Source organism: Nocardiopsis sp. NPDC101807 (assembly GCF_044766605.1).
Lineage (GTDB): Bacteria > Actinomycetota > Actinomycetes > Streptosporangiales > Streptosporangiaceae > Nocardiopsis > Nocardiopsis tropica.
This window is the reverse complement of the sequence record NZ_JBIWMK010000003.1, coordinates 314,752-372,422: the sequence shown is the minus strand read 5'-3', so window position 1 is coordinate 372,422 and position 57,671 is coordinate 314,752. Positions and strand designations below refer to the sequence as shown.

Annotated in this window: 47 protein-coding genes (2 of these 47 only partly in view); 32 read left to right on the top strand and 15 right to left on the bottom strand. The window is 71.2% G+C overall.

The features are described from left to right. The 3 genes from ACIRPH_RS11080 to ACIRPH_RS11070 all read left to right on the top strand — a co-directional run. Positions 1-473 carry the 3' portion of an SUKH-3 domain-containing protein gene (locus ACIRPH_RS11080; protein WP_402912439.1) on the top strand. It extends 43 nt beyond the left edge of the window, so 473 of the gene's 516 nt are visible here — the last part of the coding sequence; its start codon lies off the left edge, out of view; the stop codon is at positions 471-473. A gap of 685 nt (positions 474-1,158) precedes the next feature. Continuing rightward, positions 1,159-1,956, top strand: coding sequence for a polymorphic toxin-type HINT domain-containing protein (locus tag ACIRPH_RS11075; RefSeq protein WP_402913293.1), 798 nt, complete (start codon positions 1,159-1,161; stop codon positions 1,954-1,956). Positions 1,957-2,105: 149 nt separating this feature from the next. Next, positions 2,106-2,456, top strand: coding sequence for a hypothetical protein (locus ACIRPH_RS11070; protein ID WP_402912436.1), 351 nt, complete (start codon positions 2,106-2,108; stop codon positions 2,454-2,456). A gap of 536 nt (positions 2,457-2,992) precedes the next feature. Here ACIRPH_RS11070 and ACIRPH_RS11065 read toward each other — a convergent pair. The 3 genes from ACIRPH_RS11065 to ACIRPH_RS11055 form a co-directional block, all read right to left on the bottom strand. Then, positions 2,993-3,409 carry a hypothetical protein gene (locus ACIRPH_RS11065; protein ID WP_402912433.1) on the bottom strand — a complete coding sequence of 139 codons (417 nt, stop codon included), beginning with the start codon at positions 3,407-3,409 and terminating at the stop codon, positions 2,993-2,995. Positions 3,410-3,503: 94 nt separating this feature from the next. Next, on the bottom strand, positions 3,504-3,737 hold the full coding sequence (locus ACIRPH_RS11060; protein WP_402912430.1) for a hypothetical protein: 234 nt from the start codon (positions 3,735-3,737) through the stop codon (positions 3,504-3,506). Between the two features lie 495 nt (positions 3,738-4,232). Then, a complete protein-coding gene (locus tag ACIRPH_RS11055; RefSeq protein WP_402912428.1) occupies positions 4,233-5,117 on the bottom strand; it encodes an aldo/keto reductase in 885 nt (294 codons plus the stop codon). A gap of 198 nt (positions 5,118-5,315) precedes the next feature. Here ACIRPH_RS11055 and ACIRPH_RS11050 point away from each other — a divergent pair, with 198 nt between their 5' ends. Beyond that, positions 5,316-6,200, top strand: coding sequence for a helix-turn-helix transcriptional regulator (locus ACIRPH_RS11050; protein ID WP_402913290.1), 885 nt, complete (start codon positions 5,316-5,318; stop codon positions 6,198-6,200). Between the two features lie 56 nt (positions 6,201-6,256). On the opposite strand, the gene ACIRPH_RS11045 is transcribed toward ACIRPH_RS11050, so the two are convergent. The 5 genes from ACIRPH_RS11045 to ACIRPH_RS11025 all read right to left on the bottom strand — a co-directional run bounded on the left by ACIRPH_RS11045 (position 6,257) and on the right by ACIRPH_RS11025 (position 16,739). Next, the gene (locus ACIRPH_RS11045; RefSeq protein ID WP_402912425.1) at positions 6,257-8,035 is read right to left on the bottom strand and encodes a glycoside hydrolase family 15 protein; all 1,779 of its coding nucleotides are present in this window, start codon (positions 8,033-8,035) and stop codon (positions 6,257-6,259) included. A gap of 24 nt (positions 8,036-8,059) precedes the next feature. Then, entirely contained in the window at positions 8,060-9,187 is a 1,128-nt protein-coding gene (locus ACIRPH_RS11040; RefSeq protein WP_402912424.1) for an enolase C-terminal domain-like protein, read from the bottom strand. A 25-nt stretch (positions 9,188-9,212) separates the two neighbouring features. Next, on the bottom strand, positions 9,213-11,021 hold the full coding sequence (locus ACIRPH_RS11035) for a thiamine pyrophosphate-requiring protein (protein WP_402912421.1): 1,809 nt from the start codon (positions 11,019-11,021) through the stop codon (positions 9,213-9,215). A 70-nt stretch (positions 11,022-11,091) separates the two neighbouring features. Beyond that, positions 11,092-14,166: an FAD-binding and (Fe-S)-binding domain-containing protein gene (locus tag ACIRPH_RS11030; protein WP_402912419.1), complete on the bottom strand. Its 3,075-nt coding sequence runs from the start codon at positions 14,164-14,166 to the stop codon at positions 11,092-11,094. A gap of 242 nt (positions 14,167-14,408) precedes the next feature. Continuing rightward, on the bottom strand, positions 14,409-16,739 hold the full coding sequence (locus tag ACIRPH_RS11025; protein ID WP_402912416.1) for an ATP-binding cassette domain-containing protein: 2,331 nt from the start codon (positions 16,737-16,739) through the stop codon (positions 14,409-14,411). A gap of 484 nt (positions 16,740-17,223) precedes the next feature. Here ACIRPH_RS11025 and ACIRPH_RS11020 point away from each other — a divergent pair, with 484 nt between their 5' ends. The 8 genes from ACIRPH_RS11020 (at position 17,224) to ACIRPH_RS10985 (ending at position 26,621) form a co-directional block, all read left to right on the top strand. Beyond that, positions 17,224-17,952 (top strand): hypothetical protein, encoded by a 729-nt coding sequence (locus tag ACIRPH_RS11020; RefSeq protein WP_402912414.1) that lies wholly within the window; start codon positions 17,224-17,226, stop codon positions 17,950-17,952. Positions 17,953-18,044: 92 nt separating this feature from the next. Next, positions 18,045-18,416 carry a hypothetical protein gene (locus ACIRPH_RS11015; RefSeq protein ID WP_402912411.1) on the top strand — a complete coding sequence of 124 codons (372 nt, stop codon included), beginning with the start codon at positions 18,045-18,047 and terminating at the stop codon, positions 18,414-18,416. Then, the gene (locus ACIRPH_RS11010; protein WP_402912409.1) at positions 18,413-19,936 is read left to right on the top strand and encodes a hypothetical protein; all 1,524 of its coding nucleotides are present in this window, start codon (positions 18,413-18,415) and stop codon (positions 19,934-19,936) included. Before ACIRPH_RS11015 ends, ACIRPH_RS11010 begins: the two co-directional genes overlap by 4 nt. A gap of 22 nt (positions 19,937-19,958) precedes the next feature. Then, positions 19,959-20,774, top strand: coding sequence for a PrgI family protein (locus ACIRPH_RS11005; protein ID WP_402912406.1), 816 nt, complete (start codon positions 19,959-19,961; stop codon positions 20,772-20,774). Continuing rightward, positions 20,771-22,483 (top strand): VirB4 family type IV secretion system protein, encoded by a 1,713-nt coding sequence (locus tag ACIRPH_RS11000; protein ID WP_402912404.1) that lies wholly within the window; start codon positions 20,771-20,773, stop codon positions 22,481-22,483. The genes ACIRPH_RS11005 and ACIRPH_RS11000 overlap by 4 nt, the downstream gene beginning before the upstream one ends. Continuing rightward, the gene (locus ACIRPH_RS10995; RefSeq protein ID WP_402912402.1) at positions 22,480-24,762 is read left to right on the top strand and encodes a type IV secretory system conjugative DNA transfer family protein; all 2,283 of its coding nucleotides are present in this window, start codon (positions 22,480-22,482) and stop codon (positions 24,760-24,762) included. Before ACIRPH_RS11000 ends, ACIRPH_RS10995 begins: the two co-directional genes overlap by 4 nt. Then, entirely contained in the window at positions 24,762-25,544 is a 783-nt protein-coding gene (locus tag ACIRPH_RS10990) for a replication-relaxation family protein (RefSeq protein ID WP_402912400.1), read from the top strand. Before ACIRPH_RS10995 ends, ACIRPH_RS10990 begins: the two co-directional genes overlap by 1 nt. Positions 25,545-25,547: 3 nt before the next feature. Next, entirely contained in the window at positions 25,548-26,621 is a 1,074-nt protein-coding gene (locus ACIRPH_RS10985) for a C40 family peptidase (RefSeq protein ID WP_402912397.1), read from the top strand. A gap of 334 nt (positions 26,622-26,955) precedes the next feature. Here ACIRPH_RS10985 and ACIRPH_RS10980 read toward each other — a convergent pair whose 3' ends face one another. Further along, positions 26,956-28,152 (bottom strand): helix-turn-helix domain-containing protein, encoded by a 1,197-nt coding sequence (locus ACIRPH_RS10980; protein WP_402913287.1) that lies wholly within the window; start codon positions 28,150-28,152, stop codon positions 26,956-26,958. A 23-nt stretch (positions 28,153-28,175) separates the two neighbouring features. Here ACIRPH_RS10980 and ACIRPH_RS10975 point away from each other — a divergent pair, with 23 nt between their 5' ends. From ACIRPH_RS10975 to ACIRPH_RS10925, 11 genes are all read left to right on the top strand, one after another. After that, positions 28,176-28,958 carry an HAD family hydrolase gene (locus ACIRPH_RS10975; RefSeq protein ID WP_402912395.1) on the top strand — a complete coding sequence of 261 codons (783 nt, stop codon included), beginning with the start codon at positions 28,176-28,178 and terminating at the stop codon, positions 28,956-28,958. A gap of 253 nt (positions 28,959-29,211) precedes the next feature. After that, on the top strand, positions 29,212-29,622 hold the full coding sequence (locus tag ACIRPH_RS10970; RefSeq protein ID WP_402912392.1) for a dihydroneopterin aldolase: 411 nt from the start codon (positions 29,212-29,214) through the stop codon (positions 29,620-29,622). Continuing rightward, positions 29,619-30,230, top strand: coding sequence for a GTP cyclohydrolase I FolE (gene folE / locus ACIRPH_RS10965; RefSeq protein WP_402912390.1), 612 nt, complete (start codon positions 29,619-29,621; stop codon positions 30,228-30,230). The genes ACIRPH_RS10970 and folE (ACIRPH_RS10965) overlap by 4 nt, the downstream gene beginning before the upstream one ends. Next, positions 30,227-30,742, top strand: coding sequence for a 2-amino-4-hydroxy-6-hydroxymethyldihydropteridine diphosphokinase (gene folK, locus ACIRPH_RS10960; protein WP_402912388.1), 516 nt, complete (start codon positions 30,227-30,229; stop codon positions 30,740-30,742). Before folE (ACIRPH_RS10965) ends, folK begins: the two co-directional genes overlap by 4 nt. Continuing rightward, on the top strand, positions 30,742-32,274 hold the full coding sequence (locus ACIRPH_RS10955) for a hypothetical protein (RefSeq protein ID WP_402912385.1): 1,533 nt from the start codon (positions 30,742-30,744) through the stop codon (positions 32,272-32,274). The genes folK and ACIRPH_RS10955 overlap by 1 nt, the downstream gene beginning before the upstream one ends. Continuing rightward, positions 32,264-32,977 (top strand): SDR family oxidoreductase, encoded by a 714-nt coding sequence (locus tag ACIRPH_RS10950; protein WP_402912383.1) that lies wholly within the window; start codon positions 32,264-32,266, stop codon positions 32,975-32,977. Before ACIRPH_RS10955 ends, ACIRPH_RS10950 begins: the two co-directional genes overlap by 11 nt. Positions 32,978-33,058: 81 nt before the next feature. Beyond that, positions 33,059-34,786 (top strand): arginine--tRNA ligase, encoded by a 1,728-nt coding sequence (gene argS / locus ACIRPH_RS10945; RefSeq protein WP_402912380.1) that lies wholly within the window; start codon positions 33,059-33,061, stop codon positions 34,784-34,786. A gap of 264 nt (positions 34,787-35,050) precedes the next feature. Beyond that, positions 35,051-35,968: an ABC transporter ATP-binding protein gene (locus ACIRPH_RS10940; protein ID WP_402912378.1), complete on the top strand. Its 918-nt coding sequence runs from the start codon at positions 35,051-35,053 to the stop codon at positions 35,966-35,968. Positions 35,969-36,017: 49 nt separating this feature from the next. Then, positions 36,018-36,719, top strand: a complete 702-nt coding sequence (locus ACIRPH_RS10935; RefSeq protein ID WP_402912375.1) for an ABC transporter permease — start codon at positions 36,018-36,020, stop codon at positions 36,717-36,719. A gap of 2 nt (positions 36,720-36,721) precedes the next feature. Further along, on the top strand, positions 36,722-38,065 hold the full coding sequence (locus ACIRPH_RS10930; protein WP_402912373.1) for a sensor histidine kinase: 1,344 nt from the start codon (positions 36,722-36,724) through the stop codon (positions 38,063-38,065). After that, entirely contained in the window at positions 38,058-38,699 is a 642-nt protein-coding gene (locus ACIRPH_RS10925; RefSeq protein WP_402912371.1) for a response regulator, read from the top strand. The genes ACIRPH_RS10930 and ACIRPH_RS10925 overlap by 8 nt, the downstream gene beginning before the upstream one ends. 221 nt (positions 38,700-38,920) lie before the next feature. Here ACIRPH_RS10925 and ACIRPH_RS10920 read toward each other — a convergent pair whose 3' ends face one another. Together ACIRPH_RS10920 and hemA are read right to left on the bottom strand one after the other, a co-directional pair. After that, positions 38,921-39,877, bottom strand: a complete 957-nt coding sequence (locus ACIRPH_RS10920) for a hydroxyacid dehydrogenase (RefSeq protein WP_402912368.1) — start codon at positions 39,875-39,877, stop codon at positions 38,921-38,923. A gap of 40 nt (positions 39,878-39,917) precedes the next feature. Next, positions 39,918-41,147, bottom strand: coding sequence for a 5-aminolevulinate synthase (gene hemA / locus ACIRPH_RS10915; RefSeq protein ID WP_402912366.1), 1,230 nt, complete (start codon positions 41,145-41,147; stop codon positions 39,918-39,920). A gap of 744 nt (positions 41,148-41,891) precedes the next feature. Here hemA and ACIRPH_RS10910 point away from each other — a divergent pair. From ACIRPH_RS10910 to asnB, 3 genes are all read left to right on the top strand, one after another. Next, positions 41,892-42,335 (top strand): GNAT family N-acetyltransferase, encoded by a 444-nt coding sequence (locus ACIRPH_RS10910; protein ID WP_402912363.1) that lies wholly within the window; start codon positions 41,892-41,894, stop codon positions 42,333-42,335. Between the two features lie 3 nt (positions 42,336-42,338). Continuing rightward, entirely contained in the window at positions 42,339-43,394 is a 1,056-nt protein-coding gene (locus ACIRPH_RS10905) for a hypothetical protein (protein ID WP_402912360.1), read from the top strand. Between the two features lie 64 nt (positions 43,395-43,458). Next, positions 43,459-45,309: an asparagine synthase (glutamine-hydrolyzing) gene (asnB, locus tag ACIRPH_RS10900; RefSeq protein WP_402912357.1), complete on the top strand. Its 1,851-nt coding sequence runs from the start codon at positions 43,459-43,461 to the stop codon at positions 45,307-45,309. Positions 45,310-46,103: 794 nt separating this feature from the next. On the opposite strand, the gene ACIRPH_RS10895 is transcribed toward asnB, so the two are convergent. From ACIRPH_RS10895 to ACIRPH_RS10885, 3 genes are all read right to left on the bottom strand, one after another. Continuing rightward, the gene (locus ACIRPH_RS10895; protein WP_402912354.1) at positions 46,104-47,009 is read right to left on the bottom strand and encodes a LysR family transcriptional regulator; all 906 of its coding nucleotides are present in this window, start codon (positions 47,007-47,009) and stop codon (positions 46,104-46,106) included. A gap of 317 nt (positions 47,010-47,326) precedes the next feature. After that, complete coding sequence (locus ACIRPH_RS10890; protein ID WP_402912352.1) at positions 47,327-48,502, bottom strand: MFS transporter; 1,176 nt, start codon at positions 48,500-48,502, stop codon at positions 47,327-47,329. Next, positions 48,499-48,861: an ArsR/SmtB family transcription factor gene (locus ACIRPH_RS10885; protein ID WP_402912349.1), complete on the bottom strand. Its 363-nt coding sequence runs from the start codon at positions 48,859-48,861 to the stop codon at positions 48,499-48,501. Before ACIRPH_RS10885 ends, ACIRPH_RS10890 begins: the two co-directional genes overlap by 4 nt. A gap of 677 nt (positions 48,862-49,538) precedes the next feature. Here ACIRPH_RS10885 and ACIRPH_RS10880 point away from each other — a divergent pair. From ACIRPH_RS10880 to folE (ACIRPH_RS10855), 6 genes are all read left to right on the top strand, one after another. After that, positions 49,539-49,982, top strand: a complete 444-nt coding sequence (locus tag ACIRPH_RS10880; RefSeq protein ID WP_402912346.1) for a pyridoxamine 5'-phosphate oxidase family protein — start codon at positions 49,539-49,541, stop codon at positions 49,980-49,982. Between the two features lie 37 nt (positions 49,983-50,019). Further along, complete coding sequence (locus ACIRPH_RS10875) at positions 50,020-53,157, top strand: amino acid adenylation domain-containing protein (protein WP_402912343.1); 3,138 nt, start codon at positions 50,020-50,022, stop codon at positions 53,155-53,157. After that, positions 53,157-54,365 carry a cytochrome P450 gene (locus tag ACIRPH_RS10870; RefSeq protein ID WP_402912340.1) on the top strand — a complete coding sequence of 403 codons (1,209 nt, stop codon included), beginning with the start codon at positions 53,157-53,159 and terminating at the stop codon, positions 54,363-54,365. The genes ACIRPH_RS10875 and ACIRPH_RS10870 overlap by 1 nt, the downstream gene beginning before the upstream one ends. A gap of 44 nt (positions 54,366-54,409) precedes the next feature. Continuing rightward, positions 54,410-55,585, top strand: coding sequence for a cytochrome P450 (locus ACIRPH_RS10865; protein ID WP_402912337.1), 1,176 nt, complete (start codon positions 54,410-54,412; stop codon positions 55,583-55,585). A gap of 327 nt (positions 55,586-55,912) precedes the next feature. Then, the gene (locus tag ACIRPH_RS10860) at positions 55,913-56,419 is read left to right on the top strand and encodes a 6-pyruvoyl trahydropterin synthase family protein (RefSeq protein ID WP_402912334.1); all 507 of its coding nucleotides are present in this window, start codon (positions 55,913-55,915) and stop codon (positions 56,417-56,419) included. A 53-nt stretch (positions 56,420-56,472) separates the two neighbouring features. Next, complete coding sequence (gene folE / locus ACIRPH_RS10855) at positions 56,473-57,096, top strand: GTP cyclohydrolase I (protein WP_330158164.1); 624 nt, start codon at positions 56,473-56,475, stop codon at positions 57,094-57,096. Positions 57,097-57,184: 88 nt separating this feature from the next. Here the strand turns inward: folE (ACIRPH_RS10855) and ACIRPH_RS10850 are convergent, their stop codons facing one another. Then, a protein-coding gene (locus ACIRPH_RS10850) for a class I SAM-dependent DNA methyltransferase (RefSeq protein WP_402912329.1) crosses the window boundary here: on the bottom strand, positions 57,185-57,671 show its 3' portion. 311 nt of this gene lie beyond the right edge of the window; the window shows 487 of its 798 coding nt (coding positions 312-798); the start codon falls outside the window, past its right edge — the gene reads right to left on this strand; it ends in the stop codon at positions 57,185-57,187.

The window sequence follows — 57,671 nt, the reverse complement described above, 5'->3', positions numbered from 1 at the left end:
TGGTTCGGGCGGGGTGGAGTCCGAATAGGGATGTCGATACGAGCGCTTGGGTGCAGTCACTGGAGCTTGAGGGGTATAGAATTCACTTGGCGGCCGAGGAAGTGCTTGCATCCATGGGAGGACTTGTGGTCCCTCCGGTAAATCCCATCGGCCCAAATTTTGAAAACGGCGACCCCTTAAATTTCGACCCCATTGCCGCCGGTGCGGCCTATCGTGAGATGGCATTGGAGATCGAAGAAGTCTTGGGTGGGTCGTATTTTCCAATTGGAGAATGGCTTAGCTACTCGAGTGTATTTATGGAGTCCGGGGGTAGGGTTGTCGCTACTGGTATGGGTTGGATCTGGGGGTTGGGGGAAACTTTCGAAGAGGCGTTGAGATTGGCAATCTTTTCTGATCGGCCGCTTGTGTGTCTTCATACCGGTCCGGGGCTTTCTCCTTGGCCTCCTGAGGTGGGAGATGGGATTGATGTTTAATTGTCTAGTTTCAAAGTGAATTTCAGTGTGAATGGGAGGTCCTTCCATTGCTGAGTTTTTCGCTAGGTGTGTAGGATCGGAGAATGGATGTCCAGACCCACGTGGGTGAGGAAGGAGGGAAGTTGGTCGTCTTCGCAGACACGGTTGATGTCTTGCTCCGTTGCGTCGGCAACGTCGGCCAGGTGGTCACCGGCCATGTTGGCTAACTTCTGGGCCTTGATGATCGACCACGGCATATCCACGGGAGTGAGCTCGGGGCATAGGTCGGCAGCCGCTCCAGAGTGAGCCAGCCCTGACTGTCCACCAAGGCGTGCATGGTCCGGCTTCGGTGCGAGCCCTGCCCCATCTCAGGCCAACACCACATTTTCGCCTTCGTAGAAGGCTTTGAGCCGCGTGAGCACCTTGGTGAGGGCCTCGGTGTTAGAGCTGCCTGGGCGCAGGTCGAAGCACAACCGGGCACCTCGGCCGGCTTCGGCGGAATGCTAGCTCAGCGCGGCGGCCATCCCTGCACGCTTTCAGTTCAACCGGTGGACCAGGGCGGAGGTGTAGCTGCAGAGTGCTTGGGGTCGCCTAGCTCGGTGGTGGGCTGATCGAGGGTGTCAGCGGTCTGGTCAGGGCCAACCGCAAGGTCGATAACCTTTCGTGTTTACGCGGTAACAGCTTCGTGCCGGGCGCCGCTGTGGTGATGGCCGACGGGTCGGCCAGGCCCGTCGAAGAGGACGATGTCGGCGAGAAGGTGTTGGCGACCGATCCGGAGACCGGTGAGCGGACCGCGCGGACAGTGCTGGCCAAGATCATCGGGTCGGGTGCCAAGCACCTGGTGCAGATCACGGTGGACCCGACCACCGAGCGCGATGCGGTCGGTGAGGACGCCGGTTCCGACAACGCAGGCGAACAGGCCGAGCAGTCGGGGATTCCAGGGCCGGTTGCCGTTGGTGACGTGATCATTGCGACCGACGGACACCCGTTCTGGGTGCCCGACCTGGAGCAGTGGGTCGACGCGGTCGACCTAGCCTCGGGGACGTGGCTGCAGACCTCCTCCGGCACCTGGGTCCAGGTCTCCGCGGTCCAGGCCTGGACGCAGGCCGCGACGGTCCATAACCTCACCGTCCAGGGCGTCCACACGTTCCACGTGGCCGCCGGGGACCTGAGCGTCCTCAACCACAACTGCGGTGGTGGAACAACTGTCTATCGCGGAGTCTCGGAAAGAAGCGGACAAACGGGGGATATGAACCCTGCTTTTGAGGATGCCACTAACGGAGTTGTGAATCCTCGCGGTGGAAGCGCGACCCCTGAGTCGCATCATAACAGTAAGACGAACAGTGAATATACGAGTTGGACAACTAGTCCTCGGGTTGCACTAACTGCGGCAACCAAGGACGGTGGTGCTGGGGTTGTAGTCCGATCAAGAATTCCTTCTGGCAGGGTGCATGTCCATTCAAATGAACAGCCTTGGGTGGAGTTCCGGGGGAGTATGAAGTGATAATCCAGGGTCGCATGACAGGAGGTGCCATTCCGGCGTGGGCGGGAATGTCTACTGATGATATGGTATTCTGATTCCGTCCGGGATTTAATTTTGTTTTGATCGGGGGCGCGGTGCAGTGTCAGATTTCCTTCTCGAGGCTCAGTTTGATGCTTCGTGAGAGTGGTTGCCGATCATTGAAATTCGTTCCAGGGGAGATTCTGGAGGGAGTGTTCGGAGACGTCCGGGCGGCTTTCGATGTCGGAGTTGCGGAGAGTTCGCTGTTCTTGGATACTTACAGGTTCAGGTATGCTTCCTACCCTGATGTCGCGGAGGCCAGGTTCGGGTGGAATGAGTTCTTCGAAGTCCTGTGCAGGGATTCGAAAAATGGCATTTTCGCCGTGAGGTCGTCTTCCTGGAGGGCGATCCTGTTGACAGATTCCCGGGTGCAGAAAATCGAAGCTGCGATCGTCGGTCCGCCCGAAGACTTCACGTGGCCGGAGGGCGCTGCGGATACTTAGCTGTGAGCTGGTGTCAGAGCCGGACGGCTCATGGTCGACCTTGTTTCTCTGAACGTCTCCCAGTGGCCGGGGTCAGAGAGGGTCTGATGCACGTGTTCATCGTGTGGAGTCTCCGAGGACGACGCCATGGACCACTACTGGGATCTCGAGAACTCGGTCTTCGTCCAGGGTCAGCTCTTCGAGGCGGTGGAGCCGATCAGGGCCCTCGCGATGGCTGCTCTCGCTTCTGAGCCTCCGCCCCATGTGAGGACCGTGGTCCTCGAGTTGATATTCCAGATCGCCAACGGTGTGGCCCACGGTGATGTCATCGGCCGAGGAGACCTCGGCCTGGTGCAGAGGTGCAGGGATGTCGCCGGAAGGGGGATTCTGTTCTGTACAGGGAATCCCTCGGGAAGACGGGTGAGCAGGCTCTGGATGCCGTGGACCTGGTCGGAGGCGACCGTTCGAGGCCGGCCGACTTCAGAGACGTTGCCGCCCGGCCCTGGGGCAGCTGAGAACGGGGTTCCCCGAGCCGGGGCGCGGGAGCGGCGAAGCCCTCATCGCCCGTGCAGACCGGGAGGGGCGAAGCGGGGGCGGAAGAAGCGGCGGCCGTCGACCACCACCTCGTCCTCGATCTCCCGCAGTGTCCACGGGTGGGCGGAGTGGTCGTCGACCGCCACACCGCCGTTCGCGAGGAGCAGTGCGACGGCCCGGTGGACCTCCGCGATGCCGTCCACGCGCCCGGATACGTCGATCTGCACCGCCCAGGCGGGGCGGTGCCCGATCGCTGTTGCGAGGACCGCCACGTCCTCGGGGTCCCAGTCGGAGAACAGGAAGCCCGTCTCCTCGTCGTCGATGTCGATGTAGAGGACGCCGTCCAGGATCCACGGCTCGCGCTGCCCGGGCATGCTCCGGTCCAGGAGGGCGGCGGTCACGGGCCGCTCGCCCGGGGGGAAGACGAACACGCTGCGCACGCGGGGAGTGTAGCCGGTGCGGTTCCGCCGCGCCCGTGGACGCTTCCGGGCGTACCCCGCCGCCGACGGGGCACACGGGGCCGCGCCCGACCGTTCAGCCGTCGCCGTCCCCGGCCGCCGTCCCGGCGACACCGTGCCCGGGGGAGTGGATGTGCAGCTCGCCTATCCGTCCGGCCTGGACGACGGTGCCCGCTGCGTCGCCGTGGAACTCGTTCCGGCTGATGAGGGGCTCCGCGGCGGGAGGCCCCGTCCCGGCCGGGCCGCGCCGGGGCTCCGACCGCTCCAGTCCGGGCCACCTCTGCGCGGCCTTGTGGGCCAGGACCCTCACGAGGAGGTCAGCGGTTCCCGCAGCGACCTTGCAGGCGAACAGGCCCGCGGCGATGACCAGGAGGAACTGGAGGAGCGTGGCGGGGTCGAGCTGGAGGGCGAGTTTCCGGGCAGGCTCCGCCGGCTGTGACGGCTCCGGAAAGACGAAGCCAGAACGCCCAGGACCAGTGCCTCGATCTTCGCTCGCGCCTTCCCGTTCGCCCGGAGGGTGACACCGGCGACGCTACCGGAGGCGGACGGCGGCGCGCGAGGGCGGGACGTGTCCGGACCCGGCCACGGAGCCCACCGGGGACACCGGACCGCGCGGACCGTCCGCCACGCGGCGGTCGGGCCGACCGGACCCCGGCCGGCCCGACCACCGGTGTGTCAGGGGCCGACCATGTCGTCGAGGTCCCCCGGGTCGGGCCCGTGGCTCTGGGCCATGCCCGTGCGGCCGAGGCCGACGGCGGAGACCTCCAAGCCCTGACCGGGCGTGCGCGTGTGCATGGCGGCCTCCTCAGGCCTCGGGGATCTCGATGCCGAAGTTCTCGCGGGTGACGTCGGAGGCCTCCGGACCGCCGCGGATGCCGGTGTCCAGTCCGTCGACGGCGGCGAGCTCCTCGCCGGTGAGCTCGAAGTCGAACACGTCGAAGTTCTCCACGATCCGGGACGGCGTCACCGACTTGGGGATGACCTGGCGGCCCTGCTGGATGTGCCAGCGCAGCATCACCTGCGCGGGTGTCCTGCCGTGTGCGTCCGCGATCTGCCCGATCACCGGGTCCTCCAGGGTGGAGCCCTTGGACCCGTCGCGGTAGAACGTGATGCCCCCGATCGGCGACCAGGCCTGGTTGAGGATGCCGCGCTCGCGGTCGTACTCCAGCAGCTCCGACTGCCGGAAGTAGGGGTGGACCTCGATCTGGTTGACCGCGGGCACGGTTCCGGCCCCGGAGAGCAGCCGGTCGAGGTGGTCGGGCATGAAGTTGGAGACGCCGATCGCGCGCACCCTGCCGTCGGCGTGGAGCTTCTCCAGGGCCTTGTAGGCCTGGACGGTCAGCTCGAACTCGCCGGGCAGCGCCTGGTGCAGGATCAGCATGTCCAGCTGCTCGACGCCGAGCTTGCCGGCGGACTTGTCGAAGGCGTGCAGGGTCTCGTCGTAGCCGTAGTCGGTGATCCAGACCTTGGTCTCGAGGAAGACCTCGTCGCGCGCCAGACCGGAGCGGCGCACCGCCTCGCCCACCTCGCGCTCGTTCCCGTAGGCCGCTGCGGTGTCGATGTGCCGGTAGCCCGTGGACAGGGCGGTCTCCACGGCCGTGATCGTCTGCTCCGGCGGGGTCTGGTAGACGCCGAAACCGAGGATCGGCATGTCCACGCCGTTGTTGAGAGTGACGCTCGGAATGCTCATGCACGCCACGCTAGATCAGGGGTGACCTGCGGAGGAGTACCTGGTGATACGGGTACCCGCAGTGCCCCCCACGCACCGGATCCGGCGGCCGGACCGGCGCGTCCCCGGTCGGGCCCGGCCCCGTCCCGCGGCCGTCCCGGGTAACGGCAGTACCTCCCACGCCGAGGGCGGTGCGCCTACCGTGGGGGCATGGCAACGATGGACCTGCGCAGCGAGATCCGCGAATTCCTGAGTTCGCGGCGGGCGCGCATCACCCCGCGGCAGGCGGGCCTCCCGGCGTACGGGGGCAACCGCCGGGTCAAGGGGCTGCGCCGCGAGGAGGTGGCGATGCTCGCCGGGGTCTCGGTGGACTACTACGTGCGCATGGAGCGCGGCAGCCTGGCCGGCGCCTCCGAGGGCGTGCTCGAGGCCCTGGCCTCGGCTCTGCAGCTGGACGAGGCCGAACGCGAACACCTCTTCTCCCTCGCCCGGGAATCGGGCGCGCGGAGCGGGCGCCGGGGGCGGAGCGCCCCCGCGACCGTCCGACCGGCGCTGCGGCAGGTCCTCGACGCGATCACCGACGCCCCGGCCTGGATCCGCAACGGCCGCCACGACGTGCTGGCCATGAACCGGCTCGCCCGGGCCCTCTACGCCCCCGTGCTGGCGGACCCGCGGCGTCCGGTGAACACCGCCAGGTTCGTCTACCTCCAGCCGGAGGCGGCCCGGGAGTTCTTCGTCGACTACGACCAGATCGTCCGCGACGCGGCCGCGATGCTGCGCCTGGAGGCGGGGCGCGACCCGTACGACAAGGCGCTCATCGCCCTGGTCGGCGAGCTCTCGACCCGCAGCGAGCTGTTCCGGCAGAGGTGGGCCTCCCAGGACGTGCGCTTCCACCGCTCCGGGCGCAAACGGCTCCTCCACCCGGCCGTCGGCCTGCTCGAACTCGACTTCGAGGCGATGGAACTCCCCGCCGAGCCGGGCCTGCAGCTGAACGTCTACACCGCGCCGGCCGGCTCACCGGCGGCCGACGGGCTCACGCTGCTGGCGTCCTGGGCGGCAGGCCAGGAGCGGCTCCCTACGGAGGAGCCCCAGGCCGCCCGCTGACCCGGCCGCGGTGCCGCCCGGGCGCACGCTCCGCGCGCCCTCCCGCCCAGGGGCCCTCAGTGGAACACCCGGTCGGACCCGATGGGGGAGGCCAGCCGGACGGCGGACTCCAGCATCAGCGCGTGCACGAACGCCTGGGGGAGGTTCCCCCGCATCTGGCGCTGGCCGACGTCGTACTCCTCGGAGAACAGTCCGGGCGGTCCGCAGGCGGCGCGGTTGCGCTCGAACCAGCGCAGCGCCTCGCCGTGGTGGCCCTGCTGGTGTTCGGCCAGGGCCGTCACGAACCCGCACAGGAGGAAGGCCCCCTCGGCCTCCTCCAGCGGGCGTCCGTCGTGCCGGAAGCGGTACGCGTAGTGGTCGTGGGTGAGTTCGCGGACGAAGGCCCGCAGGGTGTTCACCGTCCGCGGGTCCCCGGCCGGAAGGGCGCCCCGGAGCGGGGGCAGGAGCAGGGAGGCGTCCAGTGCCGGGTCCTCGGGGCTGCGCTGCCACCGGCCGCCGGGGTGCAGGCTGGTGGCGGCGGTCTCGGCGACCATGGCGTCGGCCAGGCGCGTCCACTCGTTCACGCGACCCGCGGTGGGCGCCGCGCCGGCCAGGGCCCGGAGCCCGGCCGCGCAGGTGAGCCTGCTGTGGGTCCACTCCCGGTCGCCGATCTCCCAGATGCCGGCGTCCGGCCTCCTCCTGTACCGGGCGATGGCGCCGACCGCGGCGTGCGCGGCGCGCCAGCCCTCCGGTTCCAGCCGCCCGTGCCGGTGGGCGGTGGCCAGGAGGATCAGCGCCTCGCCGAAGGCGTCGAGCTGGAACTGCCGGTTCACCCAGTTGCCGACGCGGTCGAAACCGCCCGGGTACCCCTCCAGGCCGAGCGTCTCCTGGTCGGGTACCCGCTCCCCGGCGACGGTGTAGGCCGGGGCCAGGTGCGGGCCGTCCTCGAGCAGCCGCGCCGAGACGAAGTCCACCGCGCAGTCCAGGAGGGGGAAGCTCCCGGCCGCCGCCGCGGCCAGGCCCGCGTAGCACTGGTCCCGGATCCAGACGTACCGGTAGTCGTAGTTGCGCCCCGTCCTGGCGCGCTCGGGGAGGCTGGTGGTGGCCGCGGCCACCATCCCCCCGGTGCTGCTGGTCAGCCCCCGCAGGACCGCGTAGGCGTGCCGGGAGTCCCGCGGGGCGAGGCCGTGGTCCAGGGCGGGGACCGTCCGGCGCCACTCGGCCGTGGTCGCCTCCCAGGCGCGGGAGGCGTCCACCCCGGCGCCGAGGGGGCCGTCGGAGACCTCCAGCACCAAGTCGTGGTGTGCCCCGGCCGCGAGGGAGACCTCGCCGGCGAGGCCGACGGGTTTCCCGTCGCGTTGCACGGTGTGCGCGGAGGGCGCTCCGCTCCATCGGAGGGACAGGTCGCCGGACCGGGCCGTCCACACGCCCTCCTCCAGGTGGAACGAGGGCGCGCCGCTCCGGCCGAAGTCGGCCGCGGGCTCGAGCCGGAGGTCGAGGAGGGCGTCCCCCTGGACGGCCGTGATGCGCCGCAGCAGCACGGCTTGGTGCGGGTCCCCCGGGAAGACCAGCGCCTCCCGGCACTCGGCGATGCCCTCCGCGGTGATCCAGCGGCTGCGCCAGACCAGCGTGCCGTGCTCGTAGTGGCCGCCGCCGACGAACCGCCCCCGCGGGGTGACCGTGTAGTGGCCGGGGCCGCCGATGAGTTCGCCGAAGACGGCGCCGGAGTCCCAGCGCGGGGCGCACATCCAGACGATGTCCCCGTGCAGGCCGATGAGGGCCCCGCGTTCGCCGTCCGCGAGCAGCGCGTAGTCCCGCAGGGTCTGCGGATCGGGCCTCCCGTGTGCGTTCCCCATGGTTCTCCTCGTCCCGGGCGCCCGTCAGCGCATGCGGAAGGGTTCGGCCCGCTCCTCGCACAGGGCCAGTCCGTGTCCCGGTGGACCGGCCAGGCCCGGCCGGAGGTTCCCCCCGGTCGGGTCGAGGGCCCCCTCGAACAGCCGGGTCTCGATGCGGACGTGGTCGTGGAACCACTCCACGTGCCGCAGGTTGGGCACCGCGGCGCCCGTGTGGGCGTGCAGGTGCGGGGCGCAGTGGGCCGATATCTCCAGGCCCGACGCCTCCGCGAGCGCCGCGGCCCTCATCCACACGGTGACGCCGCCGCAGCGGGTCACGTCGGCCTGCAGGCAGTCGACCGCTCCGGCGGCGAGCATGCGGCCGAAGTAGGGCAGATCGTAGCCGTACTCCCCGGCCGCGACGTCCGGCACGGCGCCCTCCCGCACCCGGGCCAGCCCCACCAGGTCGTCGGAGGAGACCGGCTCCTCGAACCAGGTCACCCCCTGCCCGTCCAGGGCCCGCGCCACCCGGATCGCCTGCTTCGGGGAGTAGCCCCCGTTGGCGTCGGTGTAGAGCTCCGCGGCCTCCCCGACGCTCCGCCTGGCCGCGGCCACCCGTTCGAGGTCCCGGCCCTGCTCCGTCCCCCGCGACTCCCCGATCTTGATCTTGACCCGGGGGATCCCCTGCTCCTCGACCCACGCGCGGAGCTGCCGGTCCTGTTCCGCCGCGCCGTAGGTGGTGAACCCGCCGCTCCCGTAGACGGGCACCTCGGTCCGGACGGCGCCGAGAAGCCGGGCGAGCGGCAGGTCGAGCAGGCGTGCCTTGAGGTCCCACAGGGCCACGTCCACGGCCGAGAGCGCGCCGGCGACCAGTCCCGGGCGGCCCGCGTTGCGCACGGCCACGGCCATCGCCTCGTTCGCCCCGGGCACGTCCCAGGCGCACCGGCCCGCCACGACCCCGGCCAGGTGCTGTTCGACGACCCGGGCGGTGGCGGCGGCGCCGTAGGTGTACCCGAGGCCCACCCGGTCGCCGGAGTGCGCGTACACCAGGACCAGTGTGGTGGAGTCCCAGGCCAGTGTCCCGTCGGCCTCGGCCCGGTCGCAGGGGACGGTGTACACGGCCGTGCCGACGCGGTCCACGGCCGGGTCCGGGGCGCCGTGCGCGGTACTGGTCATCGGATCCTCCCGTCCCTCCGGCCGTTCAGCCGCGCTTGTGGTGGCGTCCCCGGCCCGGGAGGAAGTCCTGGATCTTGGCCTTGACCCCCTGCCTGACGATGCCTGCGCTCTCGCTGTCGCCCTGGAGGACCGCCGAGGCCGCGGCCTCGATCTGCTCGAGGGTGGCGTGCGGCGGGATCGGGGGGACGTCGGGGTCGGTGCGGAAGTCGATGACGAAGGGCCGGTCCGCGCCCAGGGCCCTGTGCCAGGCGCCCGGAACGTCCTCCGGCCTCTCCACGCGCACCCCGTCGAGGCCGATCAGGCGTGCGAAGTCGGCGTAGGGCACGTCGGGCAGGGACTGGGAGGGCAGGAACTGCGGGGCGCCGGACATGGCGCGCATCTCCCACGTGACCTGGTTGAGGTCGTGGTTGTTGAGGACGGCCACGACCAGCCTGGGGTCCTTCCACCCCTGCCGGTACTTGGCGGCGGTGACGAGTTCGGCCATGCCGTTCATCTGCATGGCGCCGTCGCCCACGAGCGCCACGGCGGGCCGGTCCGGGTGGGCGAACTTGGCGCCGATGGCGTAGGGGACCCCCGGACCCATGGTCGCGAGCGTGCCCGACAGGGACCCCCGCATGGTGCCGCGGATCCGGAGGTGGCGTGCGTACCAGTTCGCCGCCGAACCCGAGTCGGCCGTCAGGATCACGTCGTCCGGCAGGAGCGCGTCCAGGGCGTGCACGACGTACTCGGGGTTGACGGGATCGGCCTCCACGGCGGCCCGGCGCCGCATGACCTCCCACCAGCGTGCCGTGTCCTTCTCGACCTTCCTGCGCCAGGCCTTGCGCTTCCTGTCGCGTTTGAGCTGGGGGAGCAGGGCGGCGAGGGTCTCCTTGGCGTCCCCGACGAGGTTGACCTCGAACGGGTAGCGCAGGCCGATCATGTGCGGGTCGATGTCGATCTGCACCGCGCGCGCCTGGTCGAAACCGGGGAGGAACTGCGAGTAGGGGAAGCTGGACCCCACCACCAGCAGGGTGTCGCAGTCCCGCATGAGCTCGTAGGAGGCCCGGGTGCCCAGGAGGCCGATCGAGCCCGTCACGTACGGCAGGTCGTCGGGCAGGACGTCCTTGCCCAGCAGGGCCTTGGCCACCCCGGCGTCCAGGCGCTCCGCGAGCGCGACTACCTCCTCCCGCGCGCCCGCGGCGCCCTGGCCGACCAGGACGGCGATCCGTTCCCCCGCGTTGAGCACCTGCGCGGCCCGGGAGAGGTCCGCCGGCCTCGGGACGGGTGCGGGGGTGGACAGGCCGAGGCTGGACGGCACCATCTTGAAGTCGTGGGTCGGCGGGGAGTAGTCCAGCTCCTGCACGTCGGCGGGGATGACGACGGCGGTCACCGTCCTCCTCGCGTAGGCGGTGCGCATCGCCCTGTCGATGACGTTGGGCAGCTGCTCGGGGACGGTCACCATCGCGCAGAAGTCCGAGGCCACGTCCTTGTACAGGCTCAGGAGGTCGACCTCCTGCTGGTAGGAGCCGCCCATGGCGCTCCGGTTGGTCTGCCCCACGATCGCCACCACGGGGACGTGGTCGAGCTTGGCGTCGTAGAGCCCGTTGAGCAGGTGGACGGCGCCGGGCCCGGAGGTCGCCGCGCACACGCCGACCCTGCCGGAGAACTTCGCGTAGCCGACCGCCTCGAAGGCGGCCATCTCCTCGTGCCGGGCCTGGATGAACTTCGGGTCGTCCTCCGCGCGTCCCCAGGCGGCGAGCAGGCCGTTGATGCCGTCGCCTGCGTAGGAGAAGACGTGTTCGACCCCCCACTCGCGCAACCGCTGCAGGATGTAGTCCGAGACCTTGACCGCCATGGGTTCCCTCGTCTTCCTCGTGGTGGGACAGGTGCCGCGACCGTGCGGACCGGTGGTGCGCGGGCGCCGGTCAGGCCCGCCGCCGTGCGCGGTACCAGGCGCCGGCCGCCGCGGCCGCTGTGCCGAGCAGCGCGGCCGCGGCCAGGCGCCCTCGCCGGGATCGGGGACCGCGAGGCCCCCGCCGCGCCCCTCCTGCCCGGGGTTCCGGTCCCGGGTCGAGGCCGGCGGCCAGGGCCTCGGCCAGGTGGACCGCCCTGCGCCCGGTACCGCTCTGCTCGATCTGGGTGCGGCAGCTGAAGCCGTCGGCGATGACCAGTGCGTCGGGGTGCGTCCCGCGCACGGCGGGGAGGACCCCCTGTTCGGCGATGGCCATCGACAGGTCGTGGTGGCCGCGCTCGAAACCGAAGTTGCCCGCGAGCCCGCAGCACCCCTCGTCCAGGACGTCGGCGTCGATCGAGGCCCGGCGCATGAGCTCCCGGTCCGCGCCGTACTTGGTGACGGCGTGCTGGTGGCAGTGGGTCTGGACGGTGGCCGCCCGGTCCAGGACCGGTGGCGTCCAGCCGTTCGGGGCGTCGAGCAGGAGTTCGGCGAAGGTGCGGAACCGCTCGGAGAGGCGTGCCGCGTCCTGGTCCTCGGGGAGCAGTTCGGTGAGGTCGGCGCGGAAGACGGCCGTGCACGAAGGTTCCAGCCCCACGACCGGGGTCCCCGCCTCCAGCCACGGGCGCAGGACGTCGAGGGTGCGCCTCAGGACGCGCTTGGCGACGGCCGGCTGCCCGGTGGAGATCCAGGTCAGTCCGCAGCACACCGTCCTCGTCGGGACCGCGACACGGAACCCGGCGTCCTCCAGCACGCGCACTGCGGCCCGGGCGGCCCCGGGGTGGAAGTGGTTGCTGAAGGTGTCGGGCCACAGGACGACCGCCCCGGGGTCCCCGGGGGAGGGCTCCCGCGTACGGCGTGCGCGCCACCACTCGACGAAGGACCGCTCGGCGAACGCCGGGGCCTCGCGCCGGGGCGACACCCCGGCCAGGAGCTTGCCCAGCCGGGACAGGCCGGGGGCGCGCAGGGCCGCGTTGACCGGGCGGGGGGCCACGCGCGCCAGGCGGGCCCACAGCGGCAGCCAGCCCAGGGAGTAGTGCGCGGCCGGCCGCAGCCGTCCCGCGTAGTGGTGCGCCAGGAACTCGGACTTGTAGGTGGCCATGTCGACGCCGACGGGGCAGTCGGACTTGCAGCCCTTGCACGCCAGGCACAGGTCGAGTGCGTCGCGGACCTCGGTGGAGCGCCACCCGTCGGTGACGGCGGAGTCGCCGTGGCCGTTCAGCATCTCGAAGAGCAGCCTGGAGCGTCCGCGGGTGGAGTGCTCCTCCTCTCCCGTGGCCCGGTAGGAGGGGCACATGACGCCCCCCGTGTGCGTGCGGCAGTTGCCGACCCCGACGCAGCGCATGGCGGCCCGTGTGAAGGAGTGCCGGTCCTCGGTGTAGGCGAAGTGGGTCGTGTGGCTCCCGGGGCTCCAGTCCGCTCCCAGGCGCAGGTCGGCGTCGACGGGGCGGGGCCGGACGACCTTGCCGGGGTTCATGCGGTCGTGCGGGTCGAACAGCGCCTTGACCTCGCCGAAGGCGGCGACCACGCGGTCCCCGAACATCAGGGGCAGCAGTTCGGCCCTGGCCTGCCCGTCACCGTGCTCGCCGGAGAGGGAGCCCCCGTAGGAGACGACCAGCTCGGCGGCGCGGAACAGGAACCGGCGGAAGTCGGCGACGCCGTCGGCGTCCTTGAGCCGGAAGGGGACCCGCGTGTGCACGCACCCCTGGCCGAAGTGCCCGTACACCGAGGGGTGGTCGTAGCCGAACTCGGCGAACAGGCCCTTCAGGTCGCGCAGGTAGTCGCCGAGCCTCTCCGGGGGGACCGCCGAGTCCTCCCAGCCCTCCCAGGTCTCACGGCCGTCGGGCGGACGCGCGGTCACCCCGAGGCCGGCCTCCCGCGCCTTGAGCATCTGCCGTTCGCGCGCCGGGCTGTCCGACACGGCCACGGTGTCGTCGTGCTCCGTGCGCCCCACGGCCCGGAGCAGCCGCCGGGACTGCTCGTCGACCTCCTCCCGGCTGTCCCCGCTGAACTGCACCAGCAGCCAGCTCTCACCCCCGGGGAGCTGTTCCAGGGACTCGGTGTAGGCGTGCTCCTCGCGCATCAGCTGCGCCATGCGGCTGTCCAGCGCCTCCAGCAGGACCGGTGCGCAGTGCTCCAGCACGAGCGGCACCTCGTCGGCGGCGGCGCAGACGTCGCGGTAGCCGAGCACCACCATGGCCTCGTGGGGCTCCACGGGGACCAGGTCCAGTTCGGCGCCCAGGACGGTGACCAGTGTCCCCTCGCTGCCCACCAGGGCCCGGGCGAGGTCGAAACCGTTCTCGGGAAGGAGCGAGTCGAGGTTGTACCCGGAGACCCGGCGCGGGATGTCGGGGAAGCGGTCCCGGATGTCGGCGGCGTGGCGCCCGACGACCTCCCGCAGGCCGCGGTGGATCTCGGCGCGCCGCCCGCCGGCCGCGAGGATCTCCTCCAGCTCCTCGTCGGAGGTGGGGCCGACCCAGAACCGCGCCCCGTCGTAGGTCAGCACCTCCAGCCGGCGGACGTTGTCCACGGTCTTGCCGTAGGCCTGCGCCGTGGCCCCGCAGGAGTTGTTGCCGATCATGCCGCCGAGGGAGCAGTGGCTGTGGGTGGAGGGCTTGGGCCCGAACTTCAGCCGGTGCCCGGACAGCTGCCGGTTGAGCTCGTCCAGGACGATCCCCGGTTCGACCACGCAGGTCCTGCGGTCGGGGTCGACCGAGACCAGGCGGTCGCAGTACTTCGTCCAGTCGATGACGACCGCGGCGTTGGCGCACTGGCCTCCCAGGCTGGTCCCCCCGCCCCGGGAGAGGACGGGGGCGCTGAACAGGGAGCAGACGGAGACGGCCTCCGCCGCGGCTCCCACGTCGCGGGGCACCACCACCCCGAGGGGCACCCGGCGGTAGTTGGAGGCGTCCGTGGAGTAGGCGGCCAGGCTGCCCGCGTCGAACCTGACCTCCCCGTCCACGCGGCGGCGCAGTTCCTCCCGGAGGGCCGCGACGTCCACGGGGGCGCCCTCGTCCGCGGCCGGGCCGGCGCCTGCGCTTTTTCGCATGGGGGCAGCCTTCCCGCCGGTGGCGCCGACCACGCCGGGAATTCGGTCCGGGCGGCAAAAAATGGACCCGGCGGCGGCAAAGAAGGAAACGTAAGTGCATTCCCGGGGAAATTCATTCCCCGGGGAAGGGAAATGCGCGCAGCATTTCCCTTCCCGTCTCCGGCGGGCAGGCGTGCGTCGGCGCCCGCGAGCCGCTCCCGCGACCGCCCCGACCCGCGGCGCACCGCGCGGTGCGCGGTGCGTCAGAGCAGCCCCTTCAGGTAGGCGCCGGTCCGGCTGTCCGGGGCGGCGGCGATCCTCGACGGATCCCCCTGGGCGACGATCCGTCCGCCCTCGGATCCGCCGCCCGGTCCCAGGTCGACGACGTGGTCGGCGGTGGCCACGACCCGCATGTCGTGCTCGGCCGCCACGACGGTGGCGCCGGCCCCGACCAGGTCGTGCAGGCGGCCCATCAGCACGTCGGTGTCGTACGGGTGGAGCCCGGTCGTGGGCTCGTCGAGCAGGTAGACGGAATCGGCGACCCGGCGGCGCTGGAGCTCGGTCGCCAGTTTGATCCTCTGCGCCTCGCCGCCGGAGAGCTCGGTGGCCGGCTGGCCCAGGCGCAGGTAGCCCAGCCCGACCCCGGCCAGGGTCCGCAGCGACCGCCGCACCGACGGCTCCCCGGTGAAGAAGCCCTCCGCCTCCTCGACCGACATGGCCAGCACGTCCGCGACGGTGCGCCCCCGGTACCGCACCCGGAGGGTGTCCTCGTTGTAGCGGGACCCGCCGCAGGCCGGGCACGGGGCGTAGGCGGTGGGCAGGAACAGCAGCTCCACCGACACGAACCCCTCACCCTCACAGGTCGGGCAGCGCCCGCCCACGACGTTGAAGGAGAACCGGCCCGGCCCGTAGCCCAGGGCCCGCGCCTCCTCGGTGGCGGCGAAGAGCTTGCGCACCGTGTCGAAGAGCCCGGTGTAGGTGGCCAGGTTGGAGCGCGGGGTCCGTCCGATCGGCTGCTGGCTGACCCACACCACCCGCCCGTGTTCGGCGGCGCGGTCCGCGACCGCCGCCAGCAGGGTGGACTTGCCCGAACCGGAGACCCCGGTGACGGCGGTGAACACCCCCAGGGGGACGTCGGCGTCCAGCCCCTTGAGGTTGTTGCGGGTGACCCCGCGCAGTTCCAGGTGTCCGCGGGGCGTGTGGGGCCGCCTCTCCGGCAGGGCGTCGTGGAACAGGTAGCGGCGGGTCACCGACTCCGGGACGTCGCGCAGCCCCGCCACCGGACCGCTGTGGAGGACCCTCCCGCCGCGCTCGCCCGCCTCCGGTCCCACGTCCACGATCCAGTCGGCCCCGCGCACGATGTCCAGGTCGTGCTCGACGAAGCACACGGTGTTGCCCCCGTCCCGCAGGCGCCGCAGGATCCCCGACAGCGCCTCGCAGTCGGCCGGGTGCAGGCCCGCCGAGGGCTCGTCCAGGACGTAGACCACGCCGAACAGGCCCGTGCCCAGCTGGGTGGCCAGCCGGATCCGCTGGAACTCGCCGGTGGACAGGGTCGGGGCCGGGCGGTCCACGCTCAGGTAGCCCAGGCCCAGTTCCTCCAGCACCTCGACCCGGCCGGTGATCTCCCCGGCCAGCGTCCCGGCGGCGCCGCCGTCCTCACGCCAGGGGCGCAGCAGGGCGGCCAGCTCGCTCAGGGGCAGCCCCGCCACCTCGGTGATGGTGCGGCCCGCGAAGGTGACCCGCAGCGCCTCCCGCCGCAGCCGCCTCCCGCCGCACTCGGGACAGGTCCGGTCGACCATGAACTCCGCCGCCCGGCGGCGCCGCGCCTCGCTGGCCGAGGAGGCGTACGCCTTGAGCACCAGCCGTCGGGCGCTGCTGTACCGGCCCTGGTAGCTGCGGTGCACCCGGCCCGCCTCCCGGACCGGGTGGACGGTCACCACCGGCTGCTCCTCGGTGAACAGGATCCACTCGCGCTCCTCCCGGGGCAGCTCCCGCCAGGGCCGGTGGATGTCGTACCCGAGGGTGTCGAGGATGTCGCGCAGGTTCTTGCCCTGCCAGGCCCCGGGCCAGGAGGCGACGGCGCCGTCGGCGATGCTCAGCGAGGGGTCGGGCACCAGCGACTCCTCGGTGACCTCGTGCTCGACCCCCTCCCCGTGGCAGACGGGGCAGGCCCCGGCCACGGTGTTGGGGGAGAAGGAGTCCGAGTCCAGGCGGTCCGCGCCGGGCGGATAGCTCCCGGCGCGGGAGAACAGCATGCGCAGCGTGTTGGAGACCGTGGTGAGGGTGCCCACGGTGGACCGGACCGAGGGCGCGGTGCGCGGCTGGGCCAGGGCCACGGCCGGGGGCATGCCGGTGATGTCGTCCACCTCCGGGGCCGGGAGCTGCTGGAGCAGGCGTCGCGCGTACGGCGCCACGGACTCCAGGTACCGGTGCTGGGACTCGGCGTACAGCGTCCCGAAGGCCAGCGAGGACTTGCCCGACCCCGAGACGCCGGTGAAGGCCACCAGCGCGTCGCGGGGCAGCTCCGCGTCCACGTTCTTCAGGTTGTGGATGCGGGCTCCGCGCACCCGGATGCGGTCGTCGTGGTTTTCCATGGGACCAGGCTTACCCGGTCGCGGTCCCCGCCGGATCCATGGACCGTCCGGGTACGGCAAACACCGCGGGGGCCGCACGCCCCGGGCCGGGCGGGGCCCGTCCCGGGAGGGGCGCCCGGACAACGTGGCGGCGACCTCCGCTCCCCTTGGCGCGCCACCGGTCCGGGGGACGCGCCCCCGGCCCCGGGCCCCGGGAGACCCGGTCACGTTCTGCCCAACTCCGGGTGCCCCGGACGCCGTCGGCGGGCGCGGGCCAGGCCGCCCCGCCCGCAGCCCCAGCGCCGAGGCGGTTCCGGGGCCCGGCCGCCTCCCCGCCGTACGGGCGTCCGACGCTGCGCCGCACGCCCCCGGTCGGCCCCGTGTCGGCGGTCGGCCGACCTGCTGTGCGCGCCGCGCACGCACCCGGCGGGTCCGGCGTCGGCCCCGCGTGGGCGGCCCCTCCTTTCGTGGCCTGGTCCCGACCGCCCACCGAGGGAGACACACCATGTGGACCGGACCGCTGCACACCGCCGAGCGCGAGTTCCTGCGTTCGGACCTGGACCCGCGCGAGCTCGCCGCCCTGCTCGCACCGTTCACCGACCCGCGCCCCGCGACGCTGCTGGAGGTGCGCGAGGCCCTGCTCTCGGGCGCGGTCGCGCGCCAGGTGCGCGACGCCGTCTGGCGGCGGGTGATCACCGACGCCCGCCTGTCGGAGGAGTGGATGGTCGCCGCCGTCGGCCTGGCCGCGCCCGGGTTGAAGGCGTGCGCGCGGCGGCTCTGCGAGGGACTGGACGGCCGCGCCGCCGAGGACGTCCAGGGGGAGGTCCTGGTCGGTTTCATCGCCGCCGTCCACGAGATCGACACCGGCTGGTACCGGCTGCCGTGGATGCTGCGCTGCCGCGCCCAGCGGGCCGGCCTGCGGGCGCGCCGTGACGCCCTCGCCCACCAGGTGGCGGGGGCGGGACCCGAGCGGGGCGCCCTCGCGCCCCGACCGCCCGGGAGCCCCGACCTGGTCCTCCGGGACGCCGTCCGCCAGGGCGTGCTCAGCGAGTCGGAGGCGTGCGTCATCGGCCTCACCCGGCTGGAGGGCGTCCCGCTGGCCCGGCTCGCGAGAGAACGGGGGGCCGCGTACTGGAAGCTCGCCAAGCGGCGCTCCCGCGCCGAGAAGCGCCTGGCGGACGCGGTCCGCTCCGGCCGGGTCGCCGCCCGCTCGCCGGTCCCGGCGCCGGCCTGAGGGTCCGGACCGGGTAAAGGAACGCCTTGACCCGGTCCAATCCCGCCCCTCCACCGGCTTCTTTCCGAGTAGGCGAGCGGAAGGGGGGCCGAATGGGGGATCCGCGCGGTACGGGACGGACGCGGCGCCTGTCGGCGGCACGGACCGGCGTCCTCGCGGCGGGAGCGGCCCTGGCGCTCGTCGCCCTCGGCGGAGACCCGGCCGCGGCCGAGGTGGAGGCCTACACCGTCCACATCAACGAGGTCGTCCGCCGCCTGACCCGGGTGGGTCAGAGCATCGCCGTCTCCTTCGCCGTCCTGTTCACCGTGGTCGCCGGTCTGCGCTGGATCCTGGCGGGCGGCGAGCCGGGGGAGATCGACAAGTCCAAGCGCGCCTTCGCCGGCGCGGGCATGGGCTACCTCGTCGCCTTCTCCGGCGAGGTGATCCTCCTGGCCCTGGACTACGTCAACGGATACGACGCGTGACGGGGGCGCCGGGAAGGCCGGGGGAGCCGGAGGAGCACGGGGACGCCGCCACGGAGGAGGCCTACGCCGAGGTCTTCGACTGCGGCGCCCTCGAGGTCTCCTGCCACATCACCCAGTGGTTCCACGGCCTGGTCGTCGGCGTCCTGGACCCTTTGCTGGGCTGGGTAGCGGGAAAGCTGTTCGCGACCCCCGGGCCGACCGCGGGGGTGGCCGCCGTGTGGGAGGGCGTGTCCGCCACGGCCAACGCCCTCTACCTGCTCCTCGTCCTCGCGGCCGGGTTCGTCCTCATGGCGCACCACAGCGTCCAGGCCCAGTACGGGGCCAGGGAGGTCCTGCCCCGCCTGGTGGTGGGGTTCGTCGCCTCCAACGCGTCGCTGGACGTGGTGGGCCTGGCGGCGGAGGCCTCCACCGCCGTCGCCGGGGCCGTCGCCGACGACGGCATCGACGCCGGCGCCGCCGCCCGGCACCTGAGCAGCAGGTCCACCCCCTTCCTCGCCGACGAGACCTCGGCGGTGGTGCTGTTCCTGCTGGTTTTCGTGGTCCTGCTCGTGCTGTGGGTGGTCGTGGAGATCGTCCGCGTGGTCATCGTGGTCCTGCTGATGGTCGGCGGCCCGCTCATGCTGATGTTCCACGGGCTGCCGCAGACCAACCGGGTCGCGCAGATGTGGTGGCGGACCCTGGCCGCGGTGTGCCTGGTCCCGGTCGCCCAGGCGATCGCGTTCGTGGCGCTGACCCGCGTCTTCTTCGAGGGCGACACCCGCGCGCTGTTCGGGGTCGTGCACATCGTGCGCGGCGAGGCCGACCTCTTCGACCTCTTCCTCCTCCTGGTGCTCGTCTACGTCCAGATCCGCATCCCCGTGTGGGCCTACCGGGCAGTGTGGTCCCCGCCGGCCGGAAGGTCTCCGGCGGCGGACGCCGCCAAGTCCCTGGCCTCGACCGCGGTCCTGGTCGCGGTCACGGCCGCCACCGGAGGGGGAGGGGCGCTCGCCGCCGCGGCCCGGAGCACGGGCGGCCGGACCGGCGCGCTCCTGCGGGCGGTCGAGCGCCGCCCGCGCGCCGAGGCGGGCGTCGTCCCCGCCCTCCCCAGGCGTGTGCGCACCTGGCGCTTCGGCACCCCGGACTCCGGGTCCTCCCCGGGACCCGCGTTCGCCGCGCCGTCCCGACCGGCCGCCGCCCCCGCCGCACGGAGCGCACCGGGTCCCGCGCACGCCCCGCCACGGGGGCGGGGAGGGTCGGCGGACGCGGCCGCCCACCGGAGGTCCCGCGAAGCCCCGGCCCCGCCGCCCGCAGGACCGCCGGACGGACGGGGAGGGACACCCCGGCCCTCCCCGCGCCGCCCCGGCCCACCGCCCGCGACCGACGCCTCCGCCACTCGGCCGGAGCCGCCACGGGACCGCGGCGCCGAGCCGAGACGCGGGCGGACCCCACCGGATCCCGGCACGCGGCCGGCACGGCCCCGCGCCGCGCCCGGGCACCGCAGACCCGTCCCGCCCCGGCACCGGCCGCGGCGCGAAACCTGAACCGACACCGAAGGACGGCCCCATGGACCAGGACGCCTCCACCTGGCGGGCACGCGTGCCCGCCGACATCGACCGCCCCGAACCCGTGCTGTGGAACCTCACCGCGCGCCAACTTCTGCTCATGGCACCCGCGGCACTGGCCTCCTGGGCCGTGTTCTCCGCCGGGGCCGGGCACCTGCCCGCGTGGCTGCTGGGGACCGCGGCGGCCGTACTGCTCGGCCCGGCCTGGGCCCTGGCCTGCGGACGCAGGGACGGCGTCGGCCTCGACCGCCTCGCCTGGTCGGCCCTGCGCTGGGGGACCGCCCCCCGGACGCGACGGGCGGACGAGGCCCTGCCCGCGGTCGGCGCCGACGGGGTGGTGGACCTGGGCGGCAGGTCCGCCGTCGTCCTCGCCTGCACCAGCGTCCCGCTCCACCTCTCCTCCGGGGAGGAGCAGGACCGGGCCCTGGCCACGTTCGCCGCCCTGCTCGACTCCCTGGCCGAACCCGTGCAGATCCTCGTCCGGCGGCGCCCCGCGGACCTGGCACCGCACACCCGGCGGCTGCGCAGAGACGTCCCGCGGCTCCCCGCGGGGCTGCGCCGCGCGGCCCTGGCCCACGCCGCGTTCCTCGACGACCTGCAGGCCCGCCACGAACCCACCCACCACGGCGTCCTGCTCGTCCTCACCTCCGACGGCGCCCCGGAGACGGCCGGGGAGGCGCTCCTGCGCCGCGCGGAGGACACCGCCTCCCACCTGGCAGCACTCGACGTCCGGGCCCTGACCTGCGACGGACCCACCGCCGAACGGCTCATCCGGGACTCCCTCCCCACCTCAGGCACCGAGGGGGCGCACCGGTGAACGCTCCCGAGATCCGCCTGCGCCCGCGCCGCCTCGACGCGGACGGCTGGTTCGCCCGTACGATGGTCGTCACCGGCTACCCGCACCAGGTCCGCGCCGGATGGGCCGAACCGCTCCTGTCCTTTCCCGGCAGGGTGGACGTGGCCTGCCACCTCACCCCGGTACCCGGACCGCTCGCCGCCCGACGCCTGCGCTGGCGCCGCGCACGCCTGGAATCGGCGTGGCGCACCGACACCGCCCACGGGCGCCTGGAGGACCCCCAGCGCACCGCTGCGGCCGAGGACGCCGCGGACCTGGCCGAACGCGTGGCACTGGGGGAGACGCGCCTGTTCAGGCTCGCCGTCTACGCCACCGTGCACGCGCCCACACCCGAAGAACTGGACGCCGACGTGCGCCGCCTGGCGGCGCTGGCCGCATCGATCCTGGTCGACCTGTCGCCCGTCACCTACCGCGCCTGGGAGGGATGGCGCTCGACCCTGCCGCTGGGCACCGACACCCTGCGCACCGGGCGCACCGTGGACACCGAGGCCGTGGCGGCGCTGATGCCCTTCGCCGGGGCCGAACTCCCCGCCTGCGCCGGACGCACCGCCGTCGTCCACGGGGAGAACGCCCACTCCGGCGGGCTGGTGGTCTGGGACCGCTTCCACGGCGGCCTGGACAACGGCAACGCCGTCATCCTCGCACGCAGCGGCGCCGGAAAGTCCTACCTCGCCAAACTCGAACTCCTGCGCTCCCTCTACACCGGCGTGCAGGCGAGCGTGATCGACCCCGCCGACGAGTACGGGCGCCTGGCCGAGGCCGTCGGCGGCGACCGCGTCCGGCTCGGGCTGCCCGGGGGCCGACTCAACCCCTTCGACCTGCCCGCCGCCGAGGACCGGGCCCCCACCACCCGGGCCCTGTTCCTGCACACCCTGGTGACCGCCATGGTCGGCTCCCTGACCGCGGACGAGGGCGCCGTCCTCGACAAGGCCGTCCTGGACGCCTACGCCGGACGCGGCATCACCCCCGACCCCGCCACCTGGCACCGCACACCACCGGTCCTGGCGGACCTGGGCGCGGCCCTGCGCGAGTGGGCCGGCCCGCCGGAGCAGACCGGCGCCGCACACACCCTGGCCTCCAGACTCGGCCCCTTCACCCACGGATCCCGCCGGGGCCTGTTCGACGGTCCCACCACCGCCCGCCTCACGGGCCACCTCACCGTCGTCTCCCTGCGCCACCTGCCCGAGGAGCTCAAGACGGTCGGACTGCTCCTGATCCTGGACGCCCTGTGGCGCCGGGCCCGCGACCCCGCCGACCGCAGACCCCGGCTCATCACCATCGACGAGGGCTGGACCCTGCTCCGCGACCCGGTCGGGGCCCGCTACCTGTTCGACCTCGCAAAGAACGCCCGCCGCCACTGGACCGGACTCACGCTCGTCACCCAGGACGTCGCCGACCTGCTGGCCACCGACCTCGGCCGCGCCGTCGCCGCCAACGCCGCCACCCAGATCCTGCTCCGCCAGGCCCCGCAGAACCTCGACGCCGTGTGCGAGTCCTTCCACCTCTCCCGGGGGGAGCGCCGGATCGTCGCCACCGCCGAACGCGGCAGCGCCCTCCTGGCGGCCGGCCGCCACCGCGCCGTGTTCCGCGCCCTCGCCTCACCCGTCGAACACCGGCTGATCACCACCGACCCCGCCGAACTCGCGCACCTGGAAGGCGAAGACCGATGAGCGACCTGTTCCCGGCCACCGCTGCCGCCACCGCCGGGGCCGCCCTGCTGCTGTGGGCCGCCTCCGTGATCGCCCTGCGCCTCGCGCGCACCGCCTACCTCTCCCGAGGGGCCCACACCCTGGAGATCCACGCACCGCCCCGGACCACCGTCGACCACGCCCTCGCCTTCTGGACCCACACCCTCGGCCTCCTGCGCCCACGCCGGACCCACCGACTCGTCCCACCCCACCTGGCCTGGGAGTACGTCGCCTCCGCCGACGGGGTGCGCATCCAGATCTGGGTCCCGGGCACCGTCGACGCCCACGCCCTCGCCCGCGCCGTGGCCGCCGACTGGCCCGGAGCCACCACCCGCCTGCGCCGCGCCACCGCCGCCATTCCGCGGGGCGAGCACGTCACCGGGGGCTGGCAGCGGCTGGCCCGCGGCGACCAGTACCCGCTCCGCACCGGCTTCGCCGACGACCCCCTGCGCAACCTGTTCGGCGAACTCGCCGACCTCACCCCGGGCCAGCACGCCGTGGTCCGCGTCTGCGCCCGCCCCGCCGGACCGCGCCGGGCGGCCGGCGCCCGCACCGCCGCCGCACGCCTGCGCGGCCTCGGCGCCCCGCTCCTGGCGACCGGCACGCCCCTCCGCGGCGGCCGCGCCACCCTGTACCCCGGGACCGCCGACGACGTGCGCGCCATCCTCACCAAGGCCGCCTCACCCCGACTGGCCTGCCAGGTCCTCGTCCTGACCAGCACCGAGCACCCCGGCCGCCCGGCGGCCGGACGCCTGCGAGCCCGCGCCAAGGGCATCACCGCCTTCCTGTCCGCCTACACCTCCGGCCTCAACGGGTTCCGCCGCCAGTGGACCCCCTTCCCCGGCCTGTGGACGGGCCGCCGCCACCTGGCCCGCGGCTCCCTGCTCAGCACCGCCGAACTCGCCGCCATCGCCCACCTGCCCACCGACGCCGCCGTCCCCGGACTCACCCGTGCGGGAGCCCGCCGCGTCGCCCCCGACCCGCGGGTACCCCGCGCCGGACGCGTCCTGGGCGAGGCCGACGCCGGCCCCCGCCGTCCCGTCGCCACGGGGATCGCGGAGGCCCGCCAGCACACCCACGTCATCGGCAAGACCGGCTCCGGCAAGTCCACGCTCCTGGCGCGCATGGTCCTCCAGGACGCCGAGGCCGGACGCAGCGCCCTGCTCCTCGACCCGCGAGGCGACCTCGTCCTGGACGTCCTCGACCGCCTGCCCCGACGCTCGGTCAACGCCACCGTGGTGTTCGACCCCGCCGACCCGACGCCGCCGCCCCGGCTCAACGTCCTGCGCCTCGGCACCCCCGAGCACGCCGCCGACACCCTCACCGGCATCTTCCGCAGGATCCATGCCTCCTCCTGGGGGCCGCGCACCGAGGACATCCTCCGGGCCGCCTCCCTGACCCTCGCCCGGGCCCAGGACCCCGGCCTGACCATCGGCCACATCCCGCGCCTGCTGGCCGACGACGCCTTCCGGGCGAGAGTCCTCACCGGACAGCGCCCCGACGACGCGCTCGACGACTTCTGGCACTGGTACACCCTCCAGTCACCGCAGATGCGCGCCGCCGCCACCGACCCGCTCCTGAACAAGCTCCGCGCGATCCTGCTCCGCCCCTGGGCCACGTCCGTCCTGGCTTCCGGAGCCTCCACCGTCGACCTGCCCCACCTGCTCGACCACGGCGGCCTCATCCTCATGCGCCTGCCCAAGGGCCGCCTGGGCGAGGACACCGCGTCGCTCGTCGGCACCCTGGCCCTGGCCGCCGCCTGGAACGCCGTCACCGCCCGCGCCACCACGCCCGAGCACCGGCGCCCGGACACCTGCCTCTACCTGGACGAGGCCGCGAACTTCCTGCGCCTGCCCGGCTCGGTCGCCGACATGCTCGCCGAGGCCCGCGGCTACCGCACCGCCATGGTCCTTGCCCACCAGGAACTCGGCCAGCTCCCGCCCGCCACCCGCGCAGCCGTGGCCGCGAACTGCCGCACCAAGGTCTTCTTCACCACCTCACCGGACGACGCCGCCACGCTCGCCCAGCACACGCTCCCGCACCTGGACGCCCACGACCTCTCCCGCCTGGGCCCCCACCAGGCCGCCGTGCGCACCCTGCACGGCGCCGCCGAACTGCCCGCGTCCACCATGCGCACCGAGCCCCTGCCCGAACCCGTCAACGGCCGCGCGCGCCAGGTCCGCAAGGCCGCCCGCCGCTTCGCCCCGCAGCCCGAACGCACCCGACGGGCCGACCCGCGCCGACAGGAGGACCACCGCTGATGGCCACCATCCAGCTCACCGAGCGCGACCTGCGCATCCTGGACACCCTGCACCTCCACCGCGTCCTGACCACACCGCAGATCGGCGAACTGTTCTTCTCCGGCGCCACCTCGCGCGCGGCCCAGCGCCGCCTGCTCGGATTCGCCGAGAACGACCTCGCCGACCGCTTCACACCCCGCCACCCCGGCTGGAACGCGCCCCACCACTGGACGCTCGGACCCGAGGGCGCCAGGGTCGTCGCCGCCCGGCTCGGCCTCACCCCGAAGCAGATCGGCTACCGCCCCGACACCCACCTGCGCCTGCGCGCCTCCGCCCGGCTCGGCCACGCCACCGGCCTGACCCAGACCTACGTGCGCTTCGCCACCACCGCCCGCGCCACCCCCGGAGCCACGCTCCAGCGCTGGTGGTCCGAGGCCCGCTGCCGCACCGCCTGGGGGCACCGCGTCTGCCCCGACGGCTACCTGCGCTGGAGCCAGGACGGAACCACCCTGGACGCCTTCGTCGAGTACGACACCGGCACCGAGCCGCTGGTCCGCCTCACCGAGAAGATCAGCCGCTACCGCGACCTCGCCGTGGAGACACGGCTGGCCACCCCGGTCCTGTTCGTCGTCCCCGGCCCCAGGCGCCTGACCAGCCTGTGCCGCGTCCTGGACGGCGGCCCCCAGGTACCGGTCCACGTGACCACGCACGCCCGGCTCGCCTACCCCGGCCCCACCCGCCCCGTCTGGCGCAGAGCGGGCGACCCCGCCTGCGGTGTCCGCCCTCTCGTCGAGCTCGCCTGACCGGTGCTCAAACCGGTCGTCGGAACCGCCGCCCTCGTCATGGTGCTGGTCGCGGTGCTCGGCGCGGTCGGGACGGGGAGCGGCGAGCGCGAACGCGTCGAGCATGCGCGGGCGCGGGCGGGGGAGGTGCCCGGAATACCCGCGGTCCTCCTCGACGCCTACCGGCGCGCCGCCCGCGGCCTGGAGCAACGGCACCCGGGCTGCACGGGGATGAGCTGGGCGGTTCTGGCGGGCATCGGCCGGGAGGAGTCCGACCACGCCGCCGGCCACACCGTCGCGCCCGACGGGGACACCGACCCGCCCGTCGTCGGCCCGAGGCTGGACGGCACCGGAGCGGGCGACAACCGCACCGCCCACACGGACAGTGACAAGGGACGTTGGGACGGTGACACGGAGTACGACGCCGCGGTGGGGGTAACCCAGTTACTGCCGGCGTGGTGGGCCGAGCACGGAGTGGACGGCGACGGGGACGGCGAGGCCGACCCGCACAACGTCTACGACGCCACCGCCTCCACCGCCGCGAAACTGTGCACCGGCCACCCCCTGGCGACGGTGGACTTCACCCACGAGGAACTGCTCGCCGACGCGCTCTCGCGCTACAACCCCTGGGACACCTACGTTGAGAACGTCCTGGCCCACATCGCCGAGTACGAGGAGTTCGACACCGCCGCGAACGGAGGGCACGCCGTGAGCGGATCCGGCGGGAAGAAGGGCCGGGCCGCCGCCGAATGGGCCCTGGAACAGGTCGGCAAGCCCTACGTGTGGGGAGGGACGGGCCCCGACGGGTTCGACTGCTCGGGCCTGGTCATGAAGGCCTGGCAGGCCGCCGGGGTGGAGATCCCGCGCGTGACCACCGACCAGGTCGACGCCGGGGAGGAGGTCGCCCTCGACGCCCTCGCCCCCGGCGACCTGCTCTTCTACGACACCGGGAGCGGCCCCGCCCCCTCCCACGTGACCATCTACGCCGGCGACGGCAACATGGTCAACGCCGCCCGCTCGGGGACGAACATCCGCGTCGAACCCGTCGAGGGGCCGTACTACTCCGCCCGCTTCATGTCCGCGACCCGTCCCGGGTAGGGGAGCAGGAGACGGTGAGGGGGACGGCGACCTGTGTCGTGTCGAGGTGGTTCAGGACTTGTCGTCCGCCTTCTCCAGAGCGCGGGCAATCTCTCGACTGTCAGGTCCGGTGGAAGCGACGGCCAGACCGTTGCTGGGGCACAGCAGAGCCGCAGTCCGGCTTGCACGCTGTGTCAGTGCTGCAAGTTCGGTCGCCACGTATGCGATGGGAAGGGCAGGTGCACCAAGGCGGAGGGTAGTGGGTATTGGTGCGGAGGATGGGCCTTCCCTGTTCCGAGCTCTTTGGGGGTTCGAGGTGCGGACGGAGAGGCCGAGATCAGGGCGAGGGAGCCCATTAACCAGCGAGAATGACTTCCTCGATGCCCAGGCGCCGGGTCAATCCGACAGCTTGGGCACGGATGGAAGGCCGGGCTCGGTGTAGAACCCGCCGTAGCGTGTCGTGCGCGTCGCTGTTGTAACGGAGGTCCTCCGAGCCGGTCGTCTCCGCTTGCAACAGGTAGAGCATCGCCGCCCCAGGGTCGAGACGGAGGATGTGACCACGCGCCAGGTCCAGGGACCACGTGGTGTGGCGTTCACGTGAAGCGAGGGGAGATGTGTCGATTCGGTCTGCCAGGGCCAGAGCCGACGCGGCCTGGCCGTCCTCCAATTCGATACTGACCGCGTGCAAGGCCACGTTGGAGGGGCCGAAACAGGTCCTTCCCACGTTGGTCTCACCGGTTTTCTCGGCCAGGGGTGCTGCCCGGTCGTTGATCCATTCCAATGCTGTGAACTTGTCCCCTGAACGGGCCTGGGCTACCGCCGCAGTCAGCCATAGGGCCCCCGTGATCGCTCCGGCGCCACGGCTCTTGATCGAGGACATCCGGGAAATGGCGTCGAGTGCGACCTCCTGCGCGGCGCCGTGCTCTCCGAGGGCGAGGAGGGCATGGCTGCTGTTCCAGCGTGCTGTCGCCAGCCGGACGGGATCGCATGATCGCTCGGCCGCGCGGGTCCCTCGGTCGGCTGCCAGGAGTGCGAGTTCCTTATGGTTGGTCCTGCGTGCCACGGTCCGCAGGAGCCCGTAGGCGTCGGCGGCCAGGCGCTGACCGTCCGAACCTGTGGATTGAGAGCAATATTGGGTAACTTCCCTGACCAAAGGCGCGATGAGAGGAAATATGCGACTGTAGCGATCCGGTGCCCCCTGCCATACATGCCATGCGTGATCGACACGTTCACGCAGATCAGAAAGTAGAAGCCCCTGTTGGTCCCTATCTGTGGAACTCGTGTGGAGGGCATGATGCAGGTCCGAGGCGAGTTGGGCTTCCGTCGGCACGCGAGCGGGTTCCTCGGTTTCTGTGAGGAGTTGTGCAACCGGGACCGAAAGAGCTATGGCCAGGGCTTCGACCGTGTCGAGTGATGGAGTGCGGTTCTCACGTTCTATCTGACCGACGTATTCGGGGTTCAGCCCGGCAAGCCCCGCTATGACCGCTTGAGACTTGCCCTGACGCGAACGGTGCCATCGCAACCGCCGTGCGAAGGTCTTCCCCAGAGACATCGACAAGCCCTTCACGGTGGAGCGTGGATGAGGAGCCCATAGTAGAACGGGTTCTCCCGCCGTCGATCCCTTCTTCCTTATTTGGAGACATGATGTCCGATCACCTGTTCGTACTCTGGGACGTCGACCACACCTTGCTCGAGACGAGGGGGGTCGGGCGAGAGGTTTTCGCCGAAGCGTTCGAAATCGCAACGGGTCAGTCTATGTCCGCTGGTATGGCGACAGCCTTGGGTCATACCGAACCGGTCCTTCTCGAGGAGACCCTTCATCTCAACGGCCTCCGGTCTCCGGACGAAGACATCTTCGAGCGCTTCGCGCGGGCGCAGGTCGCCTCCTACTGCCAGCACGCGGAGGAACTGCGGGAGCGGGGACGTGTTCTGCCAGGGGTGGAACGAACGCTGGAAGCGTTGAGCCATCAGCCGAACATCATCCAGAGTGTGCTCACTGGGAACACCAGAGGCGCGGCCGAGGTCAAGCTTGCCGCATTCGGGCTTGATCGTTGGTTCGATCTTGACATCGGTGCTTACGGAGACGACGACGTGAACCGGCCCTCTCTTGTTGGTTTCGCACGTCAGCGGTACGAGGCCAAGTTCGGAGAGGATTTTCCGACCTCCGACATCATTCTCATAGGGGACACGCCTCGGGACGTTGAGGCCGGGCGTATCGCAGGTGTCCGTGTCATCGCGGTTGCCTCAGGGGTGAGTTCTGTGCAGGAACTTCAGCGCGCGGGAGCTGACTACACGATCGCATCCCTGGATGAAACGGACATATTCGACATCCTCTCTGTGTGTCTTCGAACCTCGTGAAGCAGCGTCACCTTCCTTTGGCGTCCTCGCAAGTAAAGCAAGCCGAACATCACCACGCCGCTGAGGACTCCCCACGAGCAGTCTCCGTTTTTCCTGGTTACTCGGTTTCCTAGCTCTGTGCTAGGCCCAGCTGGTGGCTGGAAGGAACGCAGCGGGATCTCCGTAACGTTGCTCGTCCCTGACACCTGATGTCTTTTCTGCGCCCCGGCTGTCGGGTCCTGCTCTGCCAAACCCAGTAACCCGACGGAGAGCCATGGACGAGATCGAAATCAACGGTCTACGACTTCGCTGTGTCATCGGCTGTAGCGACGAGGAACGCCGTGACCGCAGTGACGTGGTGATCGACCTGCGCATTCGGACGAACACGCGCCAGGCCGCACGCAGCGACCGCCTGGAGGACGCGTGGAACTACCGCACCCCAACCAAGGCAGTCATTCGCGCGGTGCAGGCCGAACGCTCCTGGAACACCGTTGAGGCGCTGGCCACCGAGATTGCCCGCATCGTCGTCATCGACCACGGTGCACTCCACGTGAGGGTGCGTGTCCATAAACCCGGTGCCCTGCGGTTCGCCGACAGCGTGGGAGTGGTGATCGAGCGGGCCGCGCAGGACTTCCACTCCCCGTTCACCGGGCAGGCCTCGAGTCCCGAGGCGGTGGCTGTATGAGCGTCGAAACTGTCAGGAGCGGCGGGTCGTCGTGCGGAGAAGGCGGCGGACCCGTCGTGGACGTGGCGCGAGCGACCAGTGCCGCCGCTGCGTTGCTGACCGCGTTCGGGCTGGACGTGTCTGCCGAGTCGACCAAACGTACTCCGGAACGGATGGTCAAGGCCTACCGTGAACTGCTCACCCCCCGTGAGTTCGACCTGACCACGTTCCCCAATGACGAGGACTACGACGAGCTCCTCCTTCAGCGAGACATCTCTTTCGTTAGCCTGTGTGAGCACCACGCCCTGCCTTTCACCGGTACAGCCACGGTCGGCTACCTGCCGGGAGATCGGATTGTGGGGTTGTCGAAGCTCGCCCGAGTGGTGGAACTGTTCTCCCGCCGTCCCCAGGTACAGGAGCGTCTGACCAAGCAGATCGCCGTCTGGTTGGACGAAAACCTCTCTCCCAAGGGTGTGGGGGTGGTGTTGCGCGCAGAGCACGCCTGCATGACGCTGCGCGGCGTCCAAGCCCCGGGGACCACGACCGTCACCTCGTCCCTGCGCGGCGAGATCCTGAACGACGAGCGCACCCGGACCGAGTTCTTCTCACTGGGAGGTGCCGCGCGGTGACCATTGCCCTGGATCCGCTCGTGGTCGGGGTGGGCTCCAACCTCGACCCCGCCCGCCATGTCGCTGCCGCTCTGGACATCCTGTGCCGACGCGCGCTGATGGTGGATATCTCCGTGGTCTACCGCTCCCCGGCGATCGGACTCCCGCAGGGAGCTCCGGACTTTCTCAACCTTGCTGTCCGCCTGCAGTGGGAGGGGACACTGTTCGAACTCAAGGCGCTGCTGGAGGAGATCGAGGCCGAACAGGGACGCCGGCGGGAACCAGGAGCGTGGGCCTCGCGCACTCTGGATCTGGACATCCTGACCGCCGGTCACCTCTATGGACGGGTCGGTGCCTTCACCGTGCCTCACCCTGACATCGAACGGTTCGCGCACGCTGTGGTACCGCTGGCCGAGCTGGCGGGCGAGCACATCCACCCGCGCCTGGAGGTGTCCTACGCTGACCTGGCCGTGCGTCTGGACGCCTCTCACCTGGAACGGATTGACTCGCTCGCGGATGGGACGGTGACGTGATGGCCTGGAAGACGCGAGCAATGGCGATCGTGTGCGTGCCCTGCCGACGCAGGGGAGGCCACTTCGTACCGACGTCCGAGCTGGTGTTGGCCTCCCTGGACGGTACCGAGCAGCGTCATCCCGTGTTCCAGATGGCCGAGTTGGCGCGTTCGCCTCGCACGGTTCGCGAGTTGCGTCGACGAGGCGTCGAGGAGATTCTTGTCGCGGTCGACGACCTGGCGGTGTCCCGTAGCTGGATACGCTCCTCCGGAGCGGCGTCGGTCGCCGAGCTGTGGTCAGACCTGAGTTCCTCGCTCACCGAAGTCATGGGCGGAGGCCCTATCCCCTGTCGAGTCGCGCTGTGGTCACGGCTGACGGCAGAGGAGGGCTGCGACTACGAGAGCCAGGTGGCGCACCTTGCGGACCGGTGTCGTGTCGATACCTATCCCGCGGACAGGGCGCTCCACCTCGCCTTCGGAAGCGAGATCGCCAAACGGCGCCGGTTCGAGCGAGCTACTGGCAGGGGAGACGACGAAGAGACGATGCGTCGGCGTGCAGCTGACCAGGTCGCCAACTACGCAGCCCAGGGCAAGCTGCTACGCGCGTGGGGCCTGGGCGCCTACCTGGCCTGGACCTCCGAGGAGACCGTCCTCATGAGCGCGGCTGACCCCGATTTCGCCACCCTGGTCCTGAATGACACCTACGGTGCGGTTCGGTCGGAAGAGCAGAAGCCATGGGACGCCTTTCCACCGGATTTCAGCGCACTCAGGGAGGAACTGCGGCTGTACTCCGACGACCTGCGCCGAACCCCTGGCGCGGTGCGCCCTGAACTTGCCGGCGCTCTTCTGGCTGCCGTAGCCCAGCTTCTGGGCCGAGGCACCCAGGACTTGGCCGCACGCCAGATCCGTGCGTTCAACCGTGTTCTGTCTGGCGGGCGGGCTAATCAGGAACGAGCGGAAGAATTGCTGGAAGAGGTGCTCCGCGCTCCCCTCCGGCCGGGCTGGGAGACGGAGCAGACGGTTAAGAAACTGTTCTGCCAGCTGGCCTCACGGTACACCGACGCCGAGGCCGACGCCGAGTACGTCCGGCACATGGGCATCGTCCACGACCTGGGCCTGCGACTGCCCGAGGGCGCACGGGAACATGCGGCATTGGCGCTGACCGGCTCCCTGTCTCTGGCACCCGAGGGCGCGTGGCATCCGTTCCTCAGCGACATCGACGTCATGCCGTTGTTCTCCACACCGCCCGCCACGGACCTGCTGACGGCGGTACGCGCCGCCTACGCCGCTACACCCCGACCGCCGTGGCTGTACTTGAACGAGGGAGCCAAACAGGGCTTGGCCGGTCTCACCCACGACCCCGCCCAAGGCCTGTTCGCCGCCGACCGGCTCCACCGGCTGACCCACACCGAGTACAGCAAGCTCTCCCGGCTCGTTGCCCCGATGCGCCACGTAGGCGGCTCTCCTGCGGTGTACACGGACTTCGTCAACGCACACCGGCGTCAACGGCGCGTTCGCGCCCAACACACGAACGAGGGTTCTGGTGTCGGCTGAACAACGGTGGGCCCTGGTTACCGGAGCGGCACAGCGCACGGGCGCGCATCTCGCCCGTGGGTTGGCCGCCCACGGGTACGGGCTGCACCTCCACGCTCACACCAGCGACCCCGCGCCTCTGGCCGGGGCTCTGCGCGCAAAAGCCGGGGTTCCGGTGCGTATCCACCGTGTGGACCTGGCCGACACTGAAGCGGTGCGCTCCTGGGCGCACCATCTGCGTACGGGACCGTGTCCACCGCACCTGGTGGTCAACAACGCCTCCCCGTTCCCGCCCCCGCACAGAATTGATGACCTCGGCCTTCTGGAGGAAGGCCTCCGTGTCCACCTGTTCGCTCCGACCGTCCTACGAGCAGCCATGCCCGAGGAGGGCGGGCATGTGGTGAACATGCTCGACTCCCGCCTCGCCCTGCTGGACGGCACCAGACCCGGATACGAGGTGTCCAAGCACGCCCTGGCCGCCTACACCCTCCTGGCCGCCCGTTGCCTGGCCCCTCACGTACGTGTCAACGCCATAGCCCCCGGTCTGCTGTTGCCTCCACCAGGACGCGACGCAACCCATCTACGCGAACTGGCCCGCCAACGCAGCCCGTTGAGGTGTCCCGCACGGCCCGTCGATGTCGTCGCCGCACTGCTTTTCCTTGAGGAAGCGGTCTCGGTCACCGGGCAGATCATCCATGTCGACTCTGGCGAACACCTCGGCTGAACGGGCCGGTTGCCGTGGCAGACTTGAAACATCCCCAGGACTCAGGCCAGGGATGACCAGCGACAAAAGGTAAGGAATGTTGTGACAGGGGATATTGGAGACGATCTCGGGCAGCGTGTTGTCGCTGCCGTCAGCGCCGCGTTCGACGTGGCCTGCACGGTCGAGCAGGCGGTGGTCCGCTCCTCCCAGCGCGAGGGCGTGGACTACCAGGTCAACGCCGCGATGGCGCTGGCCAAGACCCTGCGACGACGATCCCGCGAAGTTGCCGATGAGATCGTCGCCCACCTCGACCTCGGCGACATGGCCCAAAACGTTGAGGTTGCCGGTCCCGGGTTCATCAACATCACCCTCGCGGACGCCTGGCTGCAAGAGCGCGCCGCAGTCCTGGCCGCCGACCCCCGGCTCGGCTACCAACCTGGATCTCCGCGACGAGTCATCGTCGACTACTCTTCGCCGAACATGGCCAAGGAGATGCATGTCGGCCACCTGCGCTCCACCATCATCGGCGACGCGCTGGTCCGCTTCCTGGAGTTCGCCGGACACGAGGTGATACGTCAGAACCACCTCGGGGACTGGGGAACGCCGTTCGGCATGCTCGTGGAGCACCTGGTCGACGAGGGTTTGGACAAGCAGCACTTCAGCATCAGCGACCTCAACGTCTTCTACAAGCAAGCGCGTGAGAAGTTCGACAACGTCGAGGGGTTCGCTGACCGGGCCCGCGCCCGAGTGGTCGCCCTCCAGGCTGGTGATCCCGACACCCTGGTCCTGTGGGAGCGGCTGCTCGGCGAGTCCAAGCACCACATCGAAGCCGTCTACGATTTGCTCGGCGTCAAGCTCACCCCTGAGGACTACAAGGGTGAGAGCTCCTACCAACCCTGGCTCAACGACGTGGCCGACGAGCTCACTCGCCGTGGCCTGGCCCAGGTCAGCGAAGGTGCCCTGTGCGTGTTCCTCGAGGGCTTCACGGGCCGCGAGGGCAATCCGCTGCCGCTGATCGTGCGCAAACGTGACGGCGGGTTCGGCTACGACGCCACTGACCTGGCCACCATCCGCTACCGCGCCCAAGACCTCAAGGGCGATCACCTCATCTACGTGGTCGGTTCCCCACAGGCCCAGCACTTCGCGCTGATCTTCGCCGCCGCACGCAAGGCCGAGTGGATCAGCCCGGAGACCGCCACCACCCACGTCGGGTTCGGTAGCGTCCTGGGGGAGGATGGCCGGATCCTGCGCACCCGCGCGGGAGCCTCCCTCAAGCTCACCGACCTGCTGACCGAGGGTGTGGAGCGGGCTGCTGCGATCGTCGCCGACCGCACCGACCTGAGTGAGGAACAGCGGGACGAGATCGCCCGCGCGGTGGGGATCGGCGCTATCAAGTACGCTGACCTATCCACAGATCGGGTGAAGGACTACCAGTTCGACTGGGACCGAATGCTGGCCATGGACGGTAACACCGCCGTCTACCTGCAGTACGCGCTCGCGCGCATTCGCTCTATCATGCGCCGCGCCGAACAGGTTCCCGCCCTGGGCACCGCGGTAATCCTGACCGAGCAGCCCGAGCGTGATCTGGTACTGGCGCTGTCGCGGTTTCCCGGAGCCGTGCAGACAACCCTCACCCATCTCCAGCCGCACCGGTTGGCCACGTACCTGTTCGAGCTGGCCACGCAGTTCAGTTCGTTCTACGAGAACTGTCCGGTGCTCAAATCCGAGGGACAGGTCCGCGACTCCCGGATCGCGCTGGCCGCGCACACCGCTGCCGTGCTGGAGCGGGGCCTGGATCTCCTCGGTATCGAGGCACCGCAAAGGCTCTGACAGCCAGGTCGGATGAGGCCGCCGCGTCCGATCACTGTGTGATGAAACGGGGTGGGCTCATCACCGCCGGTCGAACACCTCGTTTCTGGACCGCCTCCCGTCCGGATAACCGGTACTGGTGCTTTGCAGATCGGTTCGCGGGCCACAGTACGGCCGACCCCCGGCATCCACCGAACGGTGGATGCCGGGGGTCGGCCGGATGCGCGGGGGATCGGGGCCGGACGGGCGATCCGCTCCGGGCCCCGGGCGGACAGGCTTGTGGGCATGGCGATCGTCGAGGTCACAGAGCTCAGCAAGAGGTACGGCAAACAGGTGGTCCTGGACCGGGTCTCCTTCTCCGTGGAGGAGGGGGAGGTCTTCGGGATCCTCGGGCCCAACGGGGCCGGCAAGACCACCGCCGTCGAGTGCGTGGAGGGCCTGCGGCGCCCCGACTCCGGGGCGGTGCGGGTGCTCGGGCTCGACCCCGTCGAGCAGGGGGCGGAGCTCCGGGAGCACATCGGTGTCCAGCTCCAGCACACGCAGCTTCCCGAGAACATCAAGGTGTGGGAGGCGCTGGACCTGTACGCCTCGTTCTACGCGAGGCCCCGCGACTGGCGTGAGCTGCTGGAGCGGTGGGGGCTCGCGGACAAGCGCGACGCCCGGTTCGCGAAGCTGTCCGGCGGGCAGAAGCAGCGCCTGTTCATCGCCCTGGCCCTGGTCGGGGACCCCAGGGTCGCGTTCCTGGACGAGCTCACCACCGGGCTCGACCCCCAGGCCCGCCGTGCCACCTGGGAGCTGGTCAAGCGGATGCGCGCCGAGGGTGTGACAGTGGTCCTGGTCAGCCACTTCATGGACGAGGTCGAGGAGCTGTGCGACAGGGTCGCGGTCTTCGACCGGGGCGGGGTCGTGGCCCTCGACAGCCCCGAGGGGCTGATCGACGGCGTCGATGCCGAGTACCGGATGAGCTTCCGGTTCATGGACGGCGAGGCACTCGAACCGGGTGGCCTGCTGGGGGGCCTCCCCGGGGTGGTCTCGGTGTCCCGTACCGGCGACCTGGTCGTCGTGGCCGGGCGGGGGGACTTCGCGACCGAGGTCACCGCCGCCCTGGCCCGGGAGCACGTGCTCGCCCGCGACCTGCGCATCGACAAGCGCACCCTGGACGACGCCTTCATCGCCCTGACCGGCCGCTCCCCGCAGGCCTAGCCTCCCCTCCGGGCCCGAGCGGCCCCGCCCCGAGAACGGAAGAACCGTCGTGAAGACGCTTGCCAAGCTCACCGCCGTCGAGACCAAGCTGCTCGTCCGCGAACCCGGAGCGGTGTTCGCCCTGGTCATCCCCCTCTTCATCCTCGTGGCCTTCGGCAGCGGGATCACGGAGGGCGACACCGTACTGCTGCCGATGGCGTTGACGTTGGCGATCGGCATGGTCGGCCTCTACCTGCTCCCCACCACCCTGGCCACCTACCGGGAGAGGGGCGTCCTGCGCAGGCTCTCGGTGACCCCGGTCCGCCCCGGCAACCTGCTGGCCGTCCAGCTCCTGCTCCAGCTGGCCCTCACCGTGTTCGCGGTCTCCCTGCTGCTCGTCGCCGGCATCGGCTTCCTCGGGGCCCACGCGCCCGGGGCCGCGGGGTTCCTGACGGCCTTCCTGGCCGGCACGGCCGCGATGTTCTCCGTCGGGCTGCTCATCGCCGCGCTCGCCCCCAACGGGCGGTCCGCCAACGGCTTCGGCGTGCTGCTGTTCTTCCCTCTGGCCTACCTGGGCGGACTCATGCAGCCCGTGGAGCACATGCCCGATATCCTGGCGCTCGCCGGGAGGTACACCCCGATGGGCGCCCTGCGGCAGAGCCTCGACGACGCCTGGAGCGGTGGCGCCCCCGAGCCGCTTCCCCTGGTCACCATGGCCGTGTACGCCGTGATCCTGGGCCTCGCCGCGGCCAGGTACTTCCGCTGGGAGTGAGTATGGAGACGGTGTCCGAGCGCGACCTCGGCCTGCGGGAGGAGCGGCTGCGCCGACTCCTGGCCTCCGTGCCCTACGCCCTCCTGGCGGCCTCCACCCTCCTGACCCTGGTCACCCACGACCTCTCCCGGACACGGCTCCTGGAGACGCTCGGCCTCGCAGCGCTCACGGCGGCCCTGTTGTGGGTGATGACCGCGCTGAACCCCGGCCCGGCCTCCCGCCCGGGGCTGACAGCCGCCTGCGTCGCCGTCCTGGTCGTGATGATCGCGGTCCTCAGCGCCCGCAGTGTCTGGTTCGCGGGCTTCTTCGGCTTCACCGGCTACGTGTACTCGTGGCAGTTCCTCCGGGGCCGGTGGAGGTTCGCGGGGGTGGCCGCCACCGCCGCCGTCACGGTCGCCGCCTACATGGGCGGCCTGCCCGACCCCACACTTGCGTCGGTCCTCCTGTACCTGTTCTTCATCGCCGCCGTGGTCGTCCTCGTCGCGGCGTTCAGCCTGCTCGGCGAGGTCACCACGGAGCACAGCGACGAGCGCGGGCGGATGGTGGAGCGGCTGCGGGAGACCATCCGGGAGAACGAGGGCCTCCACGCCCAGCTGCTGGTGCAGGCACGCGAGGCCGGGGCGCACGACGAGCGCGAGCGCATGGCCAGGGAGATCCACGACACCCTGGCCCAGGGGTTCGTCGGCATCATCGCTCAGCTCCGGGCGGCCGAACGGGCCGAGGCCTGGGGAGGGGGCGGGAGCACGCCGGAGGGCGGCGGGGCCGCCGGGAGCTCCGTCGGCGGGGCGGAGGGGGACCGTGCCGAGTGGCGGCTCCGGGTCGCCAACGCGATCCGCCTGGCCCGCGAGAACCTGGCGGAGGCGCGCCGGTCCGTGCACGCCCTGGGACCGGCGCCCCTGGAGGACACCCCGCTGCCCGAGGCCCTGGCCGAGCTCACGGCCGGGTGGTCCCGGCTGAACGGCGTGCCCGCCGACTTCACCGCGACCGGACCGGTCCGTCCCCTGCACGGGGAGGTCGAGGCCGTCCTGCTCCGGACCTTCCAGGAGTCGCTGGCCAACGTGGCCAGGCACGCCCGGGCCGCCCGGGTCGGCGTGACCCTGTCGTACATGGAGGACCTGGTCGTCTTGGACGTGCGCGACGACGGTGCGGGCTTCGAGCCGTCCCCGTCCCCGTCCCCGGCCCCGGAGGCCGGGGGCCGGGGCCCGGACGGCGGGTTCGGCCTGACGTCGATGCGGCAGCGTGTGGCCCGTCTGGCGGGCACACTGGAGATCGAGTCCGAGCCCGGTTCCGGGACGGCGGTCTCCGCCTCCGTCCCGGCCGTTCCGAGGGAGGATCCCGGTGCGTGAGGCCCCCGTCCGCGTCCTGATCGCCGACGACCACCCCGTCGTCCGGGACGGCATCCGCGGCATGTTCGCCCGCGACCCGGGGTTCGAGGTCGTGGGGGAGGCCGCCGACGGCGCCCGCGCCGTCGAGCTCGCCCGGTCCCTGGAGCCCGACGTGGTCCTCATGGACCTGCGCATGCCGGGGGCGGGCGGTGTGCACGCCATCCGTGAGCTGGTCCGGTTGGGGCTCCCGGCCCGGGTCCTGGTCCTGACCACCTACGCGACCGACAGCGACGTCGGTCCCGCCATCGAGGCCGGGGCCACCGGATACCTCCTCAAGGACGCCCTGCCCGAGGAGCTGATGCGCGCCGTCCGCCTGGCCGCGCGCGGCGAGACCGTGCTCTCCCCGCTGGTGGCGACCCGGCTGGTCGGCCGGGTCCGCGAGCCGACCGCGGCCCTGAGCGACCGGGAGCTGGAGATCCTGCGGCTCATCGCCGACGGCTCCACCAACAGGGAGGCGGCGGCCCGCCTGTTCATCAGCGAGGCCACGGTCAAGACCCATGTCCTGCACATCTACGGCAAGCTCGGCGTCAACGACCGGGCCGCCGCCGTCGCGGCGGGTTTCCGGCGCGGTCTGCTGGACCTGGGCGAGGGGTAGACCCCGGTTTCCCGGCGGCCCCTGGGCGGTCCGGGCCCGTGGTGCCGGGCGGGGTGTCCACCTCGTGCCCGGTCGGCCGGGTGCGGAGCCGCCGCCGGCACGGATCACGGCGGAGGGAGCGCCCGGGCCGGTGCGGGGAGGTGCGGGGCCATGGCACCCCCCTTCACCGGTCCGTCGTTCCCCGCCTTTGCACCGGGGGCCCATGAGCAGTGTCCGAGCGCCTACGGGTGCGAGGCCGACGGGTTGACGGCGGTCGGTACGGGGTGGCCGGCCAGGGCCTGGAGCACCGCGGTGACGGCCTCGCGTCCCGCACGCTCCTGTGCCTCGTGGGTGCCCGCGCCCAGGTGGGGCGTGGCCAGGACCGATTCATGGTCGATCAGCGGATTGCCGATGGCGGGTTCGATCTCGAACACGTCGATCACCGCTCCCCTGATGCTCTTCTCCTTCAAAGCGGCGTTCAGGGCGCCCTCGTCCACGATCCCGCCCCTGGCAGTGTTCACCAGGAGTAGCGAGGGCTTGGCCAGCCGCAGTTCGCGTTCACCGATCAGCCCCTTGGTCTGCGGTGTCCGGGGGACGTGGACGGAGACGACGTCGCTCTGGGCCATGAGTTCGTCCAGGTCGACCAGATGGGCCTCCATGCCGACGGCGTGGTGGACGGAGACGAAGGGGTCGTGGACCAGGAGGCGGACGGCGAAGGGGCGCAGGAGCTGTGCGACGAGTGTTCCCACGTGTCCGAGGCCCACAAGCCCCACCGTGCTTCCGCTGAGTTCGCGTCCCTGGTACCTGCCGCGGTCCCATCTGCCGCTCCGGAGAGCCGCGTTCGCGGGAAGCAGATTGCGCAGCCCGGTGATCATCGACCCGACGGTCATCTCGGCGACGCTCAGCACGTTGGAGCGGGGGGCGTTGGCGACCAGGACCCCCGCTCGTGTGGCCGCTTCCACATCGATGTTGTCCAAACCGACCCCCGCCCGGGCGATGATGCGCAGATTCGGGGCCGCGGTGAGGGCCGAGCGGTCCACCTGGGTGCTGCTGCGGACCAGAAGGGCACGCGCGTCACCAAGCGCCTCCTTCAGCGCGGAAGGATCACTGCCGTCGCAGAAGCGGACGTCATGTCCGCGCAGCGGGCCGAGGACGGTCTCGGGCAGAGGGTCTGCGACGACGACCACGGATCTGTCCACCGGGGAATCTCCTTCGTGAACGGGGTGCATGGGCGGGTCCTCATATCGAGGCTCTGCTGCGGACACGTGGGAGGTCCGCGTTCTCCCAGGCGAGGTCCAGGGCGTCCGCGAACGCCACGACCTCTGCCTCGCCGTGTGCCGGCGTCGGTGTCACCCGAAGCCGTTCGGAGCCCGCGGGGACGCTCGGCGAGTTGATCGGCTGCACATAGAACCCGTGCCGGTCCAGCAGCTCGGCGGCCACGTCACGGCACTTGGCCGCGTCTCCCACCAGTACGGGGACGATGTGGGCGGCCTCCGAGACGACGGGAATCGCCCTCTGCCGGAGGAGCGCCTGCAGCTGGGCCGCGCGGGCGTGGAGCGACATGCGTTCTTCGTCGGAGCGCCTGAGGTGCCTGACCGCGGCGAGCGCCCCCGCCGCGACGGCGGGCGGGAGGGAAGTGGTGAAGATGAAGGCCGAGGCGAAACTGCGTACGGCGTCGACGATCGGCGCCGGCCCCGCGATGTACCCACCAGCGGTACCGAAGGCCTTGGCCAGTGTTCCCTGGATGACATCGAATCGTTCGGCCAGACCGTGTTCGGCGGCCTTGCCGGCGCCCTGGGGGCCGTACATCCCCACGGCATGCACCTCGTCGAGATACGTGAGGGCACCGTACTGTTCCGCCAGTTCGGCGACCCGCTCCAACGGGGCGATGTCGCTCTCCATCGAGTAGATGCTCTCCAGCGCCACCACGGTGGGGAGGGCGGGGTCGGTCCCGGCGAGCAGCTCCTCGAGGTGGTCGAGGTCGTTGTGCCGGAAGACGTGCTTCTCCGCACCGCTGTGTCGGATGCCGGCGATCATCGACGCATGGTTGAGCTCGTCGGAGAGAACCACGCATCGCGGCAGGCGGCCCGCCAGCACGGTCAACGCGGCGTCGTTCGCCACATACCCTGAGGGAAAGACCAGTGCCGCCTCCTTTCCGTGGAGTTCCGCCAGCTCTTTTTCCAGCTGCACGTGGTAGCGGATATTCCCCGATATGTTCCGGGACCCACCGCTGCCGGCGCCGGATTCGCTGATCGCCTGCTTCATCGCCTCGAGCACGGTCGGGTGCTGCCCCATGCCGAGGTAATCATTGCTGCACCAGACGCTGATGCGCTTGTCCCGTCCGGGCCCGTACGACAGGGCCGCAGGGAAAAGACCTGATTGGCGCTCGATTTGCAGGAAGGTCCGATACCCTCCCCGGTCCTTGAGTCTTTCTATCTCTTCGGAGAAAAAATTTACGTAATCATACACGGCTGCTCCCGGGGTCGGCTGTTCTCACTTCCGGGTAGAAGGTAGGGGAGTTCTTTGGTCCTGGGAAATGCGATTAGAGTGTAACTATGAAGCGCATGCATAACTCCAGATGCGAAGGAGCGAAGGACGGTGTGCCGGCTCAGACAGCCCCGGCGTGCCGGAGCTCCAAGAGATCATGGGGATGGTGCAGGCGCGGGCGTGTCGAGTGGTTTGCGCGCAGATATGGCCATGCCCTCCCCCGGGTATGGGCGACCGTGCGCCGACATGCCGCGGAGCAGAGGAAGGCCTCCGTTGGCGATGAACGCCGTGCATACGCGAGGAGAACTGGGTCCGCGCTCCGAACGGCCGTGGTTCATCGAATACCCATTGGAGTGCGCTGGATCAATCGGAGCGCGCTCCGCCGAGCCTCCGAGATGCAAGAACGCAGGGGCGTGTTCGACGCCGACGCCGACCGGGTTCGGTGGTCGAAAGGCTTTTCCGGGTGCGGGCGGGCGGGGCGCTCTCGAAGCGGACGGGCTTTTCCGGGGACGGACTTCTGAGGCGGTGCAGTGCATGGAAAGAGAGGCCTGGGTCCAAGGCCGGGATGGCCGATCCGTGAGTTTGAGCTGCATTTATCGCCCACGTGCATGATTCTCTTGAACAGGCATTTCTGGTTCGTGCTGTCGATGCCTAGAGTGCTTGGACGTGAGGAACACTGCGTACTTGCCGCCTCGGCAAGCAACAGCCGATGACATCGATGAGCTCGTGCGTCTGCGTGCCTATCTGCTCAGTCTGGGAGACGGGGCCTATACGGCGCGGACTCCGGAAGAGGACGAGGCGTGGAGGCGGTCCTACCGGACCTGGCTCGGTCCGGTGACGGCCGGCGACCTCCCGACGGTGCGGGTCGGCGTGATCGACGGTGCGGAGGGTCTCAGCGCCTGCGCGATCGCGGTCGTCGATCACCGGGCCCCCACCGCGTACTGCCCCAGCGGCCTGGCCGGTTGGGTGCAGACCGTCGTGGTCGACCCTTCCGTCCGAGGGCGGGGACTCGGCAAGAGCATCATGCGGGACGCGCTCACCTGGCTGGGCGAGTCCGGGGCCGAGACGGTCGTCCTGCAGACGACCGGGGCCGGAGACCCGCTGTACCGGGCCCTGGGATTCAATTCCACAGGCGAGGACCTGCTCTACCTGAATATGAGAGGTTGCTGATTCATGAAGGTCCTCATCATAGGTCTCGGTTATGCCGGAAGGCGATTCAAGAAAGCTTTCGAGAATACTGGTGTCACGACTGGGTTCTCGTATGTCGGTCGCACTCCGCAGGACGTGGGCATCCCGTTCTACAAGACAACCCGCCAGGCGATCGACGAATTTTCTCCGGATGTTGTCGTGGTGTCCGTGCCCGATATTTCCCATGCTGAAGCCCTCGGTTCCCTGGAGGGGTTCAACGGGTTCGTCATCGCCGAGAAGCCGCTGATGACACCCCAGGACGACCCGGAACCGGTGAAGCGCGCCCTCGGGCTGGTGTCCGGTTTCTGCATGGACCTGGTGGAGCGCTATTCGGAGGTGACTGCCTTTCTTCGGGATTTTGTCCGCGAAGAGGGTTTGGAGATCGTCCGCTGCCACTTCACCTGGGGGAAGGACCGTATCAACGACCACCGGACCACCAGCGGCGTCTCGAGTGAAGTCGTTCATCCGATCGACCTTGTCCAGTGGATCTGCGGTCAAGGACAGGAGATATCCCTCGAAACCGTTCTGGGGACGCGTTCGGACTTCTCTGTCTCCGGAAAAGGCGTGCTCGACAGCGTCGCCCTGTCCGCGCGACTCGGTCCCGGTGTGGTTACTGGTTACAGCAGTTTCGTCAATATCACCAGGAGGCGGGAACTGGACTTCGTCCTCCGGGACCGGTCCGGTGGGCTGGTCTATGCGAACGCCGTCTACGACACGCCGACCTGGGATGCCGACCGGTTGCGGATCTGGCGCCGGACCGACGACGGAGACGCAGTCATCCACTCCCTCGATACGAGTTCCAACGCCGTCCCTTCCGGTTTCGAGACGGTCGTGAAACTGGGTCGGCTGGTCGATGACGTCACGCGGTATGTCACCGGAGGCGGACGCCCCCGAACCCCCTTCGCCGGCCTGGCGGACGCCTTCCAGTTGCAGGGCCTCCTGAACGAGATGGAGGCAGTCGCCCGCACTACCGGACCGGTCAGTTATTTCCCGCACGGCAGAAAGATTCTGAGAGAAGCCGACTGGGAGCGGCTCGGCTAGGCGTCCCGGTTTTCCTCAGCGCTCCTGATTTTTGAATCACAACCACATCGAACCGAGGTTTCTTATGTGCGGCATCGCCGGATGGGTGGATTTCAGTCGTGATGTGCGGCAGGAGGAGAAGACCCTGGGAACGGTCACCAGGACCATGGCGTGCAGAGGGCCCGACGCGGAGGGCATGTGGGCGGGCCGACACGCCGCGCTCGGCCACCGCCGGCTCTCCATCATCGACTTGGAGGGCGGACGCCAGCCCATGGTGGCCGAGGAGGCGGGGCGCGTTCTGGCCTGCCTCACCTACAGCGGGGAGGTCTATAATTTCCAGGAACTGCGCAGGGAACTGAAAGGGCGAGGGCACGCCTTCAGAACCCACAGTGACACGGAGGTCGTCCTCCGTGCCTACCTCGAGTGGGGCGAGGGTCTCGTCGACCGCCTCAACGGTATGTACGCCTTCGCGGTCTGGGACGAACGGGCCCAGACACTTCTCCTCATCCGTGACCGCATGGGCGTCAAACCCCTCTACTACTTCCCGACGGCCGACGGTCTGGTGTTCGGATCGGAGCCCAAGGCCCTCCTCGCGCACCCCGGAGTGCCGCGCAGGGTCGGCGCCGACGGCCTCCGCGAGGTGCTGGAGATGGTGAAGACACCCGAGAACGGGATCTTCTCGGGGATGTACGAGGTGCGTCCGGGGCAGGTGGTCCGTTTCGGTCGGGAAGGGCTGAGCAAGCGCACCTACTGGGCCCTCGAAGCACGAGAGCACACCGACGACCTGGAAACGACCATCGACAACGTTCGGGGGCTCCTCGAGGACATCGTCGACCGCCAGACCGTCTCCGACGTTCCCCTGTGCTCCCTGCTCTCGGGCGGCTTGGACTCCTCGGTCATCACTGCCCTGGCCTCTCAGAAGCTCACTGCGCGCGGCGAGGAGGCGGTGCGCTCCTTCTCGGTCGACTTCGCGAACCACGGTGCGGAGTTCGTGGCGGATCCGGTCCGGGGATCCTCCGACGCACCGTTCGTTCGCGACCTCGTCGATCTGATCGGCGCGAACCACAGTGAGATCATCATGGACAGCGCCGAACTCGCGGACCCGGAGCTGCGGGCCAAGGTGCTCGAGGCCCTCGACCTGCCACCTGCGTACTGGGGGGACATGTGGCCCTCCCTCTACCGCCTGTTCCAGTCCGTCCGTGAGCAGTCGACGGTGGCGCTCTCCGGAGAGTCGGCCGATGAGGTCTTCGGGGGCTACCGCTGGTTCTTCGACCCGGAGGCGGTCCAGGCCGAGACATTCCCCTGGCTGACGTCCGCCACGGGAAAGTACTTCGACGGCAAGTCGCTCTTCGATCCCGGGCTGCTGCGCAAGCTGGGGATGCCGGAGTTCTTGAGGGACAGCTATGCGCAGGCTGTCGCCGAGACCCCGGTGCTCCCGGGGGAGGACGAGACCAATCGACGGATGAGGCAGATGAGCTACGTCAACCTCACCCGATTCGTGCAGACGCTGCTGGACCGCAAGGACCGGATGAGCATGGCGGTGGGACTCGAGGTACGGGTGCCGTTCTGCGACCACCGGCTGGTGGAGTACGTGTTCAACGCGCCCTGGGAGATGAAGTCGTTCGACGGTCGGGAGAAGAGCCTTCTGCGAGCGGCCACGAGGGATTTGCTGCCGGAGTCGATCGTGCAGCGGGTCAAGAGCCCCTATCCGACCACCCAGGACCCGGCCTACGAGCGGGGTCTGCGCTCGGCTCTCGCCGAGGTGCTCGATGAGCCGTCGTCCCCGGTCCTGCCTCTGCTCGACCAGGGGGAGGTCAAGAGCCTCCTGGCGAGGCCGCTCGGCGACGTGAGCGCACAGTACGACCGATCCGGTCTGGAAATGGCCCTCGGGCTCAACTCCTGGCTGCGCGGGTACGAGATCACGCTCGACCTGTGATCGGAAGGGCCTCCACGCAGGGGACGCCGGGCGGGGCTCCGGCCGCCCGGTGCGTGCAGGCCCTGGCCCCGAGGCGACGCATGTCGTGCCGGTCGCAGGGGTGGTCGGCCGAGGGCCTCGACCCGGAGGCGGGACGAGGCCCTCGCGCATCGGCTCCAGCCGTTCCGGGGCGGGCCCGACCAGGGGAGCGGCCCTCCTGCGCACGAGTCCTCGCCTTCCCCCGCTGACTCCGGGGCGGGATGCGCCCCCGGCCCGGGCCGGGGGCGCGTTGCAGCACGTTCGGGCGGGCGGGGCCCCGGGGTCTCCAGGAGGCAGGGCCCCCCGTACTCGAACACCCCGCCCCGGAGCGCGGACCGCGCAGCCGGCCAACGCTCGCGGAGCCCCCGCCGCGGGGCCGGCGCCTACGTCCGGCGCGCGTTCCGCAGACCGTTCCGGTACGGCCCGGGTCAGGGTGTGCTACCGGCTTGCGGACCGGGTGCGTCCGAGCCCTGTCGAACAGGCGTGGGGGAAGCACTCGACGGCCGGGGAAGCGGGCCGTCCCCGCCGCAGAGGGTTCCGGTGCCCGCAGCCGCCGCCGGGGCGGCGGGCGGACGGACGCTCCAGGCACGCCCGAGCGCCGCCGGGGCGAGCCGCCCCCGGCGAGGCGTGGGGGAATCCTGCTGGATTGCGCTACGAGATCCGCGCGAGGGCTTCCAGGAAGGACCGGCGGGAGTGACGGACCGGCAGACAGACCTGACGGTGAGCGCCGGTTCGGCCCGTGGAACAGGCCGTCACCTGTCGGGGAACAGGACGTTCTAGAGACCCGACACACACGGCTCCGCCGGCCTGAGCCTCGGGGCGCTCTCCTCCCGGTCCGCGCCGACGGCGGTCCGTGCCATGGCGACGAAACACTGCACCAGGGGATGGTGCCCGTATTTCGGATAGACGAGGCTGAGGGGGACGCTCGGGGCGTCCTTGATGGGGATGAAGGACACGCAGGAATTGATGTTCTGACGCCCGACGATTTCGGGGGCCACTCCGACGCCCTTGTTGGACGCCACGGCCACGAGCCATTCATCGAAATTTCTGCAGAACTTCGACACGCGTGGCCGTTTCTCGGTCGGCCAATCATCCAGACTAGTCGTTCCGCTCACCTTGTCCACCACGATGTCGTGGTCGGCGATTTCTGTCCAGCTCATCTCTTCTTGGAACGACAGGTCCGACCGGATCGACACAGCAGCTATCTGCTGTTCTCTTAATATTGTTACCACTTCCATGTCTGGGGCGTCTACGATTCCACGCAGAATGGCGATATCGACGTCGCCGTGGTCGACCCCGGCGAGTTGTGAATCGTTTCGATGGACATGCACCGAGGCCCCGGTCTGCTCCTCGAAGCTGACGAACACCTCCTGGGGCCACCCTGTGGGCAGGCCCCAGGAGAAGCCCACGTGGAACGAGTCGCTCCCCTGTTCGAGGAGGAGGGCCTCCTCCAGGCGGGGCAGAAGGGTCCTGAGCTTGCCGTAAAGGCCTTCCCCTGCTTGTGTGAGGTTCACTTTGCGTGTTGTCCGCTCCAACAGGCGACGGCCGAGCAACTCCTCCAGGCGTTGAATATTGCGGCTGAGGGTCGACTGGGAGACGTTCATCCGCCTCGCGGCCCTGGTGAAGTTTTTCTCATCGGCCATGACAAGGAAAGCTCGCAAGTGGTGCAACTCGACGCTCATGGTGAGCAGTATATACAGAAGCCCTTTGTTTGCCCCTGTCCGCCTCCGGAAACCTTCCTTCCGTCACGAAGTGAAGAGAGTTGTCCCGGTGGTGTCTGTTGCTCGTGTGACTGGCGTAATATTTCACCCGACGTTTTCCTGAAGGCGGAGGTTTCTTCTCGGGCTCCTTGTCGGGTTGTCTGTTGAATACTTTCCCGGGGGCGGCTCCATTGCCGGTCGTGAAATTATTACCCGGATGCGGGCGGGGCGCCCGGGCGCAGGGTCGGCGGGGGCGGGCCGCGATCGGGGACGGGGCCCGCCCCGGGGCCGACCGTCACTCACGGGCGGGTGCGGTCGACCTGCTCCCGCTCCGACGCGGCGCCCGCTCCGATGCGTGCCGCGGGCAGGGTGAGCGCGAGGGTCAGGAGGCCCACCCCCACCGCCCAGGCCGGCAACCCCCCGGCGGAGGCGCCGTTGTCCAGCAGCAGTCCGCCCAGTGCGGCGCCGACCGCGGAACCCAGGTACATGGCGGCCATCTGGAATGCGATGATCGCCATGGCCTGTTGCCGGCGGTTCTGGACGAGGAGGTGCTGCAGGACGGGCACACTGGCCCAACCGGCCGCGCCCCACAGCGCGACTGCGATCATCCAGACGGCGACGTTGTCCAGGAGGGCCAGGGCGCCCAGTGCGAGAGCCAGGGCTGCCACTGTCGCGGGGAACAGCCGCCGGGAGCCCAGGGCGTCCAGGGGCCTGCCGATCAGGGCGGAACCGGCCACGCCTCCGATGCCCCATGCCCATACCAGGGCGAACGCCCAGGAGGACAGGCCCCGGGCGTCGGCCATGGGGACGAGATAGGTGTACAGGCCCAGGCTCGCCACTCCCAGGAGGAAGGCCAGGGCCACGCCTGTGGCGATCGCGGGAGCCGTGAGCAGGCGCAGGTTCTCCCCGACCTTGACGACCGCGATGGTCGGGTACGGTTCCCGGCGGGCCAGGAGCGCGATCATGCTGACGATACCGATCACCACGACCAGGCCCATGGTCCAGCGCCACCCCGCCCACTGGCCGATGAGCATGCCGACGGGAACCCCCGCCACCGTCCCCGTCGACAGGCCGAAGGTGACCAGCGCCATGGCGCGCCCGCGTTCGTGGTCGTCCACCATGGCGGCGGCCGTGGCTGTCGCCACCGCGGTCAGGATGCCGGCGCCGATACCGGCCAGCACGCGTGATCCGAGGAAGAACACGATGTCGGGGGCCAGGGCGGTGATGAGGTTGCCGAGGTTGAACAGGCCGAGGGAGACGGCCAGCGCTCGCTTCGTGGAGCCCGCGACGAGTGGCCCCGACAGCAGCGGACCCGCGAAGGCATAGGCGCCGGTGAAGGCCGTGACCCCCAGTCCGATGGCCGCCACCGACACGGTGAGGGAGTCGGCGATCTGGGGTAGGACCCCGGCGAGCACGTAGGCGTCGATCCCGAGTGAGATGGCAGCGGCCACCAGCGGCCAGAGGCGGCGGATCACCGGTTCGCTCCTCGGGGTGTCCCGTTGTCGTGCTCGTCGGCACCCGCGGGCTCCTGGCCGGCCAGGACGATGCCGACCAGTCCGGGAAAGCGGGTGTCCAGGTCCTCCCGGCGCAGGCTGATCATGCATTTGCGTCCTTCGGCCCGCACGAAGGCCACGCCGGATTCACGCAACAGGCTGGTGTGGTGGGTCAGGGTCGATCGCGGCAGGTCGGGGCCGAGTTCGATGCTGTCCACCTCGCCCTCCTCGGCGAGTTTGCGCACCATCTCCAGGCGCAGGGGCTCGCTCAGCGCGAACAGGACGCGCGGCATCGAGATCTCGTCCACCTCGGGATGGACATATGTACGCACCGCAGCCATGGTCACCACCTCCTTCGTTAATCGTTCGAGCTTTGTCGCACGATCATAGTGCGAAAATACTCGCACAATCAACGTGTGCGCGTGGTCGCTGTGTGTTGTCGGGTGAAATGCCAGGTCGATCCGGGTGAAAGTGGGGCGGGATGCGGCGTCGTCCCCGTTCGGGGTGTCGGTGTCCAGGGTGAAGTGTGGTTGATGTGGGTGGTATGGGACCTTTTTCCCACATTGGCACTTGATTCCATTTTGAGTCCTAATGGGGTTTTGTGTCGGTTTTCTGTGTCCTGCTGGTCGGAGTAGGCGGGCGGAGCGGGCTCCGCCGACCGCGGGTCGTCGGGCGGACGACCACGTACTCGCGAGGGCTGCGGAAATCTCCAGGGGGACGAGGCATGGTCGTTCGGTGAACAGATGTCCGAGCACCTGCGCGGCGACGTGATCCGCGCCGATTCGGACTGGTGGCCGGGTCCGTAATCGTTCGTCCTCAATGCACCTCCACCCCGGGTCGCAGATGCCTGCAAAAGCACCCATCTCCGCTGTGCGCAAGGCGTAAAGCTCCGGTTTCTGTTTGCCGTCGGAGCGTCCCCGGCAATGATCAGGGCGCACGCGGACACCACCGGCGACGCCGTGTCCTCCCCGCCCCCGAAAGCCCCGCAGTATTCGAGAGGCCGCCCATGCTCCCTGCCATGACCCGAGCCGAACGCGAGGAGTTCCTCGCCGGAGTCCACGTGGGCGTCCTCGGCGTCGACGACCCCCGTGCGGGCGGCGCCCCGCTGGTCGTCCCGGTCTGGTACTTCTACGCACCCGGCGGCGACGTGGTCGTGCAGACCGGACGCGACTCCGTCAAGGCGCGTCTCATCGGCGCCGCGGGCAGGTTCAGCCTGTGCGCGCAGCAGGAGGAGCCCCCCTACCGCTACGTCAGCGTGGAGGGGCCGGTCGTGGCCGTCGCCGACCCCGCCGACCCGGACGAGCGCCGCGCCATCGCGGTCCGCTACCTGGGCGCGCGGGAGGCAGGGGACTACCTGGCCGCGACCTCCGGCCAACTCGACGACGACGTCACCTTCCGCATGCGCCCCGAGCGCTGGCGGACGGCCGACTTCTCCTCGTTCGCCGCGTCGGTGTTCACCTGACGCCGGCACGACCTCGACTCGACGAGAGGAACCCCTCGTGACGAAGAGTCCGGCAACGCACGCCCCCTCCGAGGCGGAGCTGCGAGGTCCCGTCACCGACCACCTCCGCGACGCGCTCCTGCACGACATCTTCGCCACCTGGGCGGCCAGACAGCCGGGCGCCCCCGCCGTCCGCCACAGGGGGCGCGAACTCACCTACGGGGAGCTGGCCCGGCGCTCCCGGGACGTGGCCGCCGGCCTGCTGGCCGCCGGGGCGCGTCCCGGCGACGCGGTCGGCGTCTGCGGGCGCCGGTCCCCCGAGGCGCTCGTCGCCTTCCTCGGGGTCCTGCGCGCGGGCTGCGCCTACGTGCCGCTGGACCAGGACCACCCGCCCGCCCGCCTCAACGCGATGGCGGAGGACGCCGGCGTGCGCGTCGCGGTGGTCCTCCCGGGGGCGGTGTGCCGGGTGCGGCGCCTCGCCGCGCGGGTCGGGATCGAGGCCGACGCCGGGCCCGCGGCGGCCGGACCGCTCCCTCCGACGGGCGCCACGGCCGACGACTGCGCCTACGTCATGTTCACCTCGGGCTCCACCGGCCGGCCCAAGCCGGTCGCGGTGCCGCACCGGGGGGTCGTACGTCTGGCGGTGTCCGACCCCCGCCTGCCCCGGCCCGGACCGGGGGACCGGGTCCTGCACGGCTACGGCCTGTCCTCGGACGCCTCGACCATCGAGATCTGGTCGGCTCTGGCGGGCGGCGCCTGCCTGGTCATCGCCGATCGGGAGGAACTGGTCTCCCCCGAGGCGCTGCACCGGCGGCTGTGCGAGGACGCCGTCGACATCGCCTACCTCACCACGAGCGTCTTCCACCACGTCGCCCGGACGGACCCCGGGGCGTTCCGCGGCCTCGACTTCGTGTCGGCCGGGGGAGAGGCCATGGACCCGGACCTGGCCCGGGCCGTGCTGCGCGCCTGCCCGGACACCGAGGTCGTCAACTTCTACGGCCCCACCGAGAACACGGTGGTGTCCACGTTCCACAAGGTCCGCGGACTCGCGGACGGGGCGCGCTCGGTGCCCATCGGCCGCCCGATCGCCAACTCCACCTGCTGCGTCGTGCGCGCCGACGGGACCACCGCCCCGGCCGGGGAGGAGGGCGAGCTGCTCGTCGGCGGCGCCGGCCTCGCGCTGGGCTACCTGGGCGACGCAGACCTGACCGCCGAGCGCTTCGTGGCGGCGCCCGACGGGAGCGGGGAACGCCTCTACCGGACCGGCGACCGGGTGCTCCTGGGCCCGGACGGCGCCCTGGAGTACCGGGGGCGGATCGACCGCCAGCTCAAGATCCGGGGGCAGAGGATCGAACCCGACGAGGTCGAGGCGCGCCTGCGCGAACACCCCGACGTCGCCGAGGCCGTGGTGGAGGCCGGCGCCGCGCGCCTGACCGCCCACGTCACCCCCGCCGATCCCGGGCGCGGCGTCGACGTCGCCGACCTGCGGGGCTTCTGCGCGGCCTGGCTGCCCCCCGCGGCCGTCCCCCGCGTGTTCCACCGGTGGGAGTCCTTCCCCGTCTCCGCGGCGGGCAAGGTCGACCGGGCCCGGCTCGCCGAGCGGTCCGCCCTCGCGGAGCGGTCCGCGGCCCCCGAACCGTGCGAGCCCGCGCCCCCCGGGAAGGAGGGCGGCGACCGGTCGCTGCGGGACGGCGTCGCCGCGGCCTGGCGGGCGACGCTGGGGGTGACGCCCCGCCCGGGGGACGACTTCTTCCGCATCGGCGGCGACTCGCTGCTGGCGGCCGAGGCGGTCAACCGCACCCGCGCTCTGCTCGGCATCGGCGCGGAGCACGGCAGCACCCTCATCCGCTCCTTGATCGGGGGGCCGACGGTGGAGGAGTTCACCGAGGCCGTCCGGCGCGCCCGTGCCGGCGCCACCGCCGCACGGGAGCCCGGGGAGGCCACGGACTTCGGCGCCGAGGGGCGCCTCGGCTTCGCGCTGCCCGCCCGGCGCGGTCCGGCCCCCGCCCCGCGCGACCCCGCGGACGTGCTGGTCACCGGGGCCACCGGTTTCGTCGGCGCCTACCTGGTCGACCGGTTCCTCTCGAGCACCGGCGCACGGGTGCACTGCCCCGTCCGTGCCCGCGACCCCCGGCACGCCCGCCGCAGGGTGCTCGCCAACCTCGCCCGCTACGGGCTGCCGGCACGCGACCACGAGGAACGCCTCGTCTGCTTCCCCGCCGAGCTGGAGGCCGACCGGCTCGGGCTGGCCCCCGACCACGCGGCGGACCTGGCCGACCGCCTCGACCTGATCGTGCACTCCGGCGCCCAGGTCAACTTCATCTACCCCTACTCGGCCCTGCGGTCGGCCAACGTCGAGGGCACCCGCCGGATCGTGCGGCTGGCCGCGCCGCGCCGCGTCCCCGTCCACTTCCTGTCCACGATCGCCGTCCTGGCCGGTTTCGGCAGCGCGGGTGTGGGCCTGGTGGGCGAGGAGACGCCCCTGGCCCACGCCGAACGCCTCACCCTGGGCTACGCCGAGAGCAAGTGGGTGGCCGAGCAGGTGCTGCGCGACGCGGCCGGGGCGGGGCTGCCGGTGACCGTCTACCGCCCCTACGAGATCACCGGGGACCGGCGCGGCGGGATCTGCAACACCGAGACCGCGATCTGCTCGATGTTCAAGATGATCGCCGAGACCGGCACGGCGCCCGACATCGACCTGCCGATGGACTTCGTGCCGGTCGACCACCTGGCCGACACCATCGTGCACGTGGCCACGGGCCCCTCCCCGGCGCGCGGGACCTACCACCTCACCAACCCGGCGCCGGGCCGCCTGGCCGACGTCGTGCGGCGCATGCGCGCCGCCGGGTGCGCGATCGCGACCCTGCCCTACGCGGAGTGGGTCGCCGAGCTGGTGCGCCACGTCGCGGAGGACCCCACCAGCCCCACCGCGCCCTTCGTCTCGCTGTGCGTGGACCGGGGACGGGGCACCGACCTGTCGGTCAAGGAGCTGTACCTGGAGGGGGTCTTCCCGCGACTGGACCGGACCAACGCCGAGGCGGCCACGGCCGAGGCGGGACTGGTCTGCCCACCGGTCGACGACGCCCTCATCGACCACTACCTGGACCACCTCTTCGACTGCGGGTTCATGCGAAGGCCCGGGCCCGCCGCCGCGGTCGGGGCCGACCGCCGGCTCACGGCACGGGGGAGGGCGTGATGGACGGCACCGCCGGCCCGAGGGAGGCCCTGCCACCGGTCCCCGAGGCGGAACCCGGCTCCCCCGGTTCCCCCTGCGCCTACGCCGCCCTGCGCGCCGACGGCCCGGTGACCCGCGCGCGGCTCCCCGAGGGCGATCCGGTCTGGCTGGTCAGCCGGCACGACGACGTGCGCCGGGTGCTCGCCGACCCCCGGCTCGTACGCCCCGTCATCGCGACGTGGCCGCCGAGGGAGGGGGAGCAGTGGCCCCGCCGGGTCCTGACCCTGCTGGAGCTGAACGGCGCCGACCACGCCCGGGTGCGCGGCGCGGTCGCGCCCGCCTTCGCACCCCGCCGCCTCCAGGACATCGAACCCCGGGTCCGGTCCCTGGCCGAGGACCTGGTCGCCGACCTGGTACGGCAGGGGCCGCCGGGCGACCTGGTGGCGGGCTTCACCGAACCCTTCCCGCTGCGCGTGCTCTGCGCGTTCCTGGGCATCGACCACACGGGGTTCGCCGCCGTCGCCGAGCACGTCGAGACCGTCCTGCAGGCCACCCGGGTCCCGCTCGGCAAGACCCTGGCGGCCCTGGACGCGCTGCGCGACCACGCCGCCGCGCTGGTCGACGCCTGTGCGCGCGAGGGCGGCGACGGCCTGCTCGGCAGGCTGGCCGCCACCCCCGCCCGCGAGGGCGGCCTCGGGCACGAGGACCTGGTCAGCGTCACCATCAGCATGCTCATGGCGGGCTACAGGACCAACGTCCAGCACTTCGGGGCCGCGCTGGTGACGCTCCTGGAGCGCCCCGGACTCGTCCGGCGCCTGCGGGAGCGGCCCGGGGAGATCCCCGGGGCGGTGGAGGAGCTGCTGCGCCACGTGCCGCTCATGAACGCCATCGTCGTCCTGGTCGCCACCGAGGACCTGGACATCGGGGGTCGGCGCGTCCGCGAGGGGGAGGCGGTCATGCCGATCATCGCCTCCGCCAACCGGGACGGCGACGCCTTCGAGCGCGCCGACGAGTTCGACCCCCGGCGGACCCCCAACCGCCACCTGGTCTTCGGCCGGGGACCGCACTACTGCCCGGGCGGCCACCTGACCCGTATGGAGCTGCGCGTCGGGCTGGAGACCCTGCTCGCCCGCCTGCCGGACCTGCGCCCGGCCGAGCCGCCGGAGCGGCTCGCCTGGAACGAGGACTCGCCGCTGCGCGCCCCGCTGCGGCTGCCCGTCCTCTGGTGAGGCCCGTACCCGATCCGACCGCCCACCGGAGGGAGACCACCGCCGTGACCACCACCGACCAGTCGCCGCCGCGTTATCCGTTCAGCACCCGGGGGGACCGTCTGGCCGACGAGCTCCGCGGCACCTGCCCCGTCACGCGCGTGACCACCAACGCCGGGCACGAGGCGTGGCTGGTCACCGGCTACCCCGAGGCGCGCCGGGTACTGCGCGAGGAGCGGTTCCGCCGTGCCCGGGTGGCCGACGAGGGCAGCCCCGTCCAGGACGTCCCGGCCTTCGCCCCCGAACTGCTCGACGCCATGGCCTACCTGGACGGGGCCGGCCTGCTGGAGGAGACCCGGCGCCTGCTGGGCGACCTGCCGGACCTGCCGGAGGAGGAGCTCCGGGCCGAGGCGCGACGGGGGCTCGCGGAGATGGTGGCGCAGGGGGCGCCGGGCGACCTCCAGCGCCACTTCGCGGAGCGGGTGGCCGGGCTGGCGATGTGCCGCGTGATGGGGCTGCCCACCGGCGACCTGCCGCGGCTCAGGCACTGGGCCGACACCGATCTCACCATGCTCCTGCCGACCGAGGAGGTCCACCGCAACTGGGAGCAGCTGCGCGACCACCTCCTCGAACGCGGGCGGCACGGTGACGCCGGCGGTCGGGGCCTCGTCCCCCGGCTCACGGCGATGAACACCGGGAGCGGCGCGCTCACGCCGCACCAGCTCGCCAACGTGCTCGGCGTCGTCTTCGTCGCCGGCTACGAGGACCTCGCCAGCTTCCTGGGCGGCGCGGCCTTCCACCTCGCCCGGATGCCCGGCGCGCTCGCCGAGGTCCGCGCCGACCCCGGGTCCGTCGAGGGGCACGTCGAGGAGCTGCTGCGCTACAGCGTCCTGATGGGCAACGCCCTGGCCCGGATCTGCACCGACGGCACGGAGGTGGGCGGGCGGCGGCTGCGCGCGGGGGACCTCGTGCTGGTCTCCTCCGACGCCGCCAACCACGATCCGGCCGCCTTCCCCGACCCCGACGCCTACGACCCGTCCCGCCGCCCCAACCCGCACATGCGGTTCGGCCACGGCCCGCACTACTGCCCGGGGGCCAGGCTGACGCGCCGGGTCGGGGCGCTCGCCCTGACCGAGCTGGCCCGCCTGGAGGGGCTGAGGCTCGCCGTTCCCCCGCAGGACGTCGAGTGGCACCCCGACCGGATGGCGATCATGCCCGCCTCCGTACCCGTGCTCTGGTGAGGCCGGTCCCCCGTGGACCAGCACCCGACCGGCGCAGGAACCGCCCCCGGACCCCGAGGAGTGTCCGCCCGTGCAACGACCCCCGCCCGTACCGCGCGACGGCGGGCCGGCCCCCGGCCCGGCGCCCGCCGCCGACCGGCGGACCCGGCCCCGCGCACCCGCAGAAGCCCCCGGGGCAGGCCGAGGTCCTGTTCTCCGGCCTTCCCCGGCCCCGGACCGGGGGCGCCCCGGTCCGGAGCCCGACACCACGACGGCGCCGGGGTCCCGCAGGGACCGCCCGCGCCGGAGCCCGTGCCCGCAAGCCCACAAGTATCGGGGGATCCACTGATGGACACCACGGCCGCCACGAACGCACCGGCCCACCACGGCGTCACCGTGCGGCACAACTTCGAGACCGCGCACCGGCTGCCACATCTGGGCGGCAAGTGCACGAACCTGCACGGCCACTCCTGGTGGGTCGAGGTGTCGGCCGCCGCCCCGGCCCTCGACTCCAGCACGGTGGTCGAGTTCGGGGCCTTCAAGGCCGAACTGCGCTCCTGGATCGACACCCACCTGGACCACGGGGCGATGCTCGGCGTCGACGACCCGCTGGCCAAGGTGCTGGCCGACCACGGCAGCAAGCTGTACCGCTTCGGCGCCCCCCAGCCGCTCCCCGCCGAGGAGTTCGCGACGAACCTGCCCCACCCGACGGTGGAGGCCGTGGCCGTGCTCCTGGGCCGGGTGGCGATGGACGTCCTGGTGGGGCTGGGCCACGCGCCCGGCGCCAGGATCGAGGGCGTCCGCGTGACGGAGACCCATGTGAACAGCGCCCTGTGGCGCGGCGGGAGCGCGTGAGCGGTCCGCCCCGAGCAGTCCAGAGCCCCCAGCGCGAACGAGGAGTCGGAACCGTGACCACCAGCGCTACCGCAGCACCGTCCGACCGCCCCCTGCCCGCCTCTCCGGAACAGACCGCCGCCGAGCACGCCCGTGCCATGCTGGAGGCCCTCGGCATCCCCTGCACCAGCGAGTCCATGCGCCGCACGCCCGAGCGGTACGTCCGGGCGATCGCGGAGATGACCCGCGGCCTGCGCCTGGATCCGGACCGCCACCTGGGCGTGCTGTTCCCGGCGGAGTCCACCAACCAGGGGATCATCGCGGCCGTGGACGTGCCGTTCGTGGCCCTGTGCGAGCACCACCTCCTGCCGTTCCCCGGCCGTGCCACGGTCGCCTACCTGCCGGCCCCTGGGGCGCGCATCGTCGGACTGTCCAAGCTGGCCCGCGTCCTGCAGGAGTACGCCGCCCGCCCCCAGGTGCAGGAGCGGATCGGCGAGCAGACGGTGGCCGCGCTCGACAAGAACCTGGACGTGCGGGGGGCGGCCTGCGTCATCCGTTCCCGGCACGCCTGCATGACCCTGCGGGGCGTGGAGGCGCACGGCGCCGCCATGCTCACCACGCACCTGACCGGGGAGCTGGAGACCGATCCTGCGCTGCGGGCCCAGGTGCTCTCCTACGGGCCGTCGGAGGCGGTGTAGCGCCCCCCGCTGAAGGCCCTGGTCGGAGGCGCCGCTCCGACCGGGGCCTTCGGTGTGCCGCGGCCCGGCCGTCCCGGCGGGGCGCGGGTCAGGACGGGGAGCCGGCGGACGCACCGCCCTTGCGGGCGACGATCATCATGGTCTCCGGCTGGTGTCCGTGCTCCCGCCGACCGGGGGCGGCGGCGTCGGACTCGGGTAGGTGGTGCGCCTCCACGCGCAGGCCGGCCCCGGCGAGCAGGCTCTCGATGCGCGCGGGGGAGAAGATCGTCAGGGCGTGGCCGGACGCGGTGCGCCGCCACACCTCCCCCTCCTCCCGGAAGAAGTAGTCGATGCGCAGGTCGATCGCCTCCGGGGCGGACGCAGAGCGTTCGGCCCGGAAGACCGACATGCCGTCCTCGTGCTCGAACACCTTGGGCGCGCGGACGAGGGTCTCCGCCCCGGCCCGGTCCATCATGTCGAAGACGAACAGGCCGCCCGGCGCCAGCACTCGGGCCGTGCTGCGGAAGGCGGCCGCCAGCTCGTTCTCGTCGGCCAGGTAGTTGAGTACCGCGCCCGTGCTCAGCACAGCGTCGAAG

Excerpts from the sequence above, each read along its gene's own strand:
- ACIRPH_RS10885 (WP_402912349.1), bottom strand. The coding sequence starts at position 48,861 with ATGGCTGCGGTGCGTACATATGTCCATCCCGAGGTGGACGAGATCTCG.
- ACIRPH_RS10880 (WP_402912346.1), top strand. The coding sequence starts at position 49,539 with ATGACCCGAGCCGAACGCGAGGAGTTCCTCGCCGGAGTCCACGTGGGC.
- ACIRPH_RS10980 (WP_402913287.1), bottom strand. The coding sequence starts at position 28,152 with ATGTCTCTGGGGAAGACCTTCGCACGGCGGTTGCGATGGCACCGTTCG.
- ACIRPH_RS11055 (WP_402912428.1), bottom strand. The coding sequence starts at position 5,117 with ATGAGCATTCCGAGCGTCACTCTCAACAACGGCGTGGACATGCCGATC.
- ACIRPH_RS11040 (WP_402912424.1), bottom strand. The coding sequence starts at position 9,187 with ATGACCAGTACCGCGCACGGCGCCCCGGACCCGGCCGTGGACCGCGTC.
- ACIRPH_RS11050 (WP_402913290.1), top strand. The coding sequence starts at position 5,316 with ATGGACCTGCGCAGCGAGATCCGCGAATTCCTGAGTTCGCGGCGGGCG.
- ACIRPH_RS11020 (WP_402912414.1), top strand. The coding sequence starts at position 17,224 with ATGTGGACCGGACCGCTGCACACCGCCGAGCGCGAGTTCCTGCGTTCG.
- ACIRPH_RS11025 (WP_402912416.1), bottom strand. The coding sequence starts at position 16,739 with ATGGAAAACCACGACGACCGCATCCGGGTGCGCGGAGCCCGCATCCAC.
- ACIRPH_RS10995 (WP_402912402.1), top strand. The coding sequence starts at position 22,480 with ATGAGCGACCTGTTCCCGGCCACCGCTGCCGCCACCGCCGGGGCCGCC.
- ACIRPH_RS11075 (WP_402913293.1), top strand. The coding sequence starts at position 1,159 with ATGGCCGACGGGTCGGCCAGGCCCGTCGAAGAGGACGATGTCGGCGAG.
- ACIRPH_RS10955 (WP_402912385.1), top strand. The coding sequence starts at position 30,742 with ATGGCCTGGAAGACGCGAGCAATGGCGATCGTGTGCGTGCCCTGCCGA.
- ACIRPH_RS10905 (WP_402912360.1), top strand. The coding sequence starts at position 42,339 with ATGAAGGTCCTCATCATAGGTCTCGGTTATGCCGGAAGGCGATTCAAG.
- ACIRPH_RS11045 (WP_402912425.1), bottom strand. The coding sequence starts at position 8,035 with ATGGGGAACGCACACGGGAGGCCCGATCCGCAGACCCTGCGGGACTAC.
- folE (WP_402912390.1), top strand. The coding sequence starts at position 29,619 with ATGAGCGTCGAAACTGTCAGGAGCGGCGGGTCGTCGTGCGGAGAAGGC.
- ACIRPH_RS11030 (WP_402912419.1), bottom strand. The coding sequence starts at position 14,166 with ATGCGAAAAAGCGCAGGCGCCGGCCCGGCCGCGGACGAGGGCGCCCCC.
- ACIRPH_RS10990 (WP_402912400.1), top strand. The coding sequence starts at position 24,762 with ATGGCCACCATCCAGCTCACCGAGCGCGACCTGCGCATCCTGGACACC.
- ACIRPH_RS11070 (WP_402912436.1), top strand. The coding sequence starts at position 2,106 with ATGCTTCGTGAGAGTGGTTGCCGATCATTGAAATTCGTTCCAGGGGAG.
- ACIRPH_RS10940 (WP_402912378.1), top strand. The coding sequence starts at position 35,051 with ATGGCGATCGTCGAGGTCACAGAGCTCAGCAAGAGGTACGGCAAACAG.
- ACIRPH_RS10970 (WP_402912392.1), top strand. The coding sequence starts at position 29,212 with ATGGACGAGATCGAAATCAACGGTCTACGACTTCGCTGTGTCATCGGC.
- ACIRPH_RS10860 (WP_402912334.1), top strand. The coding sequence starts at position 55,913 with ATGGACACCACGGCCGCCACGAACGCACCGGCCCACCACGGCGTCACC.
- ACIRPH_RS11015 (WP_402912411.1), top strand. The coding sequence starts at position 18,045 with ATGGGGGATCCGCGCGGTACGGGACGGACGCGGCGCCTGTCGGCGGCA.
- ACIRPH_RS10870 (WP_402912340.1), top strand. The coding sequence starts at position 53,157 with ATGGACGGCACCGCCGGCCCGAGGGAGGCCCTGCCACCGGTCCCCGAG.
- ACIRPH_RS10895 (WP_402912354.1), bottom strand. The coding sequence starts at position 47,009 with ATGAGCGTCGAGTTGCACCACTTGCGAGCTTTCCTTGTCATGGCCGAT.
- ACIRPH_RS11005 (WP_402912406.1), top strand. The coding sequence starts at position 19,959 with ATGGACCAGGACGCCTCCACCTGGCGGGCACGCGTGCCCGCCGACATC.
- ACIRPH_RS10930 (WP_402912373.1), top strand. The coding sequence starts at position 36,722 with ATGGAGACGGTGTCCGAGCGCGACCTCGGCCTGCGGGAGGAGCGGCTG.
- asnB (WP_402912357.1), top strand. The coding sequence starts at position 43,459 with ATGTGCGGCATCGCCGGATGGGTGGATTTCAGTCGTGATGTGCGGCAG.
- ACIRPH_RS11035 (WP_402912421.1), bottom strand. The coding sequence starts at position 11,021 with ATGGCGGTCAAGGTCTCGGACTACATCCTGCAGCGGTTGCGCGAGTGG.